The sequence below is a fragment of the Hymenobacter telluris genome, assembly GCF_017313265.1.
GTDB classification, from domain to species: Bacteria; Bacteroidota; Bacteroidia; order Cytophagales; family Hymenobacteraceae; genus Hymenobacter; species Hymenobacter telluris.
In genome coordinates, this window is record NZ_JAFLQZ010000011.1 from 115,344 (window position 1) to 173,014 (window position 57,671).

General features: G+C 58.0%; 45 protein-coding genes, 4 tRNA genes and 1 pseudogene (2 of these 50 cut by a window edge). 29 read left to right on the forward strand and 21 right to left on the reverse strand.

Translation table 11 applies throughout. The features are described from left to right. On the reverse strand, positions 1 to 459 hold the 5' portion of the coding sequence (locus J0X19_RS16025; protein ID WP_206985434.1) for a fibronectin type III domain-containing protein. It extends 3,453 nt beyond the left edge of the window; 459 of the gene's 3,912 nt are visible here — the first part of the coding sequence; the start codon lies at positions 457 to 459; the stop codon falls past the left edge of the window. A gap of 999 nt (positions 460 to 1,458) precedes the next feature. Here J0X19_RS16025 and J0X19_RS16030 point away from each other — a divergent pair. Then, entirely contained in the window at positions 1,459 to 2,424 is a 966-nt protein-coding gene (locus J0X19_RS16030; protein ID WP_206985435.1) for a YitT family protein, read from the forward strand. A gap of 158 nt (positions 2,425 to 2,582) precedes the next feature. Beyond that, the gene (locus tag J0X19_RS16035; RefSeq protein ID WP_206985436.1) at positions 2,583 to 4,175 is read left to right on the forward strand and encodes a Na+/H+ antiporter; all 1,593 of its coding nucleotides are present in this window, start codon (positions 2,583 to 2,585) and stop codon (positions 4,173 to 4,175) included. A 174-nt stretch (positions 4,176 to 4,349) separates the two neighbouring features. Here the strand turns inward: J0X19_RS16035 and J0X19_RS16040 are convergent. Further along, positions 4,350 to 4,423 (reverse strand) — tRNA-Pro (locus J0X19_RS16040). A gap of 94 nt (positions 4,424 to 4,517) precedes the next feature. Continuing rightward, positions 4,518 to 4,591, reverse strand: a tRNA-Pro gene (locus tag J0X19_RS16045). Positions 4,592 to 5,209: 618 nt separating this feature from the next. Between J0X19_RS16045 and J0X19_RS16050 the strand changes: the two genes are divergently transcribed. Continuing rightward, a complete protein-coding gene (locus tag J0X19_RS16050) occupies positions 5,210 to 5,743 on the forward strand; it encodes a T9SS type A sorting domain-containing protein (protein ID WP_206985437.1) in 534 nt (177 codons plus the stop codon). 84 nt (positions 5,744 to 5,827) lie between these two features. Continuing rightward, positions 5,828 to 6,963 (forward strand): annotated as a pseudogene (locus J0X19_RS16055) (NAD(P)/FAD-dependent oxidoreductase). An 84-nt stretch (positions 6,964 to 7,047) separates the two neighbouring features. On the opposite strand, the gene J0X19_RS16065 reads toward J0X19_RS16055, so the two are convergent. Further along, positions 7,048 to 8,835 carry an ABC transporter ATP-binding protein gene (locus J0X19_RS16065; RefSeq protein WP_206985439.1) on the reverse strand — a complete coding sequence of 596 codons (1,788 nt, stop codon included), beginning with the start codon at positions 8,833 to 8,835 and terminating at the stop codon, positions 7,048 to 7,050. 212 nt (positions 8,836 to 9,047) lie between these two features. On the opposite strand from J0X19_RS16065, the gene J0X19_RS16070 reads away from it, so the two are divergent. The 8 genes from J0X19_RS16070 to coaE all read left to right on the forward strand — a co-directional run bounded on the left by J0X19_RS16070 (position 9,048) and on the right by coaE (position 16,039). Then, positions 9,048 to 10,139: a Glu/Leu/Phe/Val dehydrogenase dimerization domain-containing protein gene (locus J0X19_RS16070; RefSeq protein ID WP_206985440.1), complete on the forward strand. Its 1,092-nt coding sequence runs from the start codon at positions 9,048 to 9,050 to the stop codon at positions 10,137 to 10,139. A gap of 126 nt (positions 10,140 to 10,265) precedes the next feature. Next, a complete protein-coding gene (nusB, locus tag J0X19_RS16075; RefSeq protein WP_206985441.1) occupies positions 10,266 to 11,450 on the forward strand; it encodes a transcription antitermination factor NusB in 1,185 nt (394 codons plus the stop codon). 172 nt (positions 11,451 to 11,622) lie between these two features. Beyond that, positions 11,623 to 11,934 (forward strand): YtxH domain-containing protein, encoded by a 312-nt coding sequence (locus tag J0X19_RS16080; RefSeq protein ID WP_206985442.1) that lies wholly within the window; start codon positions 11,623 to 11,625, stop codon positions 11,932 to 11,934. Between the two features lie 183 nt (positions 11,935 to 12,117). Beyond that, complete coding sequence (locus tag J0X19_RS16085) at positions 12,118 to 13,122, forward strand: isocitrate/isopropylmalate dehydrogenase family protein (protein ID WP_206985492.1); 1,005 nt, start codon at positions 12,118 to 12,120, stop codon at positions 13,120 to 13,122. Between the two features lie 183 nt (positions 13,123 to 13,305). Further along, on the forward strand, positions 13,306 to 13,836 hold the full coding sequence (locus J0X19_RS16090) for a DUF1573 domain-containing protein (protein ID WP_206985443.1): 531 nt from the start codon (positions 13,306 to 13,308) through the stop codon (positions 13,834 to 13,836). Positions 13,837 to 13,964: 128 nt separating this feature from the next. Continuing rightward, a complete protein-coding gene (yajC, locus tag J0X19_RS16095; protein ID WP_206985444.1) occupies positions 13,965 to 14,282 on the forward strand; it encodes a preprotein translocase subunit YajC in 318 nt (105 codons plus the stop codon). 102 nt (positions 14,283 to 14,384) lie between these two features. Then, positions 14,385 to 15,347: a YbbR-like domain-containing protein gene (locus tag J0X19_RS16100; RefSeq protein WP_206985445.1), complete on the forward strand. Its 963-nt coding sequence runs from the start codon at positions 14,385 to 14,387 to the stop codon at positions 15,345 to 15,347. A gap of 98 nt (positions 15,348 to 15,445) precedes the next feature. Next, positions 15,446 to 16,039 carry a dephospho-CoA kinase gene (gene coaE, locus J0X19_RS16105; protein ID WP_206985446.1) on the forward strand — a complete coding sequence of 198 codons (594 nt, stop codon included), beginning with the start codon at positions 15,446 to 15,448 and terminating at the stop codon, positions 16,037 to 16,039. A gap of 83 nt (positions 16,040 to 16,122) precedes the next feature. Here coaE and J0X19_RS16110 read toward each other — a convergent pair whose 3' ends face one another. The 4 genes from J0X19_RS16110 to J0X19_RS16125 all read right to left on the reverse strand — a co-directional run bounded on the left by J0X19_RS16110 (position 16,123) and on the right by J0X19_RS16125 (position 19,367). Next, complete coding sequence (locus J0X19_RS16110) at positions 16,123 to 17,295, reverse strand: GNAT family N-acetyltransferase (protein WP_206985447.1); 1,173 nt, start codon at positions 17,293 to 17,295, stop codon at positions 16,123 to 16,125. Between the two features lie 97 nt (positions 17,296 to 17,392). After that, positions 17,393 to 19,114: a hypothetical protein gene (locus J0X19_RS16115; RefSeq protein ID WP_206985448.1), complete on the reverse strand. Its 1,722-nt coding sequence runs from the start codon at positions 19,112 to 19,114 to the stop codon at positions 17,393 to 17,395. 77 nt (positions 19,115 to 19,191) lie between these two features. Next, positions 19,192 to 19,269, reverse strand: a tRNA-Val gene (locus J0X19_RS16120). A 23-nt stretch (positions 19,270 to 19,292) separates the two neighbouring features. Then, positions 19,293 to 19,367, reverse strand: a tRNA-Val gene (locus J0X19_RS16125). A 143-nt stretch (positions 19,368 to 19,510) separates the two neighbouring features. Between J0X19_RS16125 and J0X19_RS16130 the strand changes: the two genes are divergently transcribed. Together J0X19_RS16130 and J0X19_RS25015 are read left to right on the forward strand one after the other, a co-directional pair. Continuing rightward, positions 19,511 to 22,090: an AsmA-like C-terminal region-containing protein gene (locus J0X19_RS16130; RefSeq protein ID WP_206985449.1), complete on the forward strand. Its 2,580-nt coding sequence runs from the start codon at positions 19,511 to 19,513 to the stop codon at positions 22,088 to 22,090. A gap of 163 nt (positions 22,091 to 22,253) precedes the next feature. Next, positions 22,254 to 23,147 (forward strand): TerB family tellurite resistance protein, encoded by an 894-nt coding sequence (locus J0X19_RS25015; RefSeq protein ID WP_206985450.1) that lies wholly within the window; start codon positions 22,254 to 22,256, stop codon positions 23,145 to 23,147. 76 nt (positions 23,148 to 23,223) lie between these two features. Here J0X19_RS25015 and J0X19_RS16140 read toward each other — a convergent pair whose 3' ends face one another. Then, complete coding sequence (locus tag J0X19_RS16140) at positions 23,224 to 24,357, reverse strand: mechanosensitive ion channel family protein (protein WP_206985451.1); 1,134 nt, start codon at positions 24,355 to 24,357, stop codon at positions 23,224 to 23,226. Between the two features lie 196 nt (positions 24,358 to 24,553). Further along, entirely contained in the window at positions 24,554 to 25,783 is a 1,230-nt protein-coding gene (locus tag J0X19_RS16145; protein WP_206985452.1) for a Glu/Leu/Phe/Val dehydrogenase dimerization domain-containing protein, read from the reverse strand. 298 nt (positions 25,784 to 26,081) lie between these two features. Between J0X19_RS16145 and J0X19_RS16150 the strand changes: the two genes are divergently transcribed. Beyond that, positions 26,082 to 26,336: an ArsR/SmtB family transcription factor gene (locus tag J0X19_RS16150; RefSeq protein WP_242582784.1), complete on the forward strand. Its 255-nt coding sequence runs from the start codon at positions 26,082 to 26,084 to the stop codon at positions 26,334 to 26,336. Between the two features lie 172 nt (positions 26,337 to 26,508). On the opposite strand, the gene hemA is transcribed toward J0X19_RS16150, so the two are convergent. Continuing rightward, complete coding sequence (gene hemA / locus J0X19_RS16155; RefSeq protein WP_206985453.1) at positions 26,509 to 27,780, reverse strand: glutamyl-tRNA reductase; 1,272 nt, start codon at positions 27,778 to 27,780, stop codon at positions 26,509 to 26,511. A gap of 314 nt (positions 27,781 to 28,094) precedes the next feature. Here hemA and J0X19_RS16160 point away from each other — a divergent pair, with 314 nt between their 5' ends. Continuing rightward, positions 28,095 to 29,282 (forward strand): ATP-binding protein, encoded by a 1,188-nt coding sequence (locus tag J0X19_RS16160; protein WP_206985454.1) that lies wholly within the window; start codon positions 28,095 to 28,097, stop codon positions 29,280 to 29,282. Between the two features lie 100 nt (positions 29,283 to 29,382). On the opposite strand, the gene J0X19_RS16165 is transcribed toward J0X19_RS16160, so the two are convergent. From J0X19_RS16165 to J0X19_RS16180, 4 genes are all read right to left on the reverse strand, one after another. Next, positions 29,383 to 30,492 carry a carotenoid 1,2-hydratase gene (locus J0X19_RS16165; RefSeq protein ID WP_206985455.1) on the reverse strand — a complete coding sequence of 370 codons (1,110 nt, stop codon included), beginning with the start codon at positions 30,490 to 30,492 and terminating at the stop codon, positions 29,383 to 29,385. 51 nt (positions 30,493 to 30,543) lie between these two features. After that, positions 30,544 to 31,323, reverse strand: a complete 780-nt coding sequence (locus J0X19_RS16170) for a carboxypeptidase-like regulatory domain-containing protein (protein WP_206985456.1) — start codon at positions 31,321 to 31,323, stop codon at positions 30,544 to 30,546. A 134-nt stretch (positions 31,324 to 31,457) separates the two neighbouring features. Then, entirely contained in the window at positions 31,458 to 32,156 is a 699-nt protein-coding gene (locus tag J0X19_RS16175) for a carboxypeptidase-like regulatory domain-containing protein (protein WP_206985457.1), read from the reverse strand. 68 nt (positions 32,157 to 32,224) lie between these two features. After that, positions 32,225 to 32,893, reverse strand: coding sequence for a peptidase associated/transthyretin-like domain-containing protein (locus tag J0X19_RS16180; RefSeq protein WP_206985458.1), 669 nt, complete (start codon positions 32,891 to 32,893; stop codon positions 32,225 to 32,227). 137 nt (positions 32,894 to 33,030) lie between these two features. Between J0X19_RS16180 and J0X19_RS16185 the strand changes: the two genes are divergently transcribed. Then, complete coding sequence (locus J0X19_RS16185; RefSeq protein ID WP_242582786.1) at positions 33,031 to 34,794, forward strand: amino acid permease; 1,764 nt, start codon at positions 33,031 to 33,033, stop codon at positions 34,792 to 34,794. A gap of 114 nt (positions 34,795 to 34,908) precedes the next feature. Beyond that, positions 34,909 to 39,729, forward strand: a complete 4,821-nt coding sequence (locus tag J0X19_RS16190) for a DUF3320 domain-containing protein (protein ID WP_206985459.1) — start codon at positions 34,909 to 34,911, stop codon at positions 39,727 to 39,729. 79 nt (positions 39,730 to 39,808) lie between these two features. Here J0X19_RS16190 and J0X19_RS16195 read toward each other — a convergent pair whose 3' ends face one another. Continuing rightward, positions 39,809 to 40,768: a DMT family transporter gene (locus J0X19_RS16195; protein WP_206985460.1), complete on the reverse strand. Its 960-nt coding sequence runs from the start codon at positions 40,766 to 40,768 to the stop codon at positions 39,809 to 39,811. A 154-nt stretch (positions 40,769 to 40,922) separates the two neighbouring features. Beyond that, complete coding sequence (dusB, locus tag J0X19_RS16200) at positions 40,923 to 41,912, reverse strand: tRNA dihydrouridine synthase DusB (RefSeq protein ID WP_206985461.1); 990 nt, start codon at positions 41,910 to 41,912, stop codon at positions 40,923 to 40,925. A gap of 160 nt (positions 41,913 to 42,072) precedes the next feature. On the opposite strand from dusB, the gene J0X19_RS16205 reads away from it, so the two are divergent. The 4 genes from J0X19_RS16205 to J0X19_RS16220 all read left to right on the forward strand — a co-directional run bounded on the left by J0X19_RS16205 (position 42,073) and on the right by J0X19_RS16220 (position 46,628). Continuing rightward, the gene (locus tag J0X19_RS16205; RefSeq protein ID WP_206985462.1) at positions 42,073 to 43,122 is read left to right on the forward strand and encodes a CPBP family intramembrane glutamic endopeptidase; all 1,050 of its coding nucleotides are present in this window, start codon (positions 42,073 to 42,075) and stop codon (positions 43,120 to 43,122) included. Between the two features lie 81 nt (positions 43,123 to 43,203). After that, entirely contained in the window at positions 43,204 to 44,136 is a 933-nt protein-coding gene (locus J0X19_RS16210) for a phosphatidate cytidylyltransferase (protein ID WP_206985463.1), read from the forward strand. Between the two features lie 273 nt (positions 44,137 to 44,409). After that, complete coding sequence (locus J0X19_RS16215) at positions 44,410 to 45,699, forward strand: Glu/Leu/Phe/Val family dehydrogenase (protein ID WP_206985464.1); 1,290 nt, start codon at positions 44,410 to 44,412, stop codon at positions 45,697 to 45,699. Between the two features lie 248 nt (positions 45,700 to 45,947). Next, positions 45,948 to 46,628, forward strand: a complete 681-nt coding sequence (locus J0X19_RS16220; protein ID WP_206985465.1) for a phosphatidylserine decarboxylase family protein — start codon at positions 45,948 to 45,950, stop codon at positions 46,626 to 46,628. Positions 46,629 to 46,705: 77 nt separating this feature from the next. On the opposite strand, the gene J0X19_RS16225 is transcribed toward J0X19_RS16220, so the two are convergent. The 3 genes from J0X19_RS16225 to ribD form a co-directional block, all read right to left on the reverse strand. Then, on the reverse strand, positions 46,706 to 47,245 hold the full coding sequence (locus J0X19_RS16225; RefSeq protein ID WP_206985466.1) for a dihydrofolate reductase family protein: 540 nt from the start codon (positions 47,243 to 47,245) through the stop codon (positions 46,706 to 46,708). A 19-nt stretch (positions 47,246 to 47,264) separates the two neighbouring features. Then, positions 47,265 to 47,747, reverse strand: a complete 483-nt coding sequence (locus tag J0X19_RS16230) for a GAF domain-containing protein (protein ID WP_206985467.1) — start codon at positions 47,745 to 47,747, stop codon at positions 47,265 to 47,267. A 131-nt stretch (positions 47,748 to 47,878) separates the two neighbouring features. After that, positions 47,879 to 48,928, reverse strand: a complete 1,050-nt coding sequence (gene ribD, locus J0X19_RS16235; protein WP_242582788.1) for a bifunctional diaminohydroxyphosphoribosylaminopyrimidine deaminase/5-amino-6-(5-phosphoribosylamino)uracil reductase RibD — start codon at positions 48,926 to 48,928, stop codon at positions 47,879 to 47,881. 155 nt (positions 48,929 to 49,083) lie between these two features. Here ribD and prmC point away from each other — a divergent pair, with 155 nt between their 5' ends. From prmC to rfbA, 7 genes are all read left to right on the forward strand, one after another. Further along, the gene (prmC, locus tag J0X19_RS16240) at positions 49,084 to 49,962 is read left to right on the forward strand and encodes a peptide chain release factor N(5)-glutamine methyltransferase (protein WP_206985468.1); all 879 of its coding nucleotides are present in this window, start codon (positions 49,084 to 49,086) and stop codon (positions 49,960 to 49,962) included. 146 nt (positions 49,963 to 50,108) lie between these two features. Further along, positions 50,109 to 50,699: an acyltransferase gene (locus tag J0X19_RS16245; protein ID WP_206985469.1), complete on the forward strand. Its 591-nt coding sequence runs from the start codon at positions 50,109 to 50,111 to the stop codon at positions 50,697 to 50,699. A 70-nt stretch (positions 50,700 to 50,769) separates the two neighbouring features. Further along, the gene (locus J0X19_RS16250) at positions 50,770 to 52,065 is read left to right on the forward strand and encodes a nucleotide sugar dehydrogenase (protein ID WP_206985470.1); all 1,296 of its coding nucleotides are present in this window, start codon (positions 50,770 to 50,772) and stop codon (positions 52,063 to 52,065) included. Between the two features lie 115 nt (positions 52,066 to 52,180). Next, a complete protein-coding gene (gene galE / locus J0X19_RS16255) occupies positions 52,181 to 53,197 on the forward strand; it encodes a UDP-glucose 4-epimerase GalE (RefSeq protein WP_206985471.1) in 1,017 nt (338 codons plus the stop codon). A gap of 99 nt (positions 53,198 to 53,296) precedes the next feature. Continuing rightward, on the forward strand, positions 53,297 to 54,349 hold the full coding sequence (gene rfbB / locus J0X19_RS16260) for a dTDP-glucose 4,6-dehydratase (RefSeq protein ID WP_206985472.1): 1,053 nt from the start codon (positions 53,297 to 53,299) through the stop codon (positions 54,347 to 54,349). Between the two features lie 110 nt (positions 54,350 to 54,459). Further along, the gene (locus tag J0X19_RS16265; RefSeq protein WP_206985473.1) at positions 54,460 to 55,467 is read left to right on the forward strand and encodes an SDR family oxidoreductase; all 1,008 of its coding nucleotides are present in this window, start codon (positions 54,460 to 54,462) and stop codon (positions 55,465 to 55,467) included. A 131-nt stretch (positions 55,468 to 55,598) separates the two neighbouring features. Continuing rightward, a complete protein-coding gene (gene rfbA, locus J0X19_RS16270) occupies positions 55,599 to 56,477 on the forward strand; it encodes a glucose-1-phosphate thymidylyltransferase RfbA (protein WP_206985474.1) in 879 nt (292 codons plus the stop codon). A gap of 66 nt (positions 56,478 to 56,543) precedes the next feature. On the opposite strand, the gene chrA is transcribed toward rfbA, so the two are convergent. After that, a protein-coding gene (chrA, locus tag J0X19_RS16275) for a chromate efflux transporter (RefSeq protein WP_394369121.1) crosses the window boundary here: on the reverse strand, positions 56,544 to 57,671 show its 3' portion. 27 nt of this gene lie beyond the right edge of the window; 1,128 of the gene's 1,155 nt are visible here — the last part of the coding sequence; its start codon lies beyond the right edge, outside the window — the gene reads right to left on this strand; it ends in the stop codon at positions 56,544 to 56,546.

Here is a 57,671-nt window from a genome sequence, read left to right on the forward strand (position 1 = left end):
GCAGATAGTAAACTGGCCCTGCGCATCATTAGAGGAATAGCCGGCCACTTGCACATAATACGTGGTGCTGGGCTGCAAGGCCCCCGTAACCAGGCGCGGCGCCGCCGTATTGTTGGCGTTGGAAGAAGTACAGCTGATTTGAGTGAATACTCCCGTGCACGAGGGCGCCGAAAACAGCCGCAGCAACCCCGCCGGATTGCCCGTTACGGTAATGGTAGCCCCCGCGCTGGCGCTGCCGGTAGCTGCCGTTGTGAAGCTATACCATACATCCTTGGGCGCGGTGTTATTGAATGCGCCGCAGGTGTTGGCAATGGTGCCATTCACGGTGGTAGTGGTGGCTCCAGCGTTGGTGCCCACTGTGGGTACCGTGCACAGGCTGCCGTTGAGCGTGAGTGGTACCGCACCGCAGGGGTTGTCGTTGGCTGGCGCCTGCGCGTAAGTGGTCAGGCTAATAAACAAACTGGCCAGCAGCCAACAGATTGCCCAAGCCGTTCGGTGGATTGAAGTTGTGTTGCTTGCCCATTGCTGCAATAACCAGGCAAGCCGCCTCGTGAAAGGTAGAAGTGTAAGCATGCGGTAATAGGTTGGAAAAGGAAGGAATGGATGGATAGGTGCCTGCTACGAAAGCAGTGCAGGACAATGTAAAAATTAAATTATAATAATTTGCTATATAACATATGCCAGTGTGCTGCTCTCGGGGTCAAGGCGTTAAATACTAGATTTACAGTGAGTTATCTAGTAATGTTGCTTCCGTATTTTCAAGATAGTACCTACCGCAATACCTTGTCACTTCAGGCGCGCAGCTGGAAAGCTGGGAACAAGGCCGCCGGTCCGCCCGTTGAATAATAGGCCCCGTTACATCATTTTGCCCGGCCTAATTTGCTTATGCCTCGTTCTATTTCCCTGCTTATATTGTCGCAGTGGCGCCTTGCATGGGTGCTGGCGGCTCTGCTGTGGGCGGTAGAACTGAGGCCGTCAGCTGCGGTAACACAACCTGTTGCGGGCGGTACTTTCCTGCACGTAGGTAGCAGCCACCCCCACAATCCCCGAATAGCGCTACTGCCCGAGCAAAGCACTTTCAACCGGGAGGCCGTTGCTCCTTTGGGGGCGGATACCGGTAGCTGGCTGCCACTTGGAACGGCCTTGCTGCCAAGCCTGAACTGGGAACTTCCTAAGTTGCTTGTGTGGCCCACGCACCGGCGTGCGCGCTGCGGAACGCTGCCAGCTATATGCCGGCAGCGGTTGCTGCTAATTTCCGTACTACCGAATGCTCCTTAGCTATTCGGTTTGAACGTGCATTATGCGCCATAGCCAATGCCATAATGCGCCCATGTCGGATAGTGGCGTATTTCCTTGCTAACCTGCTGCTTGCTGCCTTTTGCCGCCGTGCCACTAGCGCAGCCAGAAAATACTTGCGCAAGCAGCAAACCTACTGTATTCATGCTTCTTCAACAGTCTATGCTTCAGCGCCTACGAGAGTTGACCCGTACAAGCACCTTGCTTTCTTCCCCACTACCAACCGCTGCTGTTGCCGCCGCGGTAGATGCCCCGGCGCAGTCCAATGACCGAGAATTGGGCCGCTATTTCCGGCAGGCCATTTTTATTATTCTAGGCATTCTGTCGGCAGCGCTAGGCTTGAAAGGCTTCCTGCTACCCAACGAGTTTATCGATGGGGGAGTAACGGGTATCTCGCTGCTTACCAGTCAGCTAACGGGTATTTCGCTGTCGTTGCTGATTGTGGTTATCAACATCCCGTTTGTGGTGCTGGGCTACTATCAAATGGGACGCGGCTTCGCTCTCAAAACCCTGATTGCTATTATCGGGCTGGCACTTACCCTGTTGGTGGTTTCGTTCCCAACCCTCACCCAGGATAAGCTGCTGATTGCCGTTTTCGGCGGGTTCTTCCTTGGCGCCGGTATCGGCCTAACGGTGCGCGGCGGCGCGGTGCTCGACGGTACGGAGGTGCTGGCCGTGTACTTGAGCAAAAAAACTGCCCTTTCCGTCGGCGACGTTATTCTGCTCATCAACCTAGTGATTTTCGGGGCGGCGGCTTACTTGCTGTCTATCGAAACGGCGTTGTACTCCATTCTGGCCTACCTGTCGGCGGCTAAAACTATCGACTTCATCATCGAAGGCATTGAAGAGTACACCGGCGTTACCATCGTGTCGGCGCAGAGCGAGCTAATCCGGCAGATGCTCACCGAAAAGCTCGGGCGCGGTGCCACCGTGTACGCGGGCAAGCGCGGGTACGGCTCCCACGGCCACCAGCGCGCCGCCATCGACATTATTTTCACCGTGACTACCCGCCTGGAAGTCACACAGTTGAAAACCGAAATCGAAAAGATTGACCCCCAGGCCTTTGTGGTTATGCACAGTGTGCGCGAAACCAAAGGCGGTATGGTGAAAAAACGGCCCCTGCACTAACTGCACCCCTTGGCTGCATAATGCTGCAACTCTGATAAGCTGTTTCAGTGAAGTAATTCGCTGGGGCAGCTTATTTTTCTATGCCCCATCTTGCCACTAAAGCATTCAGGCTCCGGCAACAGGCTAAGTCGGAGCCACTTCAGTAGCTTCGCTAGTCTATGCACAACATCGAACTCATCATTGCCCTGCTGGCAGTAGTCACCATTCTGGCCGAGGTAGCCGACCGGCTGCGGCTGCCGTACCCGGTGCTGCTGGTGCTGGTGGGTATGGGGCTCGGGCTGGCTCCCGGCCTGCCTCGCGTGGCCCTGGCCCCCGACCTCGTGTTCCTGATTTTCCTGCCGCCACTGTTGTATTCGGCCGCGTGGGGCACTTCCTGGCCCGACTTCAAAGCGGCCCGGCGCCCTATTGGCCTGCTGGCTTTGGGGTGCGTGCTGTTCACCACCTGCTTGGTAGCAGTGGTGGCCCACGCCCTGATACCGGGTTTCAGTTGGCCGGTGGCGTTTCTGCTGGGGGCCATTATCTCGCCGCCCGATGCCGTAGCTGCCACCAGTGCCACCAAGGGGCTGGGGTTGCCGCGCCGGGTGGTTACTATTCTGGAAGGGGAGAGCCTTGTCAATGATGCTTCGGGGCTGATTGCCTACCGCTACGCACTAGTGGCGGTGCTCACCGGAAACTTTGTGCTGTGGCAGGCGGGCCTGCAAATGGTGTGGGCGGCTGCGGCCGGAGCAGCTATTGGGCTGGCCGTTGGTTGGCTGGTGTTTCGGGTGCATCTGCTCACCCGCAATGCCATCGTCGATACCAGCCTAACCTTCCTGACGCCCTATCTGGCCTACCTAACAGCCGAAGAAATCCATGTGTCTGGCGTGCTGGCTGTGGTGGCGGCGGGGCTGTTTCTCACGCGGCGGTCGGCCCTCATCTTCGAGCACCAGTCCCGGCTGCAAACCTACGCCGTCTGGAATACCATTGTGTTGTTGCTCAATGGCTTGGTCTTTATTCTGATTGGTTTAGAACTGCCCGTTATCCTGGCCGATACCGATAGGCAGTCGTTGTGGATGGCCCTCGGCTACAGCTTGGTTATTAGCCTGACCGTCATAATCGGCCGGCTGCTGTGGGTGTATCCGGGTACGTATCTGCCGCGCTGGCTAAGCGGCAGCATTCGGGAGCGGGAGCCTGCGCCTGCGTTGCCGCTGGTTACGGTAATTGCTTGGACCGGAATGCGCGGCGTGGTGTCGTTGGCGGCGGCGCTGGCCCTGCCGCTCACGCTCAGCCCCGGCGTCCCGTTTCCACACCGCAACCTGATTCTGTTCATCACCTTCGTCGTGATTTTCTGCACGCTGGTAGGGCAGGCCTTAAGTTTAGCCCCCCTGATCCGCTGGCTTGGCATTGCACCCGACAACAGCCTGGAGCACGAAGAAGTGGAAGTGCGGATGCTGCTAGCCACCCAAACCGCCGCCTACCTGGCCAGCCCCGATGGCAGCCGCCAGGCCCCCGCCGACGTGCTAGCCCGCATGCGCACCCGCTACGAAATTCGGTTGGAGCGTTTGCGCAACCGGGCGTCAGGCGTGCGCGCCAGCCTCCTCGATGAAAAGCCGATTTCTCAGTTTCAGCAGTTGCAAGAAACCGTAATTCGGTTCGAGCGGCGGGTATTGGAGCAGCTGCGGCATGAAGAGAAAACCAGCGAAGAAGTGCTCCGCAAAATTGAGAACGAGCTAGACCTCGAAGAGTCACGGCTGGCCTCCGATAAGGCGTAGGTGCTGGTTGCTGTAGCTTAAAACGTATCCTGGCTTACAAGCTGAAGTCCTCGCCACAGTGGCAAGCCTAACTCAACTACAATCAGCGCAACTGTACTTCGCTTGCTGCCTGATATAAAGCAAAAACGCCAACCAACTAACTGTTCGGCAGGCGTTTGCAAGTGAAATAGAAAGTCGGGGTGGCAGGATTCGAACCTACGGCCTCGTCGTCCCGAACGACGCGCGCTACCGGGCTGCGCTACACCCCGAGAGCGGCCCTGCGCAACTGCTAACCAGATGGAAAGGGCCGAAAAAAGCCTCCGGGTGGGGTTCCCAGAGGCTTTTCAACAAGAAATTCTTCAGTCGGAGTGGCAGGATTCGAACCTACGACCTCCAGCACCCCATGCTGGCGCGATACCAGGCTACGCTACACCCCGAGGAATTATGCCACAAAGGTAATTGAGAATTTGGATGTAGCGCAATTTACCCGCAATAAAATTACTGGCGTGAAAACCCACACGAACGGGATACAGCCCGTTTTTCAATTCATTGCCCGGCCTGCTCACGGCAAGTTGCCTCATTGTCTGCTGCTTGGCTTTACGCGTAGCTGTTGCCCCAACGTTCCGGCTGCTGGGAGTTGTAGCTGAAATTTCAATGCTTCCGATTCGTATTTCAATGGCTCTAGCGCATTGTAGCAGGAGAGTAGCCGTGGCAGTTTCATTAAAACAACCAAGCCAAACATGAACCGCGCTACTTCCGAGCAACACTATTTTTTTAGTTTGTCTATCGGGCTTAGTGCTAAGCTTTTTGGAGTACAATTCGCTGCTTAGCCTATCAGGCGCTCTGCTGCATTTCGGCCGCTAATCAGGCCACGCATATTGGCTCAGGTATTTAGCTGCGCCGCCGAATTGCGTTTTATAGTAGCAAACTGTGATTATGATAATCAGTAGAAGATATTGGCTATTAGCACTTTCAGAGGAATTATGATTGGAGAGGCGTATATTTGATTAATTTTACAAGAAATCTGGGTAGCTCACGTTGTCGTAGGTATGCATATGAAATCTGTACTTTCTCTTGTTTTTCTGCTTCTGACTTTGGTGCTGGTTGAACCTGTGCGGGCTCAAACCAAGGGTGCTGCACCTAAGCCTGCCGCCAAAGCCCCGGTGAAAGCGGCCGTGCCCGCCGCCAAGAAGCCCGCCCCGGCTACCGCAGCCAAACCAGCTGCACCAGCAGTTGCCAAGCCGGCCGCAACTGCCCCGAAGCCAGCCGCTGCTACGGCTGCGGCCCCTGCCGCCCCCGTAGCCCTCGTCACCGACAAAATGGTGGTGCCAGCCGTCAATACCTCGTTGCTGAAAGTGCAGGCCAGCGCCAACCCCATAACGGGCCGGCTTACGGTGCGCACCAACTCCCCCAACCCTACCCGCGTGGAAATCAATGGCCCCGATGGCCGTCCGGTTATCACCCGCGACCTAATCAGCAGCTCCGAAACGGCCGTGCTCGATGTCAGTCACCTGCCGCCCGGTGCTTATATCGTGCAGTGTACCTCTGGGGAGCGGCGCGGGATAAAGCGCGTAATGGTAGGTCAATAATTCGCAGTCGGTACATTCCAGAACGCCCATTTGGCCTCGGCCGGATGGGCGTTTTCATGTTTGGAGCAGTGTATATTTGGTGGTATGGCCACTCTACTTTCCTATTGGGAGCACCAAACCTTCCTGCACGGCTTCGATGTAGTGATTATCGGGGCGGGACTGGTGGGACTGACGGCGGCGCTGCACACGAGGCGGCTTCGGCCCGCGGCGCGGGTCCTCGTGCTGGAGCGCGACGTGCTGCCCAACGGGGCCAGCACCAAAAATGCCGGTTTCGCCTGTTTCGGCAGTATTTCGGAGTTGCTGGAGCAGGAGGCGCGCGGCGGCACGGCGGCGCTGTTGCAAGTGGTGCGGGCCCGCTGGGAAGGCTTAGCCGAACTGCGGCAACTGGTGCCGGATGCTGTGTTGGATTATCAGCCGGTAGGCGGCTTCGAGCTATTTCGGGCCACTGAAACCGAGCTGGCCGAGCGGTGCCAGGCGGCCATTTCGTATTATAATGCGTTGCTGGCTCCTGTCATCGGTACTAGTGCCATTTTCCGGGATGCTAGTAGCCAGCTGACCGGCCTAGGGTTTGCGGGCGTGCAAGTGATGCTGGAAAACACCGCGGAAGGCGCCTTGGATACTGGCCGGATGATGGAAGCCCTGCTGCGCCAGGCCTGGCAGGCCGGTGTTACGGTGCTGCATGGGTGCCCCGCGCTGGCGCTGGAGCCGGCCGCAAGTACGGTGCGCGTGAAAACTCCGTTGGGCACCATCGAAACCGAACAAGTGCTGCTGGCTACCAACGCCTTCAGCCGGCAGTTCTTCCCCAACCTCGATGTGCAGCCCGGCCGCGGCCAAGTGCTGGTGACGGAACCTCTGCCTGGCCTGCGCTTGCCTGGCACCTTCCACTACACAAAGGCTACTACTATTTCCGGCAGGTAGGCAACCGGGTGCTGCTCGGCGGGGGCCGCCACCTCGATTTTGCGGCCGAAGCTACTACCACTCCCGGCCTGACCCCGCTCATCCAAAACCACCTTGAACAGTTGTTGCACGAGGTAATTCTGCCCGGCCGCAACGTGCGCATCGACTACCGCTGGAGCGGCGTCATGGCCTTTGGTGCCGACTTGGAGCCGATAGTGGAGCCACTGGCACCCGGCATATTTGGGGCATTGCGCTGCAACGGGATGGGCGTGGCGCTGGGCGCGGGTATTGGCAAGCGGGTGGCAGAGTTAATGGCTGGCTAGTTTTCGTTGTTCGGTTCGTGCTAGAAACTATTTGTTATGACCGATATGCGCCGAATAACGAAAACCAACCACGAACAACGAAAATCAGGCCGCGTCCTCGCTTTGCAGCTGCCGCTCGTAGAGGGCGCGGTACAGGCCGTCGGCGTCCTGCATCAGCACTTCGTGGGTGCCGTGCTGCACAATTACGCCGTCGTCGAGCACCAGAATTTCGTCGGCTAGCTTCACGGAGCTCACGCGGTGCGAGATGATGAGGCTGGTGCGGTTGTGCATGATGCGCTGCAAGGCATCGAGGATGGCGTTTTCGGTGTTGGTATCTACCGCCGAGAGGGAGTCGTCGAGGATCAGGATTTTCGGCTCCTTCACCAGGGCGCGGGCAATGCTGACGCGCTGCTTCTGACCGCCGGAAAGCGTAATACCCCGCTCGCCGAGCTTGGTATCAAAGCCCTCGGGGAAGCGGATGATGTTGTCGTAAACATTAGCGTCTTTGGCGGCTTGCTGCATTCGTTCCTCAGTAGGGTTGTTGAGGCCGAAGTTGATGTTGTTGCGAATGGAATCGGAAAACAGAAACACGTCCTGGGGCACGTAGCCGATTTGCTCGCGCAACGAGTTCAATGAATAGTCGCGCACATCCACGCCGTCGATGCGGATGGTGCCGGTGGTTACGTCGAAGAGGCGGCAGAGCAGCACGGCCACGGTGCTTTTGCCCGAGCCGGTGTTGCCAATAACCGCTAGGGTCTGGCCCGGCCGGATGCGGAAGCTCACGTTGTGCAGGGCCTGGATTCCGGTGTCGGGGTAGGTGAACGATACGTTGTCGAACACAATGTCGCCCACCATTTCCTGCTCGATGTTCTGCTGCGAAACGATATCGGTTTTTTGGTCGAGAAACTCGTTGATGCGGGCCTGCGAGGCTTCGGCGCGCTGCACGAGGCTGCTGGTCCAGCCGAGCGCCGTCACGGGCCAGGTCAGCAGGTTCACGTAAATCAGGAACTCGGCAATGCTACCCGTGGTGATGGTGCCGCGGATAACCTCCTGCCCCCCCACGTACACCGTGACAATGGTGCTGAGGCCCACCAGAAACATAATCAGCGGGAAAAACAGGGAGTTCACAAAGTTCAAGCTCAACGACTTCTCCTTGTATTCATTGGACGCCCGCGCAAACTGTTGATGCGAATCCTGCTCCCGTACAAACGACTTCAGCACCCGAATCCCCGAAAACGCCTCCTGCACGAAGGTGGTCATGCCCGAGAGGCTGCGCTGGATTTCGTCGCTCTTCTTCTCAATCAGGTTGTTGACGTAGAAAATGCTGACGCTCAGGATGGGCAGCGGCAGCAGCGTGTAAATCGTGAGCTTCACGTTCACCATGAACATAAGCGGCACGATGAGCACGAACAGCAGCACCAGTTGCATGAAATACATGATGGCCGGCCCGAAGTACATGCGCACCCGCCCTACGTCCTCCGAGATGCGCGACATCAGGTCGCCGGTGCTGTGGCGGCGGTAGAAGGCCAGCGGCAGGGTTTGGTAGTGCTGGTAGATTTCGTTTTTCTGGTCGTTTTCAATGTGCCGGCTCATCACAATGAGCGTTTGGCGCATGAAAAACAGGAAGATGCCCCGCAGCAACGCCAGCACGATAATCAGGATGCCGTACAGCAGCACGTTGCGCCCAAACAACGAGTACACTTCGCCCTGCGACGAGGTGCCTGCAAACAGGTGGTACAGGTCAATGCCCTCACTCACCAAATCGAAGGCGTAGCGCACAATCTGGGCCGGGAAAATGGCCAGTAACGTGCTGAGCGCCACGAACAGGATTCCGCCCAGGAAATGCCATTTGTAGCGAAACAGGTACTTATTGGTAGCGGAAAGAGCGGACACAGCAGAGGGGAGTGGAGACGAGAAAACAGCGGCCCGGCTGGCCCCGTAAAGAGCGTAGCCAATAGCCGGAACCGGAAATTGAGTTACTTTTGCACCCGAATTGCCGACCATAACGCCCGATTCATTGTAGGCGTTGCGGTTGGCAAAGATACAACAGTCAAGTCCCGCTCTTTCCTTTCCCAAATCCCACCCACTCTTCAATCTCCTTTCCCATGGTTGAATTTCACGAGACGACCGACACGTCGGTCTTTGGTCAAATTGCCGAGTTCCAACACGAGCAAGTGGTGTTCTGCCACGACCACGAAACGGGCTTGCGTGCCATCATCGGTATTCACAACACGGTGCTGGGCCCGGCGCTGGGTGGTACCCGCATGTGGCACTATGCTTCTGATGCCGACGCTTTGCACGACGTGCTGCGCCTCTCGCGCGGCATGAGCTACAAGGCCGCCATTTCGGGCCTGAACCTGGGCGGCGGCAAGGCCGTCATCATCGGCGACGCCAAAACCATGAAGACCGAGGCCCTGCTGCGCAAGTTTGGCCGCTTCGTGCAGAACCTGAACGGCAAGTACATCACCGCCGAAGATGTGAACATGACCACCAAGGACATGGAATACATTCGGATGGAAACCAAGCACGTAGCGGGCCTGCCCGAAAGCATGGGCGGCTCCGGCGACCCGTCGCCGGTAACAGCTTACGGTACCTACATGGGTATGAAGGCCGCCGCCAAAAAGGCTTTCGGTTCAGAGAGCCTGGCTGGTAAGCGCATTGCCGTGCAGGGCGTGGGCCACGTGGGTACTTACCTCATGGATTACTTGCAGAAAGAAGGCGCCAAGTTGGTACTGACTGACTATTACGAAGACCGCGCCTTGGAAGCCGCTGCCCGTTTCGGTGCCGTCGCCGTTGGCCTCGATGAAATCTACGACCAAGAGGTGGACATCTACTCGCCATGCGCGCTGGGTGCTACCATCAACGACGATACCATTGACCGGCTCACGTGCCGGGTAATAGCCGGTTGCGCCAACAATCAGCTGGAAAACGAAAACGTGCACGGCCCTGCCCTTGTGGACCGCGGCATCGTGTACGCCCCCGATTTCCTGATTAATGCCGGCGGCCTCATCAACGTTTACTCCGAGGTAATTGGAGGCAGCCGCCAGTCGGCCCTCACCCAAACCGAGAAAATTTTCGATTACACCACCCAAGTGCTTACCAAAGCCGAGCAGGAAGGCACGCACCCCCAGGCGGCGGCCATCCGGCAAGCCGAGGAGCGCATTGCCGCCATCGGCAAAGTCAAATCCACTTACTAAATGGTGAAATTGTGAGGTGGTGAAATGGTGAGTTTGACGTTCTAGCCGCGCAATCTGGGCAAGCGGCGCCGTCAAAACATCAAACTCACTATTTCACCATCTCACAATTTCACAACTTCAACAAGAATGCTCAACCGTCGCACGCTTCGCATCAAGGTCATGCAGGCCCTGTACGCCTACCATCAGGCCGTGGGGTCTGATTTTTTACTGGCTAATGACCGGATTGCGGATGCCTTCGCGCCCGACCTGACTTCGCCCGAACCCCAGGACAAGCGCCTGCTGAAAGGCCAGCAGAAAATGGCCGAACTTACCTTTAAGGAGTGGCACAAGTCGGGCCAGGAACCCGAGAAAAGCGACGATGCCGACGTGCAGGACGCCGTGCAGGATGCCATGAAGTACTATCAGAAAGCCGTTGCCAAGGACGCTACGTTCTACGCCGGCCAGATGGTGCACGCCGCCGAAAGCATCCACGACCAGTACCTGCACCTGCTCAATATTCCGGAAGTATTGCTTCAGATTATCGAGGAAGAAAAGGTGCGCGAAGCCCGTAAGCACTTGGCTTCCAAGGAGCCGATGCTGGATACCACGCGGCTGGAGCAAAACCCAGTCATTGAGAAGCTGCGTAGCAACTTGCAACTGCTTGACCTCACCATTCGCCGCGCTCAGCAGTGGAAAGGCGAAGACGAGCGGGAAGCCCTGCGCCTGGCCTGGCGCAACGAAATGCGCAACGACCCCGAACTGCACAGCTACCTGGCGGCGCCGGCCGGCAACTACGCCGAAGACCAAGAAATGCTCAAGCACCTCTACAAAACCTACGTGTTCAAGGGCGAAAACCTGCCCCGCTACATCGAGGAAGACGACCTGAACTGGGAAGAAAACCGGCCCATCGTGAAGAACCTGGTGCTCAAGACGGTGAAGATGCTCGACGAAGCCGCCGACGAGAAGCTGGAACTGATGTCGTTGTCGGCTAACTGGCAGGAAGACAAGGAGTTTGCCGAAAGCCTCTACAAGCAAACCCTGGCCGAAGACGAGAAGTACGAGAAGCTCATTGCCGAATCAACCCAGAACTGGGACGTGGAGCGCGTGGCCCTCACCGACAAGATACTGCTGAAAATGGCGCTCTGCGAGATGCACCTGTTCCGCGGTATTCCGGTGAAAGTGACCATCAACGAGTACATCGAAATCAGCAAGATTTACAGCACGCCTAAGAGCAAGCAGTTCGTGAACGGGATTCTGGATAAATTGGCCCAGGATCTGACGGCCAGCGGCGCCATCCGCAAGTCAGGCCGTGGCTTGCTGGATAACCAGTAGGTAGTAGGTATTGGGTAGTTGGTAATTGGATATGGGCATTAGGTTTTATTGCCTATTACCTACTACTAATTACTCAATACCAACTACCCACTGCACCTCAGCTGGCAGTTCTGCGTATTAAGGCTCACTTTCCCTGTTCAATACTCACTAGTTCATACTCACTCTTCATACAATGAGTAGCAAAACCCTCACCGGCATTCTTTGCTTTGCCGGCGGCGCCGTCACCGGAGCCGTTATTGGCTTGTTATACGCCCCCGAAACCGGCCGCGAAACGCGGAGCTGGTTGAGCTATCAGCTGGAGAAATACCGCGAGGCCCTGGCCGACATTACCGAGAACCTGGTAACCAGCCGCTCGGATATCGGCCCGTCGTCGGCCAAAAGTGAAGGCCAGCGCGTGATTCAAGACGCCAAGAGCAAGGCCGAGCAGCTCCTTGGCGACGTAGACCAGCTCATCAACCAAATTAACTCGCGCAAGACCCTATAATGGCCCGCGCGGGCACCGGAAATGTGCTGATGTACTGATTTGCAGGGGTGTTGCTTCACCGTCGCAAATCAGCGCATCAGCACATTTTTCATTATTAGCACATTCTGGCGTGGTACCTTTGCGGCACGTACCCCGGCTACGGCTGGGCCCGCTTCCCCATCCCTTCACTTTATTCACTTTTTGATGCACCTTATCACCCTCATCCCCGGCGACGGCATTGGCCCTGAAATCACGAAAGCGGTAACTGATATTTTTGCGGCGGCGCAGGTGCCCGTGCAGTGGGAAGAGCAGAACGCCGGCCAGACCACCTTCGACCAGTCGGGGGAATTGATTCCGCAGGCTTTATTGACGTCGCTGGAGAAAAACCGGGTGGCACTGAAAGGCCCGATTACCACGCCCGTGGGCAAGGGCTTCCGCAGCATCAACGTAACGCTGCGCCAGAAGTACGACCTCTACCAGAATGTGCGGCCTTCCAAAACCACGGAAGGCATCAAAACCCGCTACGAAGGCATTGATTTGGTACTGTTCCGCGAAAACACCGAGGGGCTGTACTCAGGGCTGGAAGTGTGGGACGAACGTTTGGGCATTGCTGATTCCATTGCCCGCATCACGGTGGCGGGCGCCCGCAAAATATGCCGCGCTGCCTTTGCGTACGCCGCCAAGCATGGCCGCAAGAAAGTAACCCTGGCCCACAAGGCCAACATCATTAAGATGGCCGGCACCATCATGCTGAACGCCTGCAAGGAAGCTGCTACCGAGTTTCCGCAGATTGTGTTCGAGGATAAAATCATCGACAACATGTGCATGCAGCTCGTGAACAAGCCCGAGCAGTTTGATGTGATTGTGACCACTAACCTGTTTGGCGACCTTCTCTCCGACCTCTGCGCCGGCCTCGTGGGCGGCCTGGGGGTGGTGGCCGGGGCCAACATCGGCGACGAAATGGCCATTTTTGAAGCCGTACACGGCTCGGCGCCGGATATTGCCGGCCAAGGCAAAGCCAACCCCACCGCGCTGCTCCGCTCGGCCCTGATGATGCTGCACCACCTCGGCGAGCACCAGTACGCCGACACCATCGAGAAGGCGCTGGAAGCCACCCTCAAAGACAAAGAGAAATGCACCGGCGACCTGGGCGGCACGGCTTCTACCAGCGAGTTTGCCCAGGCTATTATCAGCAACTTAAGCAAGTAAGCTGCTGATAAGTAGCACAACCCAATAGCAAAGACCTTTTTACGGTGGCGCGGCAAAGCAACTGCCCGTTCCACCGTAAAAAGGTCTTTGCTATTGGGTTGTGCGCCACAGCCCACGAATAAACCGTAATTTTACGGGAAACTTTTACACCGTACCTGTAAGCGTATGGCCCCTGCCACTCATATGAAACGTACTCTTTTTTCTGCTCTCCTGCTTTCGGGCGTACTGCTGACCGGCGCCTGCAACTCCGACAAAACCAGCGAAGTAGGCACCGAAGGCATGAATGCCGCTGCCACTGACGCTAGCGAAGCCGCCGCCAACCCAACCGTTGACAACCCCAACGTGGTATCCGACACGGAGGTGCCCAACCCGAATGCGCCGGTAATGACCTTCGTGCAAACCGAGCACGACTTCGGCGACATTCAGCCTGGCTCGGTGGTGAAGCACACCTTCGAGTTTACCAACACCGGTAAGTCGCCGCTGCTGATTGAAAACGCTACTGCTTCGTGCGGCTGCACCACCCCCAACTGGACCAAGGAGCCCATTGCCCCCGGTGCCAAAGGCACCATTGATGTGCAGTTCGACAGCCACGGTAAGTCAGGCATCCAAAACAAGGAGGTAGCAGTGCGGGGCAATACCTCGCCGAGCATCACCAAAATCAGCATCAAGGCCAACATCCTCCCCGACGGCTCACAAGGCCCGGTAGCGCAATAAGGTGAAATGGTGAGATGGTGAAATAGTGAGTTTAATGTTCGACTTGCGCAATTGGTGCTATCGGAATATTAAACCCATCATTTCACCATCTCACTACTCACCATTTCACCATCTCACCATTTCACCATATGCTGCTTACGCTTCTTTTACAAGCCCGCCCCGCCGGCGAAAGCTGGGTTTCTTTTCTGCCGCTGATTGGTATTGCGGTGGTGATGTACTTCTTCATGATTCGGCCGCAGCAACGGAAAGCCGCCGAAGCCAAGAAATTCCGCGACTCTATTGCCAAAGGCTCTACCATCGTAACCATTGGCGGCTTGCACGGCAAAGTGCTGGACCTGACCGACGAATCGGTGACGATTGAAGTGGACAAAGGCACCCGCCTGAAGTTCGACCGTTCGGCCATTGCCCGCGAGGTGAAGCCGGCCAAAGAAGTGGTGAAAGAGTAAGGACGGATGGGTAGGGGCTGCGTATGATACAGGAAAGGCGAAGCAGTCTTTAATTGCCTACTTTGTCTTTCGGTTACGTCTTTCTAGCCCCACTACCGCCCCATGTTTTTCAACCGTTCCATCCGTTTGCTGCGCTGGTTTACCAGTCCATTCTACGGGCAGGGGCGGAGTTATTGGCAGGCGGTAACGGCGTGCTTTCTGGTAGCCAGCACGTTCTGGCTGCTCAATGCGTTGGGCAAAACCTACACCACCCGCATCCTGTATCCGCTGGCGTGGCGCTACGACGATACCCGGTATATTCCGGTGCAGCCCCTGCCCACCGAGGTGGCCGTGAACGTAACCGGCCGAGGTTGGAAACTGCTGCGCAAGCAATTGATGCTGGACGTGAAGCCCGCCGAAATATCCTTGCTGCGGGGCTTGCCGGCTACCCGTTACGTAACGGGCACCGCCGTACGGCCCGCGTTGCAGACGGCAATGGAAGGCTTGCAGTTCAATTACCTCATCAGCGATACGCTGTGGGTGAATTTTGATAGGCTGGTGAAGCGCCGGCTACCGCTTGCGCTCAGTCCGGCTGCCGATGGTTCGGCGTTGCCGTACGCCGCAGTTTTCGAGCCGAAAACCGTGGTGTTTCAAGGACCGGCCGAACAAGTGGAAGCTTTAGCCGACCCGTATCCGGTGCATTTGCCCCAGGCGCCTGCCAGCAGTACCAACGGTACGTTGCGTGTGCCTATTGGTGGGCCCGAACTGGTGGTAACCAACGTGCCCGAAGTGAAAGTGCGCCTGCAAGCCCGGCCGCTGGTGGTTATTGCCATGCAGGTAGAGCCTGAGTTGGTAGGATTTCCGGCCAACACCAGCTACCAGCTCCAACCGGCCACCGTGCGCGTGCGGCTACAGTGCTTCAAGGAGGATACGGCCCGCCTCCACCAGAGCCAGGTGCACGTTCAGTTGCGCTTCGGCTCATTTATTGGCCCCGATTCCACGTTGCAACCCATTCTCACCGACCTGCCCGACGTGGTGCGGGGCAGCCGAATTATTACCCCTGCCGTCCGTATCACTCGGCAATGAGTTTTTTGGTGTTGGTTTTTTGTTTTCCGGCGGTTGGAACCCCCGCGAAAAATCAGGCCCGAAAAACATAAACCCACCAACGAAAAACGAACACAAGTATGCTGCGCATCGGTATTACGGGCGGAATTGGCTCGGGCAAAAGCATGGTCTGCCGCCTGTTCCAGGTGTTGGGCACGCCCATCTATGATTCCGACGCGCGAGCCAAATGGCTCATGGGGCACGATACTACCTTGCGCGACCAGCTAACGGCTGCCTTCGGCCCTCAGACCTTCAACGAAGCCGGCCAGCTCGACCGGGTGTATTTGGCGGGGGTAGCTTTTGCCGAACCCGCGCAGCTGGCTCGCCTCAACGCCTTGGTACACCCCGCCGTCGGCCGCGACTTCGAGGCGTGGTCGGTGGCTCGGCAAGCAGAGGGGCACCAGTATATACTCAAAGAAGCCGCGCTGCTCTACGAATCGGGCGCGTACCGGCAGCTCAACCAGATTATCACCGTGTTTGCGCCCCAAGCCGTGCGCCAGGCCCGCGTACTACGCCGCGACCCACACCGCACCCCCGACGATATTCTGGCCATCATCGGCAAGCAAATGAGCGAGGAGGAAAAAGTGCAGCGCGCCAACCACGTCATCTACAACGACGACCACCACCTACTTATCCCACAAGTGCTGGCGCTACATGGTGAGATGGTGAAATAGTGAGGTGGTGAGTTTGATGTTCAATCTGCGCAATCTGTGCAAGCGGCAGAACATCAAACTCACTATTTCACCACTTCACAATTTCACCTAATTATTGGGCTGCGCTCAAAGGGCCGCTCCCGGTCGAAGAGGTAGCGGTAGGTGACGTGTGTTTTGTAGATGCGGGCCCCGATGGAGCGGGTTAGGGCCAGCATCCGGGGGTTGAAGTCGCCAATCCAGTTCATTTCGATTTCCGAGTAGCCAGCCTGCATGAACTGTGCGCGGGCGTGCACCATTAGGGCGCTTTCCACGCCTTTGCCCTGCCACTCCGGCACCACCCCGAAGATGACCCCGAACAACTTTTTGTCGGTGCGCTGCTCGTATTTCCGCTTTTCCCACAAAAAGCGCAGCTTGTTCCAGAGGTTGAAGTTGCGCCCCACGTGCTTGAAAATCTGGTTCAGCTCGGGCAAGCTCACGAAGAAGGCTATGGGCTCGTCGTTGTGATAGGCAAACCACAGCAGGCGCTCATCCAGCACCGGCTTCATCTGCTTCACTAGGTCGCGCGCCTTCTCCAACGACATGCCCGCAATACCGCTGTGGTTGGCCCAGGCCAGGTTATATACGTGGTGAAAGTCGTGGGCGAGCTTCTTGGCGTTGCGCTTGCTGGCGTGCCGAAACTGGAAGGCTGGGTACTGCTCGGCGTAGCGCACCGCCGCGTTGCTGAAGCTCGGGTGCAGCTGCATCGCCACGCCGCGGTGGCAAGTGTACTGCTTGAAATAGAGCTGGAAACCGTAGTTTTCGAACAATTGCTGATAGTACGGCGGGTGGTAGAACATACCGTAGTTAGGCTCGGTGAACCCCGAAACCAATAACCCCCAGAACCGGTCCCGCTCCCCGAAATTTATCGGCCCATCCATAGCCTGCATGCCCCGATCCACTAGCCAGTTCCGGCAGGCCTCGAAAAGCGTGTCGGCTGCGTGTTGGTCGTCAATACACTCGAAAAACCCCATCCCCCCGGTAGGCAGGTTAGTATCAGCGTGGGCCGTGGCCGGATTCACGAAGGCAGCCACCCGGCCAATCGTTTCGCCAGCAGCATCGGTCAGAATCCAGCGAATAACGGTGCCTGTAGCCAGGTTGGGATTCTTCTTCGGGTCGAATACCACTTCTATTTCGTGGTCGAGCGGCGAAATCCAGTTGGGGTGGTTGCGGTAGATGCGGGAGGGCAGGTCCAGAAAATGACGGACTTGCGCGGGCGTGGTAACTTCGAGCAGTGGCATGGCAGCGGCAAAAAGGGAATAGCTGGCAAACAGGGAAAGCGCCCCAAAGATTACGGTTTCTGCTGGTATGCCTAGAGTAGCAAGCGCAGACGTACGTTTACCACAACCGGGCGGCCGGCGAAACGGTCTGAGGGTCAATACTATTCCGGGGTGGGCGCACATTGCGGGCGGGCTTGCCGGGGCCCTGCCTGAAAACCGACAGCACCTTCACGCCGCCCGCCCGGATAACGTGCACTTCCGCGCCCAACGAGTCGAGGTAGGACTGGGGGTGCCAACGGTACCCCGCCAGGTAGTAGCGCGCCGTACTGTCGGGGGTGTAGCGCAGCCGGGCGCGTTGGGCTGGCTTCAGAATCAGGGCATTGTTGTAGAGCGGGTAATGCCAGAAAACATTTACCGTTATGGCCGGGGCTGAGTCGTGCGCCAGTATCCACTCCAACCCCTGCCGATAGGCCAGGCCCCAATAATCCCGCTCAAACAGGCGCTCGGCAGTTGGACCCGGCAGAAAGCTGAAGTACACGTTGCCATGCGGATGCAGGTGCACCATGCGCACCACGGTATGGCCGGTTTCAAAAACAGCCAACCCCACTATAGCCCGAGCCGCCAGCCGCCGGCCGCTATGCTGCCGGGCCTGCCGCACCAGCAGTTGGCACCCCCGGACCGCCCACAGTAGCAGTGCCGGATAAATATAGTAGAGGTGGCGCCAGCCTTCATAAACAACTACGTGCGTAGTGGTTACAACCGCCAAGGGAGCCAACAGCCACAACGCCAGCAATACATCCAAGCGGCCGTTTATGGTGCGTAGGTAGTGGCCGGGGCCTGCCAGCCACCAAGCGCGCAGCCCGGCCACTAGGCCCAAGCCGGCAGCCAGCGAGTAAGGCGCCGGAATGGTGACCAGCATCCAGACCGGAATGTAGTGCCAGGGCAATTGAATAGCCAATAGCTGCTGCCCGAGGTAGAAGTTGGTGAAGCCCCACGGATACCGTACCGCGTGCGAAGTAACGGCCAGTAGCTCCGGTACGCTCCAGGCCCACAAATACGGCCAGCCTGCCACCACCCCTACGGCTACCGCGCCAGCATACACCCCCATCAACTGCCCGAAACGACGCACAGGCAACCGAACAGCTACATTGTAGCGCAACTCCAGCAGCAGCCCTAGCAGCGTGAAGAGCAGCAGTTGTAAGCCTTGCACCCGTACATCTACCACCAGCGCGGTAGCCAACCCGTGCAGTGCGGCGCGGCGCCACGTGGGCCGGGCCAACAGGCGCAACAGCGTGAGCATAGCCAGCGTGAAAAACGCCATGTACACAATGTCTTTGCCATTGTACGACGCTTCCGCGAAGAAACGGGGCGAAAGCACCAGCAACCCAGCCCCCAGCAACCCCCAGCGCCAGTCTTGAAACCGTTGAGTGCCTAAGCGGTATAGCGCCCACACCCCCAGCACAAATACGCTAAACACCAACGAGTGGCGCATCAGGTAATACGACCGGGAATCATGGTCGGTAAAGAGGTAGCTCAGCAGAATGGCCGATATTTCGAATATCGGGCCGTGATGCGCGTCGGGAAAGTTGCGGATGTCGGGGGTGGTGGCAGCGGCCGGGAAGTGCTGCATCTGCTCGGCCGGTAGCACCAGGCTGGCCACGTACTTCAGGTTAACCAGGCCATTGAGGTGGTTGTTGGGCTCATCCCACGACACCCCGTAGTCGCGCACCAAAAGCAACCCCACCCCGAGCAGCAAGCCAAAAAACACGCCTACTACAATGCTCCTGTTGGTGATGGAAGCCAGCATAAGTGCGGGGCGCCGCGCGGAAAAAGTGGGCAAGCAGAAATCCTAGGTGCGAAGAAACCCGGAAAAGCCCGAAAACAAAAAAGGACAACCGCCAGCGGTTGTCCTTGTAATGGTGGGAGATACTGGGTTCGAACCAGTGACCCTCTGCTTGTAAGGCAGATGCTCTGAACCAGCTGAGCTAATCTCCCGAGGGGTATGCGTACTATGAAAGTGGGAGATACTGGGTTCGAACCAGTGACCCTCTGCTTGTAAGGCAGATGCTCTGAACCAGCTGAGCTAATCTCCCAAAAGGCGTTTCCCGTTTGGGAATGCAAATATGCAGGGTCATTTCCGAATACACAACTCTTTGTGCGAACTTTACCTTCACAAATTTCTTAAGAGATAGAGCTAATTTCACTCAACTCTTTTAAAGTCAGAAATTTCACAAGATTGAAAAAACTGCGGCGCTACGTACTTTATTTTCTGCTGGGGCTGGTTTTGCTGCTCGGTGGTGCGGTAGCCGGCGTGTGGTTGGGGCAAGACCACATCATTGCGTTGTTCGTGCAGGAAGTGAATCAGTACCTGCGCACCCCCGTGAAAGTGGGCAAGATGGAAGTGTCGCTGCTCGACCAGTTTCCGCGGGTATCCATCACCCTGACCGATGTGCGGGTGAGTGGCTCCTTGCCCCAAGATACCGTACCGCTGGCCCGGGCCCGCCGCTTGTATTGCGCCTTCGATGCCTGGGATTTGTGGCGCGGCCATTACCGCATCAGGGCCGTAACGCTCACCGATGGCCGGGTGTATGTGGGCCACGACCAACAGGGCCGCCCCAACTACGAGGTGATTCGCTACGATACCACGGCCGCACCCTCTGATAAGCCGCTGGCATTTGGGCTCGAAAATATCCGGCTAACCCGCATCCATACCACCTACAACGACCTGCTTCGGCAACAGCGCTACACGCTTCAGGTGAAAGACGTGAAAGCGCAGCTGGACGTGAATGATATGCTGGTGGATATTCAAACCCAGGGCGATACGCACGTAGAGGCCATTCAGCTGGGGCCAGATGCTTACTTCCGCGACAAAGACCTTGCGCTCAACACCAAGCTGCGCGTAGACCGCACGGCGCGGGTGGTAACTATTCAGCCATCAGAGTTGAAGGTGGGAGCCGCCGCGTATAGCGTAGCTGGCACCGTTAGCTACGCGCAGGATACCGACCTCGACCTGAAGCTGGATGGGCGCAATACCGATGTGCAGTCGGTGCTGGCGCTGCTGCCGGCACGGGTGGTGCGGCGCCTGAGCGCCTACCGCAGCCGCGGCGACGTGTACTTTGGAGGCACGGTACGGGGCACAATGGCCGGGCCAGCCAACCCGCGCCTGGATTTCCGATTTGGCTGCCGCGACGCTTCCTTCTATCATCCTGATTACAAGCAGGCGGTGGAGCACGTTTTCCTGACTGGCACATTCAGCAATGGTAGCTTGAAATCGGCACGCACGTCGCAGCTGGATTTGCGCAACGTGCGAGGGGCGCTACAGGGCAAGCCGTTCAGTGGCAGTTTGCGCTACGCGAATTTTCAGAACCCGGACCTGGCCCTTACGCTCCGCGCCGATTTTGACGTGGCGCGGGCCTTGCAATTTTATCCGGTGGCAGCCGTACGGGGTGGCAGCGGCACAGCCCAGCTACAGGTGTCGTTTGCGGGCAACCTACGCGAGTTTCAAGCTGGTCCGGTCACGGCCAGGGTGCAGTCGGCGGGCGAGCTGACGCTGCGCGGTGTGCAGCTTCGGTTGCGCGACGTGGCGCAGCCTTTCACCAACCTAAACGGTACTTTTCAGTTACGCCGCAATGATGTGGCCATCAATAGCTTTGCTGGCCGGGTCGGGAATTCTGATTTCCAATTGGGCGGTACATTCCGGAATGCGCTGGGCTGGCTGCTGGTGCCCCGGCAGCAGCTAGTAGTGGAAGCCGACCTCAACTCCCGGCTCCTGGACCTCGACCAGCTACTAAGCCTCAAACAACCCACCGGAGCAGTAGGAGCAGCCAGCCCTGTGGGTTCGGCGGCTGGCGATGGATACGCGTTTCGGCTTGCGCCCACGCTGGCGCTGGATGTGCAGGCGCGGGTGCAGCGGGTGCGGTTCCGGCGGTTTCGGGGGCGCGAGTTGCAGGGTACTTTCCGGCTACGCAACCAGGTGCTGAGTACTACTGCGCTGTCGGTGGCGGCGGCTGGCGGGCGTGCTAGCTTCCGCGGCACGCTCGATGCCCGGCAACCTGACTTGCTGCATCTTAGCTCTAGCACCACTTGCCAGCAGCTGCCCTTGGATAGCCTGTTCTACGTGTTCGAGGATTTCGGGCAGCAGTTTATTACCACCCGGCACCTGCGCGGTATGCTAACGGCCTCGGCCGAGTCGGATGTGTATTTCACGAAGGCGCTGGACCCGATTACCGACAAGCTGGAAGCCGAGGTGAAGCTGACGGTGCGCAACGGCGAGCTGAACAACTTCATGCCCCTGCAAAAGCTTTCCATGATAGCCGGGCGGGAACGGCTGCGGCATTTGCGGTTTGCGCAGCTGACCACGCCGGTGTACATCCAGAGCCGGACGGTGTACTTGCCGGAAATGGAAATCCGGTCTAATGTGCGCGCCGCTTCCCTGATTCGCGTTAGTGGCACTCACACCTTCGACCAGCAAATGGACTACCACCTCAGCATCCCGATTCTGCCGGGCTTATTGTCGAAGGTGGCACCGGCGGGCAGCACAACGGGGCCTAGCCTGCTGCTGGCTATCCGGGGCGACGAAGACAATTTCAGCGTGACTTATGACCGGGCCCGGCCGCAGGTGGCCCGCCCGGCTACTACCAGTCCGGTCCCTGCCAAGCGGCCGGGCCTGCTGGATGGCCTACTGAACCCGGCAACTGCCGCGCCGGCTGCATCGGCCCGCCCCGCGGTGCCGGCAGAGCCCCGCAAGCCGTTCGAGTTGAAGAAGCCAGAAAAGAAACCCGCTCAACCGCAGACAGGTGAGTATTTCGAGTTTTAATACCGAGGAGTCGCCACAAGGAATGGGTGGGCGCAACGAGTAGCGTAGTGGTAAGCGGAAGCTACGGATTGGAGTGGAAGTGGGCGGCTGCCACTAACCTAATTTGGGTGGGTGCGTTAAGGTCTTCAACTAAACATTCTCCCTTCCTTCCAACGTTTCCGCCATGAACGATACCCAGCTTCTCCAGAACTACTCCGAGCAGGAAAAAACTGCTTACCTCAGCGTAATTGCCAGCTTGGCTTCGGCCGACCGCGAAGCGTCGGAGGCCGAAATCGAATTTCTGCAACAGCTGGCGCAACAAGCCGGATTGTCGGGCGGGGCAGCGCAGCAGGTAGTATCCGCTGCCAAAGACTCCACCAACCAAAGCGTACAGGCCAACCTGGATGCCCTGCGCGGCAGTGACTTGCGCTTCTCATTGGTCACCGACCTCATCAGTTTCGCCCGCGCCGACGGCTCGTACGCCAACGATGAAGAAGCCATGGTGAACAAGATTTCCGCTTACCTAGGCATCAATCAGCAGCAGACGCAGGCGCTGGAGCAAGTAGTAGACCAGGCGTCCAAAGTGCCACACGATGCCAGCGACCCAGCCAAGCAAGGCTTTTTGGGCGGCATTACTGATAAGCTTTCCAGCGTAGGCATTCCCAAGGGTGCTCTTATGGCCGGTTTGCTGGGTGTGGTGGCCCCGATGGTCATTTCGAAAGTAATGGGTGGCCGCAGCCAAGGCATGGGTGGCGGCATGATGGGCGGTGGCACGATGGGCGGCTTGCTCGGCGGTGCTATGGGCGGTAACTCCATGGGCGGCTTGTTAGGTGGTTTGCTCGGTGGCGGCTTGCTTAGTAGTGTACTGGGCGGTGGCGGCCAGAGTGCCGGCAACTACCCGCAGCAGGGCTCACACGTAGGCAGCGGCGGCTTAGGCTCCCTGATGTCGGTGCTGGGCGGCTTGGGTGGTCAGCCTAACTCGGCGCCGCGTAGCGCTGGCGGTGGCGGCCTGGGCAGTCTGCTGGGCGGTGGCGGCTCGATGGGTGGCCTGCTCGGCGGCTTGCTGGGCGGCCGCTAGCCGAACAGAACTTTAAAACAGAACGAGGCCCCGCATCTGCGGGGCCTCGTTCTGTTTTAAGGCCGAATAATACAACTTAGCTGGGGTTTGCCGGGTCGAGGCTGTCGGTGGGGGTGGCTATCTGCACGATGGTGGTGCCGGCGTTGGCGAATACGCCACCGTGCTGTTCTACCACTTCAATTAGCCGGTAGTTCAAATCCTCTTTCACGTTCAGGTATTCGTCGTAGCTGTTGGTGCTCACGAAGTATTGCACGCTCACTTCCTTGGCGGTAGGCGTGAGGGCCGAAAATTTCACTTCGGCGGGAGCCTCTACTAAGGTATGGGCTTCAATAGCGGTGCGGCTGCCTTGCACAATGGCGCGGAGCTGCTCACTGGTGGTGCTTTGGCTGAGGCTGAGCGTGAAGCTAACCCGGCGGGCCGTGCGCAACGAGAGGTTGTCGAGCGGCTTGTCAATCATGCTTTTGTTGGGCACCGTCACGTAGCTTTTTTCGGCGGTGCGCAGGCGGGTGCTTCTAAAGCCCACTTTCTCCACGGTGCCCGTAATGCCGCCCACCGTTACCAGCTCACCCACGGCAAAAGGCCGGTCGAGGAAGATGGTGAACGAGGCAATCAGGTTTTCCAGGCTTTCCTTAGCGGCAAAGGCCACGGCCAACCCCCCAATGCCGAGGCCGCCAATTAAGGCCGTAACGTTCACGCCAAACACCCGGCTCAGCATCACCAGAAACGTAAGCGTGATAACAAGCACCTTCAGCAAGTCTTTGGCAAACGGAATCAGCTGGTTGTTGAGGTGCGAGGGCGTGGCCTCGGCCCGCCGCCGGTACACGGCCACCAGAAAGTCGATGACGCGCAAGGCAATCCAGCCCACCCCCGAGAAAACCGCTAACTGATACAGCCGGAAAAAGAACACCTTCAGGGCCGGCTCGTTGCGCGTTATTTCCGAGCTGCGCACCGGGTAATCGAGCACCTGAAACGCGAAATAGATGGTCACCAGGAAAATAACCACCGACAACGGCTGAATCAACAGATCCTGAAAGTGCTGCTCGCCTACATCCTCGGTCTTGTTGCGAATAAACCGAAACAGAAGCTTGGATACCAGCTTGGATAGCAGGGTTTTGAAGGCGAAGCCAAACAGCAGAATGCCCGCACACCACAAATAGGCCTCTACGTCGTTGCCTAGGAAGCGCTGACGGAGAAATTCATTGAAGGTCATTTTTTATACAGGATCTTGGAGTCTTGGGAGCCTAGGGTCTTGGCTAACGTTCTGATACTTGCTAACGGGAATGGTGCAGCGTGAGGAAGAGTGCAGAAAGGCCGTTTCGCAATGAACGGAACTAGGGGTGTATGGTTCACATAGAACGCCAGCCAAGCCCCCGAAGCTCTCCGGACTTATAGACTCCAAGCCCCAACTATACGAGCTGCCGTAGCGCCATTTCAAATGATTTCTGCGCCAGTCCAATGGGAGCGTCGCCTTGCAGGCGGGTGCGCTCCAGGGCCTGGCGGATTACACGGGAAGTATCGGCGAAAATGGCCTGGTCGGTAATTTCGGCGTTGGTTTCCATGAGGTAGGCAAACACCCGCGCCATGCCGCAGTTGGCAATAAAATCGGGAATGACGGAGGTGTGGCTATCGGCAAACTCGCCGGTCGGGCCGAAAAAGATTTCCGGGTCCTGAAACGGCACGTTGGCCCCGCACGAAATAACTTCCAGGCCGCCGGCAATCAGTTGCTCTACCTGCTCGCGCGTAACGAGGCGCGAGGATGCGGCCGGAATAAAGATTTCGGCACCCGAATGCCAGATGTGCTGGTTTATCTCCTGGAACGAGAGCAGGTTGCTGGCGGTCAGGCTGTTACCCTCCCGGCTCAGGAACAGTTCCCGGATTTCTTCCAGCGCGAAGCCCTCTGGTTTCAGCAAGCCCCCGGCCCGGTCGATGATGCCGGTGATGCGCACGCCTTGGCTGGCCAGGTAGTAAGCCGCCGCCGCGCCCACGTTGCCCCAGCCCTGGATAATAGCCCGCTTGCCCGCCACCTGCCGGTTGCCCCACAGCTCGTAGTAGTGGCGCACCGCTTCGGCCACGCCGTAGCCCGTAATCAGGTCGGCCACGGTGTATTTGCGGCGCAGGTCGGGTGTGAACGTGGCGTCTTCCAGCACTTTCACTACGCCTTGGCGCAGCTGGCCCAGCTTCTGAATCTTCTGGGGCTCGGTGGCACGGTAGTGGCCGTTCACTACGCCCTCCTGCGGGTGCCAGAGCCCATAGTCCTCGGTAATCGGAATAACATCGTGGATTTCGTCCACGTTCAGGTCGCCGCCGGTGCCGTAGTAGGCTTTGAGCAGCGGAATAACGGCGCGGTACCACCGTTCCAGCACGCCCCGTTTGCGCGGGTCCTGCGGATCGAAGTTGATGCCCGACTTGGCGCCACCAATAGCAGGCCCCGACACCGTGAATTTCACCTCCATGGTTTTGGCTAGGCTTTCCACTTCGCGCTTGTCGAGGCCTTTGCGCATGCGGGTGCCGCCACCGGCCGCGCCGCCCCGCAACGAGTTGATTACCACCCAGCCTTCGGCTTCGGTTTCCGCATCTTTCCACTCAAAAACGATTTCCGGACGCTTGTTCTCGAACTGGGCTAGTAGGTCTTTCATGGAAAATTAGGAGGTGAAAAAAAGAAAACCACGATTTTTATGCGTCAAAGGTAAGCAGCCCTCGTTGAGCTTTGGGGTCTTTTGCCATCCAGCGAATCAATTCCCCAGACTTGTTCGTTAGAGGAGCAACCAAATTTTTTGCGGGGATTTCCGTTCATAGGAACTCTTTCCATCAGAAATAGCGTATTACCAATATTCCTGACGGAAGTGCATTTTTCTTTTCCAGCCACCGTTGTAAATCAGTATGAAACCCTTGCTCTCACGCGTAGAATCCAAAAAAGTAGATAAGGCCGCTGCCATGCTTAAAGTATTGGCCCACCCAAAGCGCCTAGCCATTGTAGACCTGCTGGGTAAAGAAGAGAAAATGACGGTAACGGAAATCTACCGCACCCTTGATCTGCCCCAGGCCATTGCTTCCCAGCACCTGATTACGCTCAAAGACCGGGGCATCCTGTCCTCGTTCAAAGTAGGTACCAAGATTTACTACTCGCTTTCCATTCCAAAGCTGCTCGACGTAATTGACTCGCTGGAAGAGTGCTGCGATACTATGTAGGCTAAGCTGCGGCTTATGTTGCAACCGAAAAAGACCGCCTTCTGACGGTCTTTTTTCGTTTGGGTGCCTACTGTGGAGCTTAAACTAGCAACGCTGCACGCTTAAACGCACGACGCCCCTGCCGTTACTATCGAATGGCAGGGGCGTCGTGCGTTTAAGCGTGTCGGGTGGGTTAAGCCACCGTCGGCTGGTTTTCCAGGTCGAACAGGTCGGTTAGTACGTCGATGAGGTGGTCAGCTTCGCCGCGCTTGCAGGCGGCTTTCAGCTGTACTACGGGGTGCTTCAATACCTTCTGCATCAACGATTTGGTTATTTCGTCCATGCGGCGGGCTTCTTCGGGGCTCATCTTCTTCTGGTAGCGGTCCATTTCCTCCTGCCGAATCTGCTCCAGGGCATTTTTCAGCTTCTGAATGGTAGGTGAAACCAGCATTTCCTTGCTCCAGTCGTTGAGGCCGGCAATGCTTTCGGCAATGATGGCGCGTACCTGCGGCACCGCTGCTAAGCGGCGTTCCAGCGCAGCCGAAGCCTTGCTCTGAATGGCGTCGATGTTGTAGACCAGCACGCCGGGCACGGTTTCCACCTCGCCCTCAATGCTGCGCGGCACCGACAGGTCGATGAAGAACTTGTAGCTCAGCACGTCGAGGTTGGCTACCAGCTCGCGGGTGAAAAAGGGTGTGGGCGCGCTGATTGAGGAGATGATAACGTCGGCATCTTTGAGGCCGGCGGCCAAGTTCTCGAAATCCAGCACTTTGAGGCCGCACTCCCCGGCCAGTATAGCGGCTTTCGAGCGGGTGCGGTTGCAGATGGTTACGTCGGTGAAAAACTTACTGTCGCCGAAGTGGCGGCACACATCAGCCCCAATTTCGCCCAGGCCCACAATCAGTACGCGCGGGTTGGCTACGTCGGCGGTTAGTTCTTCTACCAGTTCCAAGGCAGCATACGAGGTGGAAGCGGCCCCGTCGCGGAAGGAAGTTTCCTGCTGCACGCGCTTGTTGGTGAAGAATACCGTGTGCAGCAAGCGGTGCAAGAATGGCCCGGCCGCATCCTCATCCGCCGACCACTGGTAGGCCTGCTTCACTTGGTTGCTGATTTGCAGGTCGCCAACCACTTGAGCATCAAGGCCCATAGCTACCTCGAAGAGGTGCTGTACGGCTTCGTCGGTGGTGGGGAGAATATCGAAGTAGGGGAAGTACTGGCTGACGTCGGTCAGGTGCTTCATCTCACCTAAGGCCTCAATAATGGCGGGGCTCTGGTCCTGCTCGGCGGCGTAGTACACCTCGGTCCGGTTGCAGGTACTGAGCACGAGCAGATCGGTCAGGTTCAACTCGTGGTGAAGAGTATGCAGGAAGCGGCGGCAGGCAGCTTCGTCCAGCGCAATCAGCTCGCGGATTTCCAGCGGCGCTTTTTTGAAGGACAAACTGACGGCCTTAAACGGGTAGGGCATAGCGGATGGCAACTGCAATTGCAGACGGCAAAATTACGGCACAAATTGGTACCATGAAAACAGTGAGTAGTACCCTGAGGTTCATCGTTTCCTGAAACTTCGATTCTGGCGTTTCAACGGGGATTACCGCAGCGTTAGCCCGCTAAAATCATGTGCTTTTCAGTGACTGAATGCATACCAAATGCGCTATTTCACTTAGGCAGCCTCGGCAGGCAGTATCTTCGGCGAGCCTAGCTGTTCTGTTCGTGCTACTCGTATGAGCGAGCAATTAGGTTGCTTCCACCGGCGTTTAGCTTTTTATTTCCCGCACTGCTTTGATAGGCATCTACGACCAAAAATCCCGTATTAAGCTGCTGATTGTAGCGGTGGCGCTCCTTATTGCGGCGGCTACTATTATTTACACCAACATACTGGTGCAACGCGTTTCGGAGCGAGAGCAAGAACAGATTGCGCTATATGCCAAGGCGCAACGTTTCATTATCAATATCAGCTCAGAAGAGGATTCAAATAGCAATTTCGTATTCGAGGAGATTATAGGTGCAAACAAAACCATTCCATTGGTGCTGACAGATGCCGCTGGCAATGCTATTGACGCTAAGAATGTGAATATGCCGCAGGGGCTTTCTGAAAAAGCAGCTATTGCCTTCTTACGCCGGGAAGTTGCGGCAATGAAATTGCAACATCAGCCTATTGTTATAGAACTAGGAGCCTCACAACGCAACTATATATACTATAAAGACTCAGCGCTGCTAGCTCAGTTACGGACGTATCCATTGGTACAGTTAGCTGTTATTGCCAGTTTGGGCATCATTGCTTACTTCGCATTCAGCTACTCGCGGCGCTCCGAGCAGAACCGGGTGTGGGTGGGGCTGGCCAAGGAAACCGCGCACCAGCTGGGTACGCCGCTTAGCAGCCTGATGGCTTGGCAGAGCTACCTGAGTGAGAGTGAACGGTTTAAAGATGAGCCGATAGTGGAGGAACTGGGCAAAGACATCCGGCGCCTCCAGATTATCACCGAGCGGTTCAGCAACATTGGCTCGGTGCCGGTGCTCAAGCACGAAAACATCTTGCGTACCACCCAGAACGCCATTGCCTACCTGCAAAGCCGGGTTTCCAAGAAAGTGGTTTTTGAAATCAAGACGGATTTGCCCACCGACACGCCCGCGCTGGTCAACATTCCGCTGTTCGACTGGGTGATTGAAAACATCTGCAAAAACGCGGTGGATGCCATGGACGGCCGCGGCAGCATCACGCTACACCTGCGCCGCCCGGTCCGTGACCGGACTTCCATTGCCATCGACATCACCGACACCGGCAAAGGCATCCCGAAGAGCCGCATCGACCGGGTATTTCTGCCGGGCTATACCACCAAAAAGCGCGGCTGGGGGCTGGGGTTGGCCTTGGCCAAGCGCATCATCGAGAACTACCACAAAGGCAAGCTCTTTGTGAAGTGGAGCGAGGTAGGGCGCGGCACCACGTTCCGGCTGGTGCTGAAGGGGTAAGTGGTGAGATAGTGAAGTGGTGAACTGGTGAGTTTGATGTTCTCGCAACGCTACTTGCGCAGACAGAACATCAAACTCACCAGTTCACCACTTCACTATCTCACTTCTCGGCGGTTACGGTTTCAGCGGCCTCGTTGGCCTTCTTCACTTCCTTCTGATTGGTAAGCTCCACGTAGCTGTTGCCCGTTACGCGCTTGCCGTGGTGGGTGCCTTCTACGCGGCACATGCCTTCCCAATAGTGCATCCTGATGCCGGCAAACAGCTTGAGTGTCAGCTCCTGGTTGGGTATGACGGGCGTGATGGTGAGGTCGTAGCCTTGGCTGGGAATGCGCAGGCGCCACTTGCTGGGGTAGCGGAGCTTGGAGGTCGGGCTGGTCCAGTAGTCGGTTACTTCCAGCTGAAAATCCGACTCCTTGAGGTGGGCGTTCTGGTTCTGGCTGCCATAGTGGGAGCCTCCGCCAATGTGCTGGCCAGTGGCGCGGTTGTAGAGCTGATAGGCCATGATTTCCTCGCGCGGCTCATCCAGCTGAATGCTGAACCAGTCCCAGCCCATGTCCTTGGCCATCACGCTGTTGCAGTTCCATTGCCGGTCGTACCACAGCTCGCCTTCCACCTGCCGGGTTTTGCCGCCTATTTCCACGGTGCCAGTGGCCGTGAGGCGCGGGTAGCTGTAGTAGCCTGCCTTGGCGGTGGGGCCGTACTGCTCGTAGCCGGTGCCGCTGTGCAGGAGCACGGGTTTGGCGGGCGTGGTGGTGAGGTTGATGGCTTGGCCTTGGTGAGCGACCATGCGAGCCTGCAAATGGTACTGGCCTTCCTGGCCAGTGAGGGTCCAGCGCTGGGCTTGCTTGGTAGTAGCCAGGTTGAGCGGCAGGGTAGGGGCCAGCAGTTGCGGCAGGCGCTCCACTTTATAGTCGTAGCGGAACTGCTTGGCTTGCGGGTCGGTGAGGGCGAAGTTCACCATCTGCCAGTCCTTTTTGCCGGTGACGTTGAAGTGAAAAAACACGTATTCTACCCCGAACGTCTCGCCGGTGGCTTTGTCGCGCAGGTGGCCGGTGAAGTACCACCACTCCAGGGAGTTCTGTTTGTGCACGGCTTCTTCCTGCGGGAGCTGGGCCCGCTCGGCAACTACGTCGTACTTATTAGTTGGTTTGAGCGAGCAACTGGTGGCGGTGAATAGTAGAGCGAGGGTAACGAGCAATAGGTTCTTCATACCCCGGAATAAGGATTTTCAGGGCAGAAAGGTTTACGGCTTGCGCCGGAATCAATTACTAGGCTGGTGCCGGAAAGGCTTTGACAACAACTGCCAAAAGTCGCGGAGAATGTAATGTGAAGAATATGATCTTATGCCACCAGCCACTATTACAACCTTACCTAATTTCCTTTTATCAGAGATAAGCTCAACGATAATAGATTGCTCATGAAGAGTGCTAAGGAGCTTTTCTTCTATCACAAAACCGATAGATGAAAAGATTACCAACTGGTTGGCAGAAGTCGACGGTGGTAGCGCCAACTCGAAACTGCCGTCCGCCCCGGTTGAGGTGCCGGTGATTGTGTTTTTGAGCAGGACAGTCACACCCGGTAAACCTTGGCCGGTGCTTTTGTCGGTGACTTTGCCACGTAGGATATGCTGGCTGGAATCAACTTTCGTTTGCAGCTGCTGCCGCTGCCGTAATGCCGCTACTTTCTGTTCGTCTCGCGTGAGCAGGTCGTATTGTACAGTTGTTTGAGTCTGGCCGCGGCCTTGTTCGGCAGCTACTTCCCGCAAGCCCAAAACTGTTGCCGTAGTGGTCAGCCACGTACGCCAGCGCGGGGCGGGTGCTGGCGGCATCAGCAACGGCCGGCTCAGCTGGTCGGCGCGGAACCGGCCGCAGGGGGCGGCAGTGCGTTGTAGCAGCGCCAGAATTTCGGCATCGGTTTTCTGGGTGAAGTCTAGGACTACTTTGTTGCAGGCGGCGCAATGGCGGCCTTGCGCATCGGGTGTCATGGCGGCCCAGTTTTCGTGGCAGGGCTGCGGAATGGCAAGCATGGTAGGGGTTGGCATGGCAGTAGCAGTGAAGTCTGCCTATCTGATGCCGGGTCCCGCTGGATTCCACATCCGAAATCGAAAAAAGATAAAGCGCAACCTCAACTCGATGGTGAGGTTGCGCTTTATTATTCGTTTGACTCCGCCTACTTCTACTTCAATGGTGGTGCTTGAGGTGGGTCGTGTTGCACAATGCGCCCCATAATCTGCCCGCGCCCTTCCACCGACTTCAGCCGGACGCTAAGCGCGCTTGGGGCCGGCGAAACCTTCACACTGACGATTTGCTGCTTGAATACGAAGGGGCTGCCCTGTATTCGTAGGCTTACGGTACCGTTCTGCACCACTTCCCATTGCTGCGGCATCGTGAAGCTGAAATTGCCTTGCTCGTCGGTTACGGCGCCGTACTTGGTTTCCCCGATGAAGATTTCCGCGCCTTGCACGCCGGTGCCGGTGGAATCATCGAGCACGCGGCCCCGGATGGTGACTTGGCCTTTGGGAGCGGAAGCAGTAGCGTCGGCTTGCTCGGTGGCGCCGACGGCTGGCGTGTTTTGCGGGGCGGTGGTTTGGCAGGCCGTAAGCACCGGCTCCAGCCCCAGCAGGGCCAAGGCCGTAACCAGCCACCGGCGCCACCGCGGCTGTGGTGCGGGCACTACGGGTGCAAATTGCCCGGCCCGGAAAAAGCCGCAGACGTTGCCCGCAGTAGGGCGGCTGAGCCAGGCCGTCACTTCAACATCGCTCATGCGCGAGAAGTCTACGACTTCATGCTGGCAGCTGCCGCAGAAACGGCCATCGGCGGTGGGCGTCATATTGGCCCAGGCTTTGGAGCAGGGACTTGGAACAGAGAAGGCCATATAGAGAATGGGTTAGTCTAGTAGGTAGATGCCGGCACTAGCCGAATTTCACATAGAGCAGAAAGAAACTACTCAGGCTGCTCAGGCAAAGGGTATGCCGGAGGGATAAATTTGATGGTCGACATTTTGGGCGGTAGCGGTTTGGGCTTCCATTCATCTGCTTCTAGTGCTACCGGGTCAGGCTCGCCCATCACTAAGTAGTTGGGATTTTCACGGAGTCTTATTTCACTAGCATTGGCTGGCCGGATTCGGCGGCCGATATACCCTTGCATGTCACCTTGAGGAGAAGTGTCGGCTACTACAAATAGCAGAGAATCGCGCAGATGTGACGGAATCTGAAGCGTAAAATGGCCGTTGGCGTCCGTGTGCGTATGGTGTGTGGTATCGGCCAAACTAACAATAAGTGCCTGCGGTAAAGGCAAGCCGTTTTCTTTATCCAAGACGCGCCCTTGTACCTGCAGCACAGAGGTTTTGGTGGCAGTTTCTGTAGTCCGTAACCGTACTTCTGCCACGTCAGGTGTTGCGCAACTGCTGAGTGACACGGCCGCGGCGGCCAACCACCGCGCCCAGCTAAAAGGAGGTATTGAGCTTGAAGCCACCTGCTCCGGCCGAAACCGGCCGCATACTTTGCCCGGCTGGCGGAGGGTGGCTAGCACCTCGGCTTCGGAAAGAGCGGTGAAATCGACCACCACTTTGTTGCAGGCGGCGCAGTGCCGGCCACCGGGAGCGGGTGTCATGTCGGCCCAGCTGGCGGAGCAAGGCGAGGGGATGGAAATGCGGGGAGCCATAGCTGGAAGATAAGAAGCTAAGGTGTCAACGTGCAGCCGCCCGGCATTATTCTGTATCTTTTGCCCTCTCAATCCTCTCCACTACCTTGTCTACACCTCTGCCCCCTAGCCGCCTGACCGGCCTTTTTCGCCGCAAAAGCCTCGACGATTTACTAGTCAACCCACCTGCCGATGCCGATGGCCACGGCCACAGTGGCGGGCTGGAGCGTCACCTCACCGTCCGCGACCTGACGGCCTTGGGCATTGCCGCCGTTATTGGGGCCGGCATTTTCAGCACCATCGGCAACGCCTCCCACGACGGAGGGCCGGCGGTGTCGTTGCTGTTCGTGTTTACGGCCGTGGCCTGCGCGTTTTCGGCGCTGTGCTACGCGCAGTTTGCCGCCACCATTCCGGTGAGCGGCTCGGCCTATACCTACGCCTACGCCTCGTTTGGGGAGCTAGCCGCCTGGATAATTGGCTGGGCCCTGATTATGGAGTACGCTGTGGGCAACATCGTGGTGGCCATATCGTGGTCCGACTACTTCACCGGGCTTATGGATGGTATTGGAGTGCACATTCCCATCTGGCTGACCATGGGCATGCAAAGCGCCCACAAGTACTACAACGAAGTGCTGGAACTGATGCAGTCCGGCAAGCCCCTGGCTGATGCTACTCCCACGCAGCTAGCGGGTTACAACGCGTGGGCGGCCGCCCCCGAGCTGCCGGGCGGCTTGCGGCTGGTGGTTGACTTACCGGCCGGCCTCATCACGCTGCTGATTACGGCGGTGGTGTACATCGGCATCAAGGAATCGAAAAACGCCTCCAACCTGCTGGTGCTGCTGAAGCTGCTGGTGGTGGCCACCGTTATTGGGGTGGGCGTGTTCTACGTGCAGCCCGGCAACTGGAGCCCGTTTGCCCCGAACGGCATTGGGGGCGTGCTGAAAGGTGTATCAGCGGTATTCTTCGCCTATATCGGCTTCGACGCCATTTCCACCACCGCCGAGGAGTGTAAGAACCCCCAGCGCGACTTGCCCCGCGCTATGATTTACGCCCTCATTATTTGCACGGTCCTCTACGTCATTATCACGCTGGTACTCACGGGCATGGTGAGCTACACCGAGCTGGGCGTGGGCGACCCGCTGGCGTTTGTGTTCCAGAAAGTGGGCCTCAACTGGCTGGCGGGCGTGGTAGCTGTATCGGCTATATTCGCTATGGCGTCGGTGCTGCTGGTGTTCCAGATTGGCCAACCCCGCATCTGGATGACTATGTCGCGCGACGGTTTGCTGCCGCCGGTGTTTGCCAAGGTGCACCCTAAGTTTCACACGCCTTCGTTTAGCACCATCGTCACGGGCTTCTTTGTGGGGGTGCCGGCCATGCTGCTCAACATGGACCTGGTTATCGACCTGACCAGCATCGGTACGCTGTTCGCCTTTGCGCTGGTGTGCGGCGGCATCCTCATCATCGACCCCTATGGCACTTCCGACGCCCGCTTCAAGGTGCCCTACATCAACGGGCAGTTTCTGGTACCGCTACTGCTGGTGGTGGGGGTTGTGCTGGTGTTCACCTACAACCAGGCCGGTATTCAGGAGTTTCAGAAGGCCCTGAGCAGCGGCTACGAGGAAACCCGCCACTACATTCCGATGCTGGTGTTCTTTTTGTTCAGCATTGCGCTGGCCTGGCTTTCGTTCCGCAAAAAGCTGAGCCTGCTGCCTACCCTGGGCTTGCTCACCAACCTCTACCTGATGACCCAGCTGGGCGTGAACAACTGGCTGCTGTTCTTTGGCTGGCTGATTATTGGGTTGGCGCTGTACTTCAACTACGGCTTCAAGCACAGCAAGCTCGGCCTGAAAAAGCCGGTGGCTGGCCGCTAGGTTGTTGCTGTTTAGTGTTGCTTTATCTGAACCCGCTGGCCTCTGTAGGCAGCGGGTTCGTTGTGTAGGCTAGCACAGGAGTCTTGTGTTTATAAAGCATATTACCTGCTGATTATGGCTGCTGATTCCTTGCTTGTCGCCCGCCTCGAAGCCGCCCGTCATGAGTTGCTGGACCTAGGTATGCGCAACCCGTTGCTCAACTTTCGGCCTTCGCCGGCGCGGGGCGTAATGATGATGCGGGAGCAGTCGGCGCTGGTGTACGAGGTGCTGGTGCGCCAAGGCAAAACCATGTACTTCCAGGGCGCGCCCGGTTCCAGCAAAACCATCAAGCCTTCGGAGCACACACAGTTCATAAGCGGCTTCACGCACCTGGAAGCTGCCTGGGCGAGCCATAGTTCCTCCAACACCCAGGCCCGGCGCGACGACCACCAGGACGCCGCAACACCGCCGGTGCCCGCACCAGTTGAACTCACGGAAGGCGAGCGGGCCGCTTTACTTACCGACAACAAGCTGCAAACCGACGAACCGGTTGATAAGCTGGAACGCCGCCTGATGAACACGTACTACACGGCCCGCACCAGCTTGGAGGAGCAGGGTGTCAATATTCTGTATCTGGCGCTGGGACAATTGCTATGGTACGAAGCTGACAGCAGCCCCGAGCCGCGTCGGGCTCCGCTGGTGCTGGTGCCGGTGTTGCTGGAGCGCGGCACGGCCGCCGAGCGGTTCAAGCTGCGTTATACCGGCGCCGAAATCGAAAGTAACCTCTCCCTGCAAGCCAAGCTAAAAGCTGGTTTCGGGTTGCTGTTACCGCCGCTGGATGAGGAAGTGCCTGTAGCAGACTATTATACGGCCGTAGCTGCTGCGGTAGCGGGCATGTCGCGCTGGCAAGTGGAAGCGGATAGCATCACGCTAGGCTTCTTTTCCTTCGGGAAGTTCATGCTCTACCACGACCTGGACCCCGCCACTTGGCCCGCCGGCACCGCCCTGCTCGGCCACCCCGCCATTGCCGCCCTGCTCGGCCCCGACACCGGCTTCCGGGACCCGGCGCCCACGCTCAACGAAACCACCTTCCTCGATACCGATAGTCCCGCCCACGAGCTGCATCAGGTACTGGACGCCGACAGTTCCCAGCTACTGGCGCTGCTGGCCGTGCACGAAGGCCGCAACTTGGTGGTGCAGGGGCCACCCGGCACCGGCAAGTCGCAGACCATTGCCAACCTGCTGGCCGAAGCCATTGGCGCGGGCAAGAAGGTGCTGTTCGTGGCCGAAAAGATGGCCGCGCTGGAAGTGGTGAAGCGCCGCCTCGACGGCCTGGGCCTGGGCGCCGCCTGCCTGGAGCTGCACAGCCACAAAGCCAACAAGAAAGCCCTGCACGACGAGCTGAAGCACACGCTAAGCCTCGGCCGACCCGCCACCGCAGCCTCAGTGGCCGACCAGGTGGCGCAGCTGCCCCGCTACCGCGCCACCCTCAACGCCTACGCGCTGGCCGTAAATGCCCCGCTGGGTTTCAGTCGCCGCACGGCGCAGCAGGTGGCAGGCGAGCTGCTACGTCTGAACGAGAAACGCGGGCCCGTGGAACTGCCGCGCCTGCCTTTTCCCAACCTCGCCACCTGGACTGATGCCGATGCTGCCCACGCCGAAACGCTGGCTGCCCAGGTACAGGCTACGGTGCAGAAAATAGGAAAGCCTAGCGCCCTGCTTTTCTGGGGCAGTGAGCTGACCGTACTGCTGCCCGCCACGCAGGCCGTTCTGTCCGAGCAACTTACCAAAGCACAGCAAGCCGTAACCAACCTTGCTATAGCGGCTACCAAGCTGGCGCAGCACTTAGGGCTGCCGGTGCCAACGGAGCGCGCCGCCACTGAAGCCCTGCTACCCGCCGCCCGCCACGCGCAGCTGGCTCCCACCTTGCGCCACCTGGCCGTGCAGGACGGTGCCTGGCTTACTCAAACCGCTCAACTAGCTGAAAGTGTGCAGGCTGGGGCTGCATATACCCGCCTGCGCCAGCAGCACGAGGCTACCGTGCTTCCGGAGGCTTGGGCGCAACCGTTGCTGCCTGAGCGCGCGGCTTTCCTGAGTTACGGCGACAAGTGGTGGAATTTCCTGAGCGGTGACTACCGCCGCGCCAAAAAACGCCTGCAAAGCCTGTGGCGCGGCCCGCTCCCTACCGAGCCGGCCGCCGTACTTCGTACCCTCGACGCCATGCTGGATGCGGCCCGCCACGCGCAGTTGCTTTCACAAGCATCTGGCTTGATGGCCACTCTGTTCGGCCCGGCCTGGCAGGGCGTCCGCTCCGATTGGGGCGCTCTGGAGAAAGCGCAGCACTACCTGACGCTCACGCACCAACGCATCAGCCGGAACGAGCTGCCGAATGAACTGTTAGTGTATCTCGCGCAGGCCCCGAATCCGGAACAGCTGACCCCGCTGCTCACCGCTCTTGAAATTGCTTTAGCCGAGCACCGCACTGCCGTGCAGGCCGTGGTAGATAGCCTGCAACTCAACGAAATCCGTCGGTTTGGGCCGGAGGGGCGGTTGCAATTCCAAGCTTTTGCGCAGCAGCTTACGATGTTAGCCGCCTGGGCCACCGACCTGCCCGCTTTGCGCTTGACCACTGAGTGGAACAACGTGGCGGCTACGGTGCAGGCCGATGGGCTGGCGGAAATGCTGCTGCTGGCCGAGCGGTGGGAGCCAGCCGCCCACCACTTAGTGGCCGCCGTTCGGCAGACGTGGCTGGAGTTTTTGCAAAAACTGGCCTACGAGCAGCACCCCGCATTGCGCCAGTTCGAGCGGGCCAGCCACGAGGAAACCACCACTCGTTTCCGGCAAGCCGACCGAGACTCACTCTACCACAACCGGGTGCGAGCCATGCAGCAGCATTTCGAGCAGTTGCCCAACCAGTTAGCCAGTGGTCAGATGCTGGTACTGCGCAACGAATTTGCCAAGAAAGCCCGCCATTTGCCGTTGCGCAAATTGATGCAGCAGGCTGGCCGGGCCGTGCAGGCCATCAAGCCGGTGTTCATGATGTCGCCGCTGTCGGTGGCCAGCTACCTGCCGCCGGGGGCCGTGGAGTTCGACCTGGTGGTGTTTGATGAAGCCAGCCAGGTGAAGCCCGTCGAAGCCCTGGGTGCCATTGCCCGCGGCCGGCAGCTAGTCGTAGTCGGCGACTCCAAGCAGCTCCCGCCCACCTCGTTCTTCGACTCCCTCACCGGCGCCGGGGAAGACACCGACGAGGACAACGTAACGGCTGACATTCAGAGTATTCTGGAGTTGTGCAAAGCCCGCCAAATGCCCGAGCGGATGCTGCGCTGGCACTACCGCAGCCAGCACCAGTCGTTGATTGCCGCATCCAACCACCTGTTCTATCACGACAAGCTGGTGGTTTTCCCTAGTCCCGGCGGGCAAGAAGAACTGGGCCTGGCCTACCATTATCTGCCCGGCACCTACTACGAGCGGGGCACCACGCGCACCAACCCGCTGGAAGCGCAAGCCGTGGCCGAAGCCGTGTTGCGCCATGCCCGCACCAACCCGCACCGCACGCTAGGAGTAGTGGCTTTCAGCACGGCGCAGCGGCAGGCCATTCAGGATGCGTTGGAAAAACTGCGCCGCCAGCACCCCGAAACCGAGGCGTTTTTCAGCGGCCACCCACACGAACCGTTCTTCGTGAAAAACCTGGAAAACGTGCAGGGCGACGAGCGGGACGTTATCCTGATCAGCATCGGCTACGGCCGCACGCAGGAGGGCTACCTGGCCATGAATTTCGGGCCACTGAACGGAGAAGGTGGTGAACGGCGGATTAACGTGCTCATTTCCCGCGCCAAGCAGCGCTGCGAAGTATTCACCAACCTCACCGCCGACGACCTGGATTTGAGCCGCACTACCGCCAAAGGAGTAGCCGCTCTTAAGACCTTTTTGGCTTTTGCCCAGCACGGCCGCCTGCCCGAAAACCAGGAAACCAGCCTGGCTGAGGAGTCGCCGTTCGAGGAGGCCGTGCACCGCGCCCTCACGGCCCGCGGCTACGTGGTGCGCCCCCAGGTTGGGAGCCAAGGGTTCTATATTGATTTGGCCGTAGTGGACCCCGACCAGCCAGGCCGCTACGTGCTGGGCATTGAGTGCGACGGCGCCATGTACCACCGCGCCCGCTCGGCCCGCGACCGGGACCGGCTGCGGCAGCAAGTGTTGGAAAACGTGGGGTGGCGCCTGCACCGTATCTGGAGCACCGACTGGTTTCGCAACCCCACCGCCGAAATCGAGCGTGCTGTACAAGCCATCGAGCAAGCCCGCTACCTCGCCCCCCTCGCTGCTGCCGATGAGCTGGAAACCGAAGCAGCGACACCACCGGAAGCACCAGTAGGCATAAAGCGCGAGGACATTGCCGCCAGTTCAATTGCCCTTGCCGCTAGCTACCAGATAGCGCAACTGCCAGCGGCCATCCGCAACCGCGAGTTGCACCAGCACAATCTTGGGCAGCTGGCCGGTTGGCTGGCGCAGGTGGTGCGTATCGAAAGCCCGATACACATTGAGGAAGCCACGCGCCGGTTAGCCCAAGCCAGTGGGGCAACGCAGGTAGGAGCGCGCATCCGCAAAACCGTGCAGGCTGCGGCCTTGCTGGCTACCAACCTGCGCCATCTGCGCCGCCAGGGTGATTTCCTGTGGGAAAACACCATGCAGCAACCGCCCCTGCGCGACCGAAGCCAACTGCCAGCCAGTGTACGCAAGCTGCTGCTGGTAGCCCCCGAAGAGGTGGCCCTCGCCCTGCGTACCGTAGTAGAGCAAAGTTTCACGCTGCCCCGCGAAGCCGTGTTTTTGCCCACCGTGCGGCTATTAGGATTCAGCCGCCTGAGCGAAGAAATGCGGCAGTATTTAGAGCCAATGCTAGCCGAGCTATTAGCAAAAGGTGAGCTAGAGGAAACAAACGGGGTGCTGAAGCCTAGTAGTTAAGCAAGCATTCCAACTACTTTTCCGGCACTCTCACGTGTAAACCGGGCTATTAGGATGGGCTACACAATAGAAGCCTGAACTACTTGGCCCGGTGGATAATAGCCACGCTAATCAGGATGATAACCATGCCCAGGAAGTGCCAGTAGTTGAAGGCTTCGCCATCGAGCACGCCCCAGGCCAGCGCCACTATCGGAATCAGGTAGGTGTTGGAGGCGGCGAACAGGGCGGTGGAGCTTTGGATAAGCTTGTTGAATAGCACCATAGCCACGGCCGTGCTCATGGTGGCCAGCAGCGCAATGTAGCCGAAGGCGGGCCACGCGCCGGGCGCCGTGTTCAACTTCAGCAGGAAATCGGTGCCGAATAGCAGAAATGCCAGCGCCGGCCCGCCAATGAAAAGCAGCAGCAAGCTAGTTACGGCCATGGCGGGCATGCCATGGAAATGGTGCTTGATGATGTTCACGCTCATGCCGTAGCCCAACGTTGCCAGCACAATGTAGAGGCCGTACCAGGCATTGCCTTCCCCCGAAGGTGTGGCATCACCGCCGCTGCCACCCAACTGCATCAGCACCACCGTACCAAGTAGCCCCAGCACGATGCCCAGCACCCGCAGCCCCGTGAGCTTCTGCCCGAAAAAAGCGGCACCTACTACCAGCGTAAATACCACCGTCAGGGCGTTGAGTACCCCCGCTAGCCCCGAGGCCAGCCGGGTTTCGGCGTATGCGAACAGGAAAGCCGGAATCAAGGTGCCGACCACGCCGCTTAGAATCAGCCATTTGATTCGGCTGCGGTCCACTTTGCTTACGTGCTTGAGGGCAAACGGCAGCAGCAACAGTGCTGCCACGCTCACCCGCGCCGCGCCCAATTCCAGCGCCGAAAACACCACCAAGCCCTTCTTCATTAAGATAAACGAAGTACCCCAGATGCTGGCCAGCACCACCAGCAAGCCCCAGGCCGAAGCCGGAATCCGGTGGGGTGGGGGCGCAGCTACCGGGGGCGTGGCAGGGGCAGTGGTAACGGCCGGGGCGGGGGAAGTCGGCATGGAGCGAAAAGGATAATTAGGCAGGTGGAGTTAAAAGAAGACCGTCATGCTGAGCTTGTCGAAGCATCTCGCGTGCTGACACCGGAGTAGTAATCCAGCATCAGCACGCGAGATGCTTCGACAAGCTCAGCATGACGGTCTTGTGGTAAAACAATTACCCCACCAAAACAGGTTCGGCGGCAATAATTTCGTCGAGAATGGCGTGTACTTCTTCCACCGAATCGGTTTCGACGAGGCGCATGCGCCAGCTTTTGGCACCTTCCAGGCCGCGGAAGTATTGGGCGTAGTGGCGGCGCATCTCGAAGATGCCTACCCGCTGGCCTTTCCACTCGATGCTCTTATCGAAGTGCATGCGGCACATATTCACGCGTTCCTCCACGGTGGGCGGGGCCAGCAGCTCGCCGGTAGCCACGTAGTGCTTCACCTCCCGGAATATCCAGGGGTAGCCGATGCTGGCGCGGCCAATCATCACGCCATCCACGCCGTAGCGGTTTTTGTATTCCACGGCTTTCTGGGGCGAGTCGATGTCGCCGTTGCCGAAGATGGGAATCCGGATGCGCGGGTTTTCCTTGATTTTGGCAATCAGGCGCCAGTCAGCGTCGCCTTTGTACATCTGCACGCGGGTGCGGCCGTGTACCGTGAGGGCCTCAATGCCAATGTCTTGCAGGCGCTCGGCCACGTCTTCCACGTTCTTGGTGGCATCGTCCCAGCCAAGGCGGGTTTTCACCGTCACGGGCAAATGCGTGGCTTTCACTACGGCCGAGGTCATTTCCACCATCTTCGGCACGTCGCGCAGCAAAGCCGCACCGGCGCCGCGGCAGGCCACTTGTTTCACGGGGCAGCCGTAGTTGATGTCGATAAGGTCGGGGCCGGCTAGGGTGCTGATGCGGGCGCACTCGCCCATCGTCTGCACGTCGGAGCCAAACAGCTGAATGCCAATGGGCCGCTCGTAGTCGAACACGTCGAGCTTCTTGCGGCTCTTGGCGGCATCACGAATCAGGCCTTCCGAGGAAATGAACTCGGTGTACATCAAATCGGCCCCGTTGGCTTTGCACACGGCCCGAAACGGCGGGTCCGACACGTCCTCCATGGGCGCGAGCAACAACGGGAAATCGGGCAGAGCAAGGTCGCGGATGTATACCACGGATAGAAAAGGTTAGCGGATTTTACGCAAATTTACGACATATCTAGTGCTTCGTGCTGAGTGCATCGTGCTTAGGCGGTTCTCTGTACTATTGACTTCTGCCCAAGCACCGAATACCGCCAACAAAGCACTAGGCACAAAGCACTAAGCACTAAAAATCATGAAAGGTTTCGTGTCCAGCCGTTTGCACCCGTTTATCAATCTGCTGTTACTGGTGGGGCTGCTGCTGCTGTCGTTTTGCCTGGCCAGCTTTGTAATGGCCGTGCTGAGCAATCTGTTTTTCGGAGTGAGTTTGCTGCAAATCGGCAACGTAACCAGCAAGCCCGACACCTACGCCAACGGTTGGGAGGTATCCATGCTAAGCCAGGGCATTCTGCTGTTTCTGGGGTTTGGCGGGGCTGCCCTGGCCTTGCCGCTCGTAACGGGCTACACTCTTGCCGACTACTTTACGCCGCGCCGCCCAGTGCCGCTAGGGTGGTTATTGGCGGCGGGCGGTATTATTTTACTAAGCATACCGTTCATGTCGGGTTTGGTTTCCTGGAACGCCCACGCCCACTTCCCTGGTTTTCTGCAAAGCTTCGAGAAGGATGCCCGCGAGCTGGAGGACCGGGCGCAGGTGCTCACCAAATTTCTCACGCAATTTCCTACGTTCCTGCGGTTTACTGTGGGGCTGGTGGTTATTGCAGTGGTGCCGGCCATAGCCGAGGAGCTGATGTTTCGGGGCGTGATTCAGCGCAACCTGGTGCAGTGGTTCAACTCGCGGCACGTGGGCGTGTGGCTGGCGGCGGCCATTTTCAGCACCATTCACTTTCAGTTCTTTGGCTTCGTGCCCCGCTTTGTGCTGGGGCTGGTGCTGGGCTACCTCTATGAGTGGAGCGGCAATATTCTGGTGCCTATGGCGGCGCATTTCACTCAGAATGCTTTCCAGGTGATCCTGTTGTATATGCAGCAGCGGGGGCAACTCACTTCCGCCACCTTCGACCCCGATTCCACGCAGGCCCTGCCGGTGGTATGGCAGGTGGTGTCCTTTCTGCTGACTGCCGGGCTGCTCTGGCAGCTCTACCGCAACACCCGCCGCCCCACCGCCGACCCCTTGCCCACGCAATTGCGTACGCTCAGCGGCGGCGGTATAGCCGCTCGTACCACGGAAGCCTCTTCCCCCACTGGGCGCACCATCACCCACGACGGGGTAGACGTTACCAAAATATAGGATGCCGCCATCCGTTTCTGGTTGAAAGTCAATCCGAAGCTAGCATCAGCCCGCAATAGTCAACCAGCAACTCCCATTCCTTTGTCCGAAGCACCCGCCGCCCCTGCTCCCTCGCCCGACCCCACCACACCGGGCAAAAAGCCCATGTCCAACCTCAGCCAACGGCTACTTTTCGGCGTCCTCGGGGCAGTGCTGCTGCTCGGCAGCGTGTGGTACAGTGCGTGGTCGTTTGCGCTGTTTTTTGGGGCAGTACAAATGCGGATGCTGTGGGAGTTCTACCGCATGATGCGGCACGCCGGTTACAAGCCGGCGGCCCTATTGGGTGGTGGGATAAGCTTAGTATTGTTCGGCGGGACATATGTATTCCACGCTCTAGCCGATGAACGTTTCGATATACAGGACCGGTGGACGCAACAACTAATAATATATTGCGCAGTAGGGGTTATTATAATTCTTCCTATCCTGCTGATTCTGCGTGAGATGTACGCGTGGCCCCGCAAAAACCAGGACATAAACCCATTCGCCAACGTTGGTATTAATCTGTTAGGGCTACTCTACGTGAGCCTGCCTATGAGCCTGCTCAACGTGGTAGCCTTCACCGGTAATGGGCAATACGACTACCGCCGCGTTTTTGCCCTGTTGCTGTTGGTGTGGTCGTCGGATATTGGAGCGTATGCGGCCGGCAAAACGTTCGGCAAGCACAAACTGGCTCCCAAAATTTCGCCCGGCAAAACTTGGGAAGGCGCTATTGGAGGTTTCCTGCTGACGCTGGCTATGGGTTGGGCACTAGGTTACCTGCTGCCCGAACTCTCCGTTACCTACCGCCTTGTGGTAGCCGCCGTCGTAGCCGTGTTCGGCCCCCTCGGCGACCTAGCCGAATCCATGCTCAAGCGCAGCGTGGGCGTGAAAGATTCCGGCCGCATCATGCCCGGCCACGGCGGCCTCCTCGACCGGTTCGATGCCTTTCTGTTTATTCTGCCGGTGCTGGCGCTGCTGCAATTACTGGCGGGGTAGCCGAAAAATTTGGTATGAATTTTTGAAGGTTGGGCAGGAATTTGCTTGGCTGGTATAAGCTGCGTTATAGTCGTTCAACATATAGTGCTTGAACGATGCTTGAAAGTGTTCTGCCTTCGTACCAGGAGGCTTTTTGCACCGTTTGGCACTCTGTCTCGTATGTGCTAAACCCATTACCTTTGACGCCTCAAAACTCCGCGCGCGGCCACTAGCTCCCACCGCTAGAGCTGCCGTTTTTTATTTTCCCCACCCCCAAACAATCCCCTTACACGCATGGCTGCCACCACAGTGTACAAAGAACCGGCCCCCTTATTGGACCGCGAAAACCCCCTCGAATCCATGATGTCGCGCTTCAACGTGGCCGCGGAAATCCTGGGGCTCGATGAAGAAACGTACGAGGTGCTGAAGGCGCCCGACAAGCAGGTTATCGTGCACATTCCCGTCACGATGGACAACGGCAAAGTCCGGGTGTTTGAAGGCTACCGCGTGATTCACAACACCATCCTTGGCCCCTCGAAAGGCGGTATCCGCTACGACAAAAACGTGCACCTTGACGAGGTGAAGGCCCTGGCCGCCTGGATGACCTGGAAGTGCGCCGTGGTGGATTTGCCTTACGGTGGTGCCAAAGGCGGTATCATCTGCGAGCCAGCCACCATGAGCGCCGGCGAAATTGAGCGCCTCACCCGCGGCTACACGCTGGCCATGAAAGACGTTTTCGGCCCCGACCGTGACATTCCGGCCCCCGACATGGGCACCGGCCCCCGCGAAATGGCTTGGCTGATGGACGAATTCTCGAAGACGGTAGGTGCTACGTCGCCGGCCGTGGTAACGGGTAAGCCGCTGGTAATGGGGGGCTCGTTGGGCCGCACCGAGGCTACCGGCCGCGGGGTAATGGTGGCGGCGCTGGCTGCCTTAAAGAAATTGGGCCTGGAGCCGACGCAGGTGTCGGCGGCGGTGCAGGGTTTCGGCAACGTGGGTACCTGGGCTGCCAAGCTGCTCAGCGAGCAGGGCGTGCGCATCAAGTGCATTTCCGACATCAGCGGCGCCTACTGGAACGAAGCCGGCATCAACATCGACGAGGCCGTAGCCTATAAGAACGCGCACAAAGGCCGCCTCGACGGCTTCACGGGTGCGGTGCTCATGGAAAACGCCGACGACCTGCTGACTACTAATGTGGACGTGCTGGTGCCCGCTGCCGTGGAAGACGTTATTACCGAGCACAACGCCCACGACATCAAAGCCAAGCTGATTGTGGAAGGAGCCAACGGCCCCACCTCCGCTTCCGCCGACCCTATCATCAACGAGAAAGGCATTATGGTGGTGCCCGACATCCTGGCCAACTCCGGCGGGGTTACGGTTTCCTACTTCGAGTGGGTGCAGAACCGCCAGGGCTTCAAGTGGACCGAAGAAATGGTGACCGAGCGCGCCGACCGGATTATGTCGGATGCCTTCGAAAAGGTATATGCCACGTCGCAGAAATACAACGTACCGATGCGCATTGCGGCCTACGTAGTAGCCATCGACAAAGTAGCTCAGACGTATAAGTTCCGCGGGGGCTTCTAAGAAGCTGCCGCTGCTTTTCCTGTTTTTGGCACTATTAGTAGCAGGAATTTCAGCTTCAACGGAAATGTTTGCCGTATGATATAGCCCGGACTATGTAGTCCGGGCTATCTTTGTCTGGTAGTTTTCGTTTCTTTTACTGCGCAGCAACTTTCGTTGCGCGTTTGCTTGTTCAATTGACTGTGCGCCGGGCGCCGCTGGGTAGTTCTAATCAGCGCTTGGAAGAAACGGCCGCAGCCATTTCGTGTTTTATGAAAATTCACAAAGAGGGCCGACGTATTCTGTTTTTTACACTGCTGGGACTGATTGTTGTCAACTTGCTGCTGTTTCGTTTGAATGCGCAGCACGTCACGTTCAACCAGATATTCGCGGGCATTTCGGTTATCGTGTTCCTGACGTTGCTGCAATTCTTCCGCAGCCCGGCACGGCGCCTGTTCACCCACGAAGACCTTATTACGGCCCCCGCCGACGGCAAAGTGGTGGTAATCGAAAACGTATTCGAGCCCGAGTTTTTTGATGATGAGCGCAAGCAAATCAGCATTTTCATGTCGCCGATTAACGTGCACATCACCCGCAACCCCATTTCGGGCGTGGTGCGCTACTTCAAATATCACCCCGGCAACTACCTGGTGGCCTGGCACCCCAAAAGCAGCACCAAAAACGAGCGGACCACGGTAGTAGTGGAAAGTGAAGCTGGCCCGCTGGTGCTGTTCCGGCAGATTGCCGGCGCCATGGCCCGCCGCATTGTGTGGTACGTAAACGAAGGCGACGAAGTAAGCCAGGGCGAAGAGTTCGGGTTCATCAAGTTCGGCTCCCGCGTGGATATTTTCGTGCCCCTCGACACCGAGGTGAAAGTACAGCTCGGCGAGAAAGTGAAAGGCGGCCAAACCATCATTGCCCAACTAAAGACAGAGTCGCCTAGCTTGTTTTAAACAATAAGTTCTTATCAACAAGAAGGCCCCCCGTCTAGTCAGACGGGGGGCCTTCTTGTTGATAAAACTATGGCAAATTACTCCTGCTCAATACCGGAAAGCTGATAATGCAGCAGGGCCATGCCATCGGGCCACGATTTGGTACGTAGCAATTTTAAGGGCTGCTGATGGTCTTGGAGGCGCCAGAGAGGAATGCCGGAACCCAGCAGCCGTGGCACTACAAACAGCATCATTTCATCGACTAAACCAGCGGCCAAAAGCGGGGCAGCCAGCGTACTACCGCCAATCAGCCAGATGGTTTTGCCTTCTTCCTGCCGGAGCTTCTGCACAAACTCGGTGGGGTCTTCGGCAATGAACGTAACCGAAGGGTGGGCGGCCTCGGTGGGGGCTTTGCGCGTGAAAACGTAGTTGGTAAGTGTAGGGTAGGGCCATTCCCCGAAGGTTTGCACTTGCTCGTAGGTGGCTCGCCCCAGCAGCGTAGTATCGGCCGTGACTAAAAAGTCGGCGTAGCCGTAGTCTTCACCGGGTGGCGGAGTGGGCAGCCACTCCACCGAGCCATCGGGGGAGGCAATATAGCCGTCGAGGCTGGTGGCAATGTAGAGGATGATTTTGCGCATGGGAGGCCACAATTACTGCTTAAAACCAAGTAGCAGCCAGCTTCATCAGGTGCTCCAGGGCCTGCTGGTCGGCATGGTCAAAGTCGTTGAGCTGGTCGCTGTCTACGTCGAGTACGGCTACTACCACGCCGTCTTTGAGTACAGGAACTACGATTTCCGACTTCGATTCGGAACTGCACGCAATGTGGCCGGGGAACTGCTCTACATCGGGCACCAGCAGGGTAGCGGCCTGCGCCCAGCTGCTGCCGCACACGCCCTTGCCCTTCCGGATGCGGGTGCAGGCAATAGGGCCTTGGAATGGCCCCAGCACCAGCTCATCGTCTTTTACCAAGTAAAACCCCACCCAGAAAAATCCGAAAGCCTGCCGTAAGGCCGCTGCCGTGTTGGCCAGATTAGCTATTAAATCCGGCTCACCGGTGGTCAGGGCTTCAATTTGCGGCAGGAGCTGGCGGTATTGCTCGGCTTTGGTGAGCGTGGTATCGAGAAGGAGTTCTTCGGCCATGATGAAAGTAGAAAGAAGATAAGTGAGCAGGTAACAAAAAGTGGGCAGGAAGGATTTCCGAAGTACCGCCAGTCACTAGCTGAGTGGTATTGCAAAGATGCTCCGGCGGCCGGCCCGGCTACGGGCAAGGGCTACCGGCTGGCCTCGTTCACGAACACCAACAGCTCGTCGGCGCCAATGTGCCGCTGCTCGCGCAGGCCGGCCAGCCCGAGCTTCGGTGCGCTGACACCGCCACCGAGCTTTTTAGGGCTGCGCAACACCCTGATTTCGTCCCAGAGGCCGTCTTTCAGCAACGAGTTTAATACCGTGGGGCCGCCCTCCACCAGCACCGACTGCACGTTGCGCAGGTGCAGGTTGTTGAGAATCTGCGGAAACAAGTCCTCGGCCTCCGACAGTACCACGTAGCCCACATTGTCGCGGGTGGCTTTTTCGCGGTAGGTGTATACTACCGTTTGCTGCTTGCCATCGAAGAGGTGATGGGTCGGCGGGAGGCTCAGGTTTTTGTCGATAACAACGCGGATGGGGTTTTGGCCGGGCCATGCGCGCAGGTTCAGGTGCGGATTGTCGTGCAGGGCGGTGCGGGTACCCACCAGAATAGCCTGCTCTTCGGCCCGCCACTGATGCACCGCCACGCGCGCCAGCTCCCCGCTAATGGCCACCGACTGAAAGTACGGCCCGGCCAGGTAGCCATCGGCCGTTTCGGCCCACTTCAGCACCACGTAGGGCCGTTTTTTCTCCTGGAACGTGAAAAACCGACGGTTCAGCCAACGGCCTTCCGGTTCCAGCACGCCGGTTTCCACTTTAATGCCGGCCGCTTCTAGCTTGGCTATGCCTTTGCCTGCCACCAGCGGGTTTGGGTCGAGGTTACAGACTACCACTTCCGCCACGTTTTTACTAACCAGCAGGTCGGCGCAGGGTGGAGTTTTGCCGTGGTGGGCGCAGGGCTCCAGCGTAACGTACACCCGGCTGTGCGGCAGCAAGGTTGGGTCGGCGACGCTGGCCAGCGCGTTTACCTCGGCGTGCGGCCCGCCATATTGCCGGTGCCAGCCTTCCCCAATAACGCGCCCTTCGTGCGTAACCACGCAGCCAACCAAGGGGTTAGGGCGCGCATAACCAGTGCCCAGCCGGGCCAGGTCGAGGGCGCGGCGCATCATCAAAACATCAAAGTCGGAAGCAGGCATGGGCAGGAATAGAGGCAGGAGGACAGAAAAACGAAAGTAGCGCGAAATTTTTTTCAGGCGTAGTGGGCGAGTGGTGCTCATCCTCCCACGGTAGTCCTACGTGCGGCAACATGCGTTGTGCGCTGCCGAATGCATTTCCGCGCTACTTTCGTTGCATGTCTACGCTCCGCCAACTCACCTCCGACCTTGCTGCTGCTCTGGCCACCATCTACCCAACTCAGGAGGCAGAAAGTATGGCCGGGCTGGTGCTGGAACACTTGCTGGACCTCACGCCGCTGCAACGCCGCATGCAGGCGCAGGAGCCAGTGCCAGCAGACGTGCAAGCCCAGCTACCCGCCTTGCAAGCGCGCCTGCTGCGCCACGAGCCGCTGCAATATGTGCTCGGGGAAGCGTGGTTTATGGACCTAACGTTGGAAGTCACGCCCGCTACGCTTATTCCGCGGCCCGAAACCGAGGAATTGGTGCAGCTTATCGTGCAGGAGCAGCAAGAGCAAAAGACGGAGCTGTCGGTGCTGGACATTGGGACCGGGAGCGGCTGTATTCCGGTGGCGCTGTGCCGGACTTTGCAGCCCACCCAGGTAACGGCCGTTGATATTTCAGTGGAAGCCCTGGCCGTAGCCCGCCGCAATGCTGAGCGGTACGGCTGCGAAATTGATTTTCAACAGCTTGATATTCTGACGGAAACTCCGCGGTTAGGCCCGCTTCACACGTTGGATATCCTGGTGAGCAATCCGCCCTACGTGCTGGAAAAAGAGCGGGCCCTCATGCGGCCTAACGTGCTGGAATACGAGCCGGCCACCGCCCTATTCGTGCCCGACCACGACGCGCTGCTGTTCTACCGCCGCATTGCCCAGATAGGTACCACGCTGCTCCGGCCAGGTGGTGCGCTGTACTTCGAAATCAACGAGCAATATGCCACCGAAACCGTGGCCCTATTGGCTGCTCTAGGATATGAAGCCGCGGAAGCTCGGCCAGATATATTTGGTAAGGCCCGCATGGTACGGGCCAACTGGCCTGCTGAGGCGGCTAGCTAGCTACGTTGCTCACAAAACAAGGCTGGTAGCCGCTTGCAGGAAAAAGCTGGTGAGTCGGAGGCTGGCCTCGGTGAACGGTCCGAGCTGGGGCGTATGCTGCATTGCTAAAAGCCCTACCTTTGTCGGCTGAACGCCAGCGCCAGCCCATGCCCGAACCATCCTATTTTGCGCATCCCACGGCCGTCATCGACGACGGCTGCCGCATTGGGGCTGGCAGCAAGATCTGGCATTTCTGCCACCTGAGTGCCGGCGCTGAGTTGGGCGAGGGGTGCAACCTGGGCCAAAACGTGTTTGTAGCCGATGGCGTGACGCTGGGTTGCAACGTGAAAGTGCAGAACAACGTGAGCCTCTACAGCGGCGTGGAATGCCACGACGACGTGTTTATTGGCCCTTCGGCAGTATTTACCAACGTGCTCAATCCGCGGGCGGCCGTGGTGCGCAAGCACGAGTATCAGCCTACCGTGCTAAGCCGGGGCGTCAGCATCGGGGCCAACGCTACCATTGTGTGCGGGGTGCGCTTAGGCGAATATGCGTTTGTGGGCGCGGGCTCCGTAGTGACGAAAGACGTGGCACCCTATGCGCTGGTATATGGCAACCCGGCCCGCCCGCGCGGTTGGATGAGCGCCCATGGCCACCAGCTTACCTTCAACGAAACCGGCCAGGCTACCTGCCCGGAAAGCGGAGAACATTACCAACTTATCAACGGTCAGGTGGCCCGCAGGGCGGCTCCTGTGTAAAGTCTCTGTTAATTTTTAGTTTCCGGCTGACAATTTCAGCCCAAGCCCTAAGACCCTAATACCCTACTCTGTGTACGAGCAACTTATTCAGAAACAAGCAAAGCTGGCCGTTATTGGCCTCGGATATGTGGGGTTGCCCATTGCCCTCGAATTTGCCCGTAAGCTTCAGGTTATTGGATTCGATATCAATGCCCGGCGCGTAGATATGATGCGCAACCACATCGACCCGAGCGGCGAGCTGGATGCGCAGGACTTCGAAGGCTGCGACATTACGTTCACCGATTCGCTGGATGTGCTGCGCGAGGCCACGTTCTACATTGTGGCCGTGCCAACCCCCATCGACGAGCACGCCCAGCCCGATTTGAAGCCGCTGCTCGGGGCCTCTACCTCGGTGGGCAAAGTGCTCAAAAAGGGCGACTATGTGGTGTTTGAAAGCACCGTGTACCCTGGCTGCACCGAAGACGACTGCATTCCGGTAATGGAAAAGCTGTCGGGCCTGAAATTCCCCGAGGATTTCAAAGTCGGCTATTCGCCCGAGCGCATCAACCCCGGCGACAAAGAGCACACGCTGTCCAGCATTGTGAAGGTGGTGGCCGGCTGCGACGACGAGTCGTTGGACAACATTGCCAAAACCTACGAGCTGGTAGTGAAAGCCGGCGTGCACCGGGCCAGCAGCATCAAAGTCGCTGAAGCCGCCAAAATCATCGAAAACACCCAGCGCGACGTCAATATTGCCTTGATGAACGAGCTGTCGATGATTTTCGACCGGATGAACATCAACACCTACGAGGTGCTGGAAGCCGCCGGTACCAAGTGGAACTTCCTGAAGTTTTCGCCCGGCTTAGTAGGTGGCCACTGCATCGGCGTAGACCCGTACTACCTGACCTACAAGGCCAAAGAGCTGGGCTACGATGCCAAGGTGATACTCAGCGGCCGCACCACCAACGACAACATGGGGGCCTACATTGCCCGCAAAACCGTGCAGATGATGATCCGGCAGGGCAAAGACGTGGCCCGCAGCCGGGTGCTGGTAATGGGCGCCACCTTCAAGGAAAACGTGGAAGACATCCGCAATTCCAAAGTAGCCGACGTTATTCAGGAGCTGAAGAACTTCTCGGTGAACGTGGACATCGTGGATCCGCACGCCGATTCCGACGAGCTGCACCACGAGTACGGTTTCCGCCTCACACCAGCCGCTGAGCTGCGCGACGACTACGACGCGGTGCTGGTGGCCGTGAGCCACAAGCCCTACCTTGAAAAGGACGAAGCATACTTCCAGTCGATTACCGCCGACAAAGCCGTGCTGGTGGACATCAAAGGCCTATTCCGCGGGAAAATTCAAAACATGCACTATTGGAGCCTATAAGGTGAACTTGTGAAATAGTGAAGTGGTGAGTTGTCGGGTTACTTGCAGACGGCAAATCAGACGGCTACCATTTCGCTTCACAAACTCACAATTTCACAAACTCACAATTTCACAAATGGAGCGCACAAAGATTCTTGTAACAGGAGGGGCGGGATATATCGGCTCACATGCCGTAGTGGAGCTGTACGAAGCTGGTTTTCAGCCGGTCATAGTTGATAATTTCGTTAACTCACAAGAGTCGGCGCTAACTGGGGTGGAGAAAATCCTGGGTGTGAAAGTGCCCGCGCACAACATCGACTGCAACGATATTGAAGCGTTGCGCGCCGTGTTTGCCGAAGAAGGCAGCCTGCGCGGCGTGATTCACTTTGCCGCCTACAAAGCCGTGGGTGAGTCGATGCAGAAGCCGCTGGAGTACTACCAGAACAACGTGGGCTCTTTGCTGACCTTGTTGCAGGTGATGCGCGAATTTGGCGTGGAAGCCCTGGTATTTTCGTCGTCGTGCACTGTATATGGCATTCCGGATGCGCTGCCCGTAACCGAGCTGACGCCCACCAAAAAGGCCAACTCGCCGTACGGCGCTACCAAGCAGATGTGCGAGGACATCCTGCGCGACGTGGTAGGCCTGGGCTCCGATTTTCGCACCATTCTGCTACGCTACTTCAACCCGATTGGCGCCCACGACTCGGCTCTCATTGGCGAGCTGCCGCTGGGTGTACCCCAAAACCTGATTCCGTACGTGACGCAAACCGCCGCCGGCATCCGGGAGCAGCTCACCATCTACGGCGACACCTACGATACGCCCGACGGCACCAACATCCGCGACTATGTGCACGTGGTAGACTTGGCCAAAGCCCACGTGGTAGCCGTGCAGCGCCTGCTCGATAAAACCGGCGACAAGGTGCAAACCTTCAACGTAGGCACTGGCCGCGGCAACTCCGTGCTGGAAGTGGTGCAGGCATTTGAGCGCGCCACCGGCGTGAAAGTGAACTACAAGATTGGCGAGCCCCGCCCCGGCGACGTGCCCGCCATCTACGCCGACGTGACCAAATCGGTGCAGGAGCTGGGCTTCAGTACCAGTACTTCTTTGGAAGACTCCCTGGCCAGCGCCTGGAAGTGGCAGCAGACTTTGTAATGTGCTGATTGATGATGTGTTGATGTCGTAAATGGCTTGGCACTAACACGGAAAACACCAAAAAATCAGCACACCAGCAAATTAATTAATCAACACATCATGAAAATCATTATCACCGGCGGGGCCGGCTTCATTGGGTCGCACGTGGTGCGCTTGTTCGTAACCAAGTACCCGGAGTATCAGATTCTGAACCTGGATGCGCTGACCTACGCCGGCAACCTGGAAAACCTGCGCGACATTGAAAACGCGCCCAACTACAAGCTGGTGAAAGGCGACATCACCGACCAGGCTTTCATCGACCAGCTGTTTGCTACCGAAGAGCCCGATGCCGTGATTCACCTGGCCGCCGAAAGCCACGTGGACCGCAGCATCACTGACCCGCTGGCGTTTGTGAAAACCAACGTGCTGGGCACCGTGAACCTGCTGCAAGCCGCCAAAAATCTGTGGAAGCCACTGGGCTACGAAGGCAAAATCTTCTACCACGTCAGCACCGATGAGGTGTATGGCTCCCTGGATTTCGGCCCCGAGATGTTCACCGAGGAAACCAGCTACGACCCCCGCTCGCCGTACTCGGCCAGCAAGGCGGCCTCCGACCACTTTGTGCGGGCTTGGCACCACACCTACGGCCTGCCCATCAAGCTCAGCAACTGCTCCAACAACTACGGCCCCAACCACTTCCCCGAGAAACTGATTCCGCTGGCCATCCACCGCATTCAGCACGGGCAGCCGGTGCCCGTGTACGGCAAAGGGGAAAACGTACGCGACTGGCTGTTTGTGAAAGACCACGCGACTGCCATTGATGCCGTATTCCACAAAGGCACGCTCGGCGAAACCTACAACATTGGCGGCGTGAATGAGTGGGCCAACCTGGAGCTGATTCACTTGCTCTGCGACACGCTGGACGAGAAAACCGGCAAGGAAAAAGGCACTTCGCGCAAGCTCATCACCTTCGTAACGGACCGCGCCGGCCACGACCTGCGCTACGCCATCGACAGCAGCAAAATCATGAACGAGCTGGGCTGGAAACCGTCCGTTACGTTCGAGCAGGGTTTGTCCCAGACCGTAGACTGGTACCTGGAAAACGAAGCCTGGCTGCAAAACGTAACCAGCGGCGCCTACCAGGATTACTACCGCACGCAGTATAACCGTTAGGTTAGTTAAAAATTAAAAATTGAGAATTAAAAATTACGCTGAAGACCTTCTCGGCGCAGTTTGAACAACCAATTTTTAATTTTTAATTCTCAATTTTTAATTGACCCAAAGTGTACGATATTCCTTTTCACGACCAGCCGCTCGATAACCTGGCTTTTCTGGTGACGGGTGGGGCCGGTTTTATTGGCTCCAATCTGGTTGAGTACCTGTTGAAGTACGGCGCCAAAGAGGTGCGCGTGCTCGACAACTATTCCAACGGGTTCCGCAAAAACGTGGCGCTGTTTGACGGCAACCCCGCCTTGCGCGTCATCGAAGGCGACATCCGAGACCGGCAAACCTGCATCGACGCTTGCAAAGGCATCGATATAGTGCTGCACCAAGCGGCGCTAGGTTCCGTGCCACGTTCCATCAACGACCCCATCACCACCAACGACGTGAACGTGGGGGGCTTTGTGAACATGCTGGTCGGCGCCAAAGAGGCTGGTATCAAGCGGTTTGTGTACGCAGCTTCCTCCTCCACCTACGGCGACCATAAGGCCCTGCCCAAAGTGGAAGACCGAATTGGCAAGCCCCTGTCGCCGTACGCCGTAACCAAGTACGCCAACGAGCTGTACGCTGATGTGTTTGGCAAAACCTACGGCATGGAAATCATTGGGCTGCGCTACTTCAACATCTTCGGCCCGCGCCAGGACCCGAACGGTGCCTACGCGGCCGTAATTCCGCTCTTTATTGATGCCGTGCTGGAAGGCAAGCCGCCACGCATGAACGGCGACGGTGGCCAAACCCGGGACTTCACCTTTGTGGAAAATTGCGTGCAAGCCAACATCAAGGCGGCGCTGGTGCAAAACCCGGAGGCGGTGAACCAGGTGTACAATATTGCCGTAGCCGACCGCACGTCGCTCAACGACCTGTTCAATATCCTGAAGGAAGAAGCCGGCTCCGACATCACGCCCGAGTACGGCCCCGACCGTCCCGGTGACATCCGGGATTCCCTGGCCGATATCACTAAAGCGGAAACCCTGCTTGGCTACAATCCGCAAATCCGGATTCGGGAAGGCTTGCAGCAGACACTAGAATGGTTCAAAACCAACGAGGAGTTTATTGCCGAGCGAAATTAAATTAGAACGTCATGCTGAGCTTGTCGAAGCATCTCGCGTGCTGACTTTGAGTTACTAATCTTGAGTCAGCACGCGAGATGCTTCGACAAGCTCAGCATGACGGACTATTACAACAACAACTACCCAAAACAATGAAAGGCATCATCCTTGCCGGCGGCTCCGGCACCCGGTTGCACCCGCTCACGCTGGCTGTCAGCAAGCAGCTCATGCCCGTCTACGACAAGCCAATGATTTATTATCCGCTGTCGATTCTAATGATGGCGGGTATCAAGGAAATCCTGATTATTACCACGCCTCACGACCAGGCGCAGTTCAAGAAGTTGCTCGGCGACGGCCAAAATCTGGGTTGCCGCTTTGAGTATGTGGTGCAGGAAGTGCCCAACGGACTGGCGCAGGCCTTCGTGCTGGGTGCCGACTTCATTGGCGACGACAAAGTGGCGTTGGTGCTCGGCGACAACATCTTCCATGGTGAAGGCATGGAAGAACTGCTGAAAGCCAACAACGACCCCGATGGCGGCGTGGTGTACGCCTACCACGTGCACGACCCGGAGCGCTACGGCGTAGTGGAGTTCGACGCTGATAAGAAGGCGCTGAGCATTGAGGAGAAGCCCGCCAGCCCGAAAAGCAACTACGCGGTGCCCGGCCTCTACTTCTACGACAACGAGGTTATTCAGATAGCCAAAGACCTGAAGCCCAGCCCCCGCGGCGAGTACGAAATTACCGACGTGAACCAAGAGTATCTGCGCCGTGGCAAGCTGAAAGTGGGCATTCTGGGCCGGGGTACGGCCTGGCTCGATACCGGTACGTTCGAGAGCCTCATGCAAGCCGGTGAGTTCGTGCGGGTGTTGGAACAGCGCCAGGGCTTGAAAGTGGGCTCTATCGAAGAAGTGGCGTATCGCCAAGGCTTTATTGATGCCGAGCAGCTGCGCAAAATAGCCGAACCGCTTCGCAAGAGCGGCTACGGTGACTATCTACTACGCCTGCCCGAGCATTTGATGGTAGGCGAGTAAACAAAGTAGCAAGAGCAATAGAGAAGGCTGAAGGACATAGTATTGTCTTTCAGCCTTTTTTGATGATCAGAAAACAACGCCAGCCAGCAAGCCAATCAACACAATGAGGTAAGACGGAATCTTCTCCCACAGCAATACCAGGAATGTAACGCCGATAAGCCCTAGGTTGATAGGCGTATCGGGGAGGGGATGGTAGAGCAGGAACACGGCGGCGCACACCAGCCCCGCCGACACAGCATTAACTCCTTCCAAAGAAGCCTTCACTACGCGGTACTGCTTGAGTTGGTCCCAGAACCGAATCAGGAAAAAGATAAGTAAGGTGCCCGGCATGAAGATGCCCGCAGCCGCCACCACGCCGCCTAGTATTTGCCCGCCAATGCCGTACTCCCGCATAGACAGCGCCCCGATGTAGGAGGCGAAGGCGAAGTTGGGACCCGGCAGCGCCTGTGTAAGCCCATAACCCGATAGAAACTCGGGAGCCGTGAGGTAACTTTTAAACTCGACAAACTCGGCGAACAGCAGCGGTGCCAGCACCTGCCCGCCGCCAAACACCAACGAGCCGTTGCGGTAGAAATTCTCGAACAGCAGCACCGGCAGTTCTCGCGTGTAGTGGCCCAAGATAGCCGCGCCAATCAGCACCCCTAACCACAAAACGAAGTTGGCCCACTCAATGCGGAGCGGCTGCTTATCGGCAATGGGCGTGAGCTTGCGGTAACGGAACGTAGTAACCAGCCCGCCACCGAGCAGCAGCAGCGGCAGCACCGTCGGGAGCTGGAACCGGTAGGCCAGCATAGCGGCTGCTACCATCAGGGCCACCGAGGTTTTAGTATGAATTACCTTCTCGGCAATCTTGTAAGCCGAATACGCCACAAACCCCACCGCAATGGGCTGAATGTACTGCACGAGCCGCGCCACCTGCTCTTTATCGAAATAGTTGATGGCCACGCCGGCGGCCGTCATGATGGTTACGGCGGGCAGCATCCACACCAGCAACGTGAGGTAAGCCAGATTGGGGCCACCCAGCCGAAAGCCAATAGCCGTAATGGTTTGGGTGGAGCCAGGACCAGGCAGCAGCTGGCATAACGCCATGATTTCCAGGAGTTCCGCTGAGGTGAGGTAGCGCCGCTTGTCCACGAGCAGGCGCAACATCATGGCGGTGTGCGCCTGCGGCCCACCGAAAGCCGTGAAAGCTAA

What these genes read in the sequence shown, in the direction of transcription:
- J0X19_RS16030 (WP_206985435.1), top strand. Translation starts at nt 1,459, where the DNA reads ATGCTTCAGCGCCTACGAGAGTTGACCCGTACAAGCACCTTGCTTTCT.
- J0X19_RS16035 (WP_206985436.1), top strand. Translation starts at nt 2,583, where the DNA reads ATGCACAACATCGAACTCATCATTGCCCTGCTGGCAGTAGTCACCATT.
- J0X19_RS16050 (WP_206985437.1), top strand. Translation starts at nt 5,210, where the DNA reads ATGAAATCTGTACTTTCTCTTGTTTTTCTGCTTCTGACTTTGGTGCTG.
- J0X19_RS16070 (WP_206985440.1), top strand. Translation starts at nt 9,048, where the DNA reads ATGGTTGAATTTCACGAGACGACCGACACGTCGGTCTTTGGTCAAATT.
- nusB (WP_206985441.1), top strand. Translation starts at nt 10,266, where the DNA reads ATGCTCAACCGTCGCACGCTTCGCATCAAGGTCATGCAGGCCCTGTAC.
- J0X19_RS16080 (WP_206985442.1), top strand. Translation starts at nt 11,623, where the DNA reads ATGAGTAGCAAAACCCTCACCGGCATTCTTTGCTTTGCCGGCGGCGCC.
- J0X19_RS16085 (WP_206985492.1), top strand. Translation starts at nt 12,118, where the DNA reads ATGCACCTTATCACCCTCATCCCCGGCGACGGCATTGGCCCTGAAATC.
- J0X19_RS16090 (WP_206985443.1), top strand. Translation starts at nt 13,306, where the DNA reads ATGAAACGTACTCTTTTTTCTGCTCTCCTGCTTTCGGGCGTACTGCTG.
- yajC (WP_206985444.1), top strand. Translation starts at nt 13,965, where the DNA reads ATGCTGCTTACGCTTCTTTTACAAGCCCGCCCCGCCGGCGAAAGCTGG.
- J0X19_RS16100 (WP_206985445.1), top strand. Translation starts at nt 14,385, where the DNA reads ATGTTTTTCAACCGTTCCATCCGTTTGCTGCGCTGGTTTACCAGTCCA.
- coaE (WP_206985446.1), top strand. Translation starts at nt 15,446, where the DNA reads ATGCTGCGCATCGGTATTACGGGCGGAATTGGCTCGGGCAAAAGCATG.
- J0X19_RS16110 (WP_206985447.1), bottom strand. Translation starts at nt 17,295, where the DNA reads ATGCCACTGCTCGAAGTTACCACGCCCGCGCAAGTCCGTCATTTTCTG.
- J0X19_RS25015 (WP_206985450.1), top strand. Translation starts at nt 22,254, where the DNA reads ATGAACGATACCCAGCTTCTCCAGAACTACTCCGAGCAGGAAAAAACT.
- J0X19_RS16140 (WP_206985451.1), bottom strand. Translation starts at nt 24,357, where the DNA reads ATGACCTTCAATGAATTTCTCCGTCAGCGCTTCCTAGGCAACGACGTA.
- J0X19_RS16145 (WP_206985452.1), bottom strand. Translation starts at nt 25,783, where the DNA reads ATGAAAGACCTACTAGCCCAGTTCGAGAACAAGCGTCCGGAAATCGTT.
- J0X19_RS16150 (WP_242582784.1), top strand. Translation starts at nt 26,082, where the DNA reads ATGCTTAAAGTATTGGCCCACCCAAAGCGCCTAGCCATTGTAGACCTG.
- hemA (WP_206985453.1), bottom strand. Translation starts at nt 27,780, where the DNA reads ATGCCCTACCCGTTTAAGGCCGTCAGTTTGTCCTTCAAAAAAGCGCCG.
- J0X19_RS16165 (WP_206985455.1), bottom strand. Translation starts at nt 30,492, where the DNA reads ATGAAGAACCTATTGCTCGTTACCCTCGCTCTACTATTCACCGCCACC.
- J0X19_RS16170 (WP_206985456.1), bottom strand. Translation starts at nt 31,323, where the DNA reads ATGCCAACCCCTACCATGCTTGCCATTCCGCAGCCCTGCCACGAAAAC.
- J0X19_RS16175 (WP_206985457.1), bottom strand. Translation starts at nt 32,156, where the DNA reads ATGGCCTTCTCTGTTCCAAGTCCCTGCTCCAAAGCCTGGGCCAATATG.
- J0X19_RS16180 (WP_206985458.1), bottom strand. Translation starts at nt 32,893, where the DNA reads ATGACACCCGCTCCCGGTGGCCGGCACTGCGCCGCCTGCAACAAAGTG.
- J0X19_RS16190 (WP_206985459.1), top strand. Translation starts at nt 34,909, where the DNA reads ATGGCTGCTGATTCCTTGCTTGTCGCCCGCCTCGAAGCCGCCCGTCAT.
- J0X19_RS16195 (WP_206985460.1), bottom strand. Translation starts at nt 40,768, where the DNA reads ATGCCGACTTCCCCCGCCCCGGCCGTTACCACTGCCCCTGCCACGCCC.
- J0X19_RS16205 (WP_206985462.1), top strand. Translation starts at nt 42,073, where the DNA reads ATGAAAGGTTTCGTGTCCAGCCGTTTGCACCCGTTTATCAATCTGCTG.
- J0X19_RS16215 (WP_206985464.1), top strand. Translation starts at nt 44,410, where the DNA reads ATGGCTGCCACCACAGTGTACAAAGAACCGGCCCCCTTATTGGACCGC.
- J0X19_RS16220 (WP_206985465.1), top strand. Translation starts at nt 45,948, where the DNA reads ATGAAAATTCACAAAGAGGGCCGACGTATTCTGTTTTTTACACTGCTG.
- J0X19_RS16225 (WP_206985466.1), bottom strand. Translation starts at nt 47,245, where the DNA reads ATGCGCAAAATCATCCTCTACATTGCCACCAGCCTCGACGGCTATATT.
- J0X19_RS16230 (WP_206985467.1), bottom strand. Translation starts at nt 47,747, where the DNA reads ATGGCCGAAGAACTCCTTCTCGATACCACGCTCACCAAAGCCGAGCAA.
- ribD (WP_242582788.1), bottom strand. Translation starts at nt 48,928, where the DNA reads ATGCCTGCTTCCGACTTTGATGTTTTGATGATGCGCCGCGCCCTCGAC.
- prmC (WP_206985468.1), top strand. Translation starts at nt 49,084, where the DNA reads ATGTCTACGCTCCGCCAACTCACCTCCGACCTTGCTGCTGCTCTGGCC.
- J0X19_RS16245 (WP_206985469.1), top strand. Translation starts at nt 50,109, where the DNA reads ATGCCCGAACCATCCTATTTTGCGCATCCCACGGCCGTCATCGACGAC.
- galE (WP_206985471.1), top strand. Translation starts at nt 52,181, where the DNA reads ATGGAGCGCACAAAGATTCTTGTAACAGGAGGGGCGGGATATATCGGC.
- rfbB (WP_206985472.1), top strand. Translation starts at nt 53,297, where the DNA reads ATGAAAATCATTATCACCGGCGGGGCCGGCTTCATTGGGTCGCACGTG.
- rfbA (WP_206985474.1), top strand. Translation starts at nt 55,599, where the DNA reads ATGAAAGGCATCATCCTTGCCGGCGGCTCCGGCACCCGGTTGCACCCG.